Below are 57,671 nucleotides of genomic sequence, written 5' to 3' on the forward strand. Positions count from 1 at the left end.
TCAGGAGAAGAGATGGACTTCTGCACGGCGGCTATTTTGAAGTCCATCGAATAACGTCTTTTTGTGGTGACTTTCATAAACACCTTACCTCTTGAATTAAGGTGTCTACTTTTTCAGGGGCGGATCAACATATCCTGACTTATCTTTTTGTTATATCAACATTTTTCTGAAAACCGCCCACTAGCTGCCACTCCCTTCTCTGAGCCACTGACTGACCCTGGGAAAGTGATCTTTCTCGCAGTCCGGATGGGTGAGGATGTTGATATGATCATAATCATGAAGACAGCCTGATTTGCGGCTGAGCAGCGAATGGGGATGGTCACTGACACCAAGCTCCTGCATAAAATCACGCATATCCCGATAATGCCCCAGGGCATAGTCCGCCAAGCCGGTAACAAACCAGGTCGGCGGCAACCCCAAACCCATCGCCGCCTTTTGGTAATCAAAGCCGTCATCAGGATCGTGCCAGTGACTGGAGCGTACCCAGAGGTTGGTATCCCGCAACATCTTGCGGGTTTCGTTGTCGGCGCCAATGCCCATTTGCCGCGCAGGCAGATAACCCTTGGCTCTTGCCACCAGAGGGGCCAGGTTGCGCCAGATCAGGTCCAGTTTCAACCATCGCTCCGGATTATGGACCCGGATGGTGCGCTTGGTACCAAAAAACACCTGCCGCTCAACCCTGTCTATCCAGTGGGGTTGACGAATCAGGCAGGCCATCAGCAATACCCCGCCCCAGGAATGAGCAACGGTGCAAAAGCGGCCACGGCGGGCAGCGACAAACGCCATGGCCCGGGGAATGTCTTCGCAAATAGATTCCAGTTGTCCGTGCAGGTGGCCTCTGGCAATCTTTGGTGTACTCAACCCGCGCCCACGCAGATCCAGCACATACACCTGCATGCCCTGGCGGGCCAGAAAACAGCCCAGCCCCCGGCCTTTGTGATTATAAAAAATGCGGCCGTTCTCAATCGAGCCATGCACCATTAGTACTGCCGGGCCGGCAGCATTCTCATTGTGACTGATATGACAAAGGTGCAACCTGTGTCCGTCACCCTCCAGGTAATGGGATTGATAGCTGAGCGTCATGGTTTTAGCAGGTAGAGGGCCTCATCCAGGCCGCCGAATCGAATGGCAGCGCCGGCCTGATCCAACACCACCGGCTTGGCTTTATAGGCGACACCCAATCCGGCCGCGTCCATCATTTTCAAATCATTGGCCCCATCCCCCATTGCCAGGGTCTGAGTCAGCGGAACAGAGAATCGCTCAGCCAGGGCTTTCAATGTGCTGGCCTTGACCTTGGCATCGACAATCTCGCCGCTGACCCGGCCGGTCAGTTTACCCTCTTGTACCTCAAGCAGGTTGGACACCGCCGCATCCAGCGACAAACGCTCTTTGAGGTAATCAGCAAAGAAGGTAAAGCCCCCCGAGGCGATGGCGACCTTCCAGCCATGGGACTTGAGAACACGGATCAGGCGCTCCAGGCCGGGCATCAGTGGCAGTGCGTCACGGACCTGCTGAATAATGGCCTGATCGGCTCCCTTCAGGCACGCCACCCGCCGGGTCAAGCTCTGGGCGAAGTCCAGCTTGCCCTGCATGGCCAGTTCGGTGACCTGGGAGACCTCATCTCCTACGCCGGCCAGGCGGGCGATCTCGTCGATACACTCCATTTCGATAACAGTGCTGTCCATATCCATCACCAGCAGACCGGGGCGGCTCAGTACCGGCCGCTCGCCCAACAGATTAAGCTCAAGTTGATGGCTCAATGCCATCCGGTGCAAGGTACCGTCCGGCAGTCCGTCCGGATGGAGCCGGACCTCAATCAGAACGGCCAGATCCTGCTCGTCGGGAACCGGCCTCCAGGCTTGGAGACGGACGAAACTAATCCAACTGGCGAGGGCCTGCTGAAGCGTATACAGCTTTTCAAGATTCAGGGATTGGGCACGCACCACCAGCTCCGCCAGGGACCAACTGGAATCAACGACCACGGCTGACGCCTCACCAATCTGACAAGCCAGGCCGCCCATCTGCCCGGCGGTCAGGTTGGTACAGAGCCGGTTCTGGCCGAGTTTTTCCAGCGCCAGTCCGGGAATACTGAACAACTGGTGGAAAAAATGACTGGAGAGCATCTGCTGGGGTGTTAATTGCAATTCTGTCACTGGAAGATCCTGAAATGGCCGTTCACAAGAGGATTGAGGATTCTACCCAAAACTGGGCCAATTGCGACACTAGAGCGCCAATGATTGGATTATGACCACCAGCGGAGGCTGAAATCTTTCCAGGCAATCCAGGCCTTGTCACGAGTTTAGTGGGCTAAATCCTGAAAAGGCTGGGGCAGTCTGGGAAGATTTCAGCCCCGCCTTGGCTGAGCGGATTTCAGGCCGGCTCTGGTGCTCATAATCCAATCATTCGGTGCCCTAAGCCCGAAGTCGTAGTAGCATTGCGGCAAAGCCAAACAGAGCAGTTTCATGCAGGACATCAACCGCACCGCCCTGGGCGGGATCAAAGTACTGGATTTGAGCCGGATCCTGGCAGGCCCCTGGGCCACCCAGATGCTGGCTGACTTCGGTGCCGACGTAATCAAGATTGAACATCCCCGCCAGGGCGATGACACCCGTGGCTGGGGTCCCCCCTTCCTGGGAGAAAAACAGACCGCCGCCTACTTTCATGCCGCCAACCGGGGCAAGCGTTCCCTGGCGCTGGATATCAGCAGCGAATCCGGCCAGCAGATAGTGCGTCAACTGGCTACCGGGGCGGATGTGCTGGTGGAAAACTTCAAGGTCGATGGACTGGCAAAATACGGTCTGGATTTCACCAGCCTCAAAGCACTGAATCCGAAGCTGATCTACTGCTCAATCACCGGCTTTGGCCAGAATGGACCCTATGCCCACCGGGCCGGGTATGACTTTATGATCCAGGCCATGGGCGGGCTGATGAGCATCACCGGGGAGGCCGACGGCAGCCCGGTGAAAGTCGGAGTCGCGCTGGCCGACGTGCTGACTGGCCTGTATGCCTGTAATGCCATCCAGGCAGCATTGTTGTACCGCCAGCAGTCAGGACGGGGACAGCATATCGACCTGAGCCTGCTGGATGTGCAGGTGGCGAGTCTGGCCAACCAGGCGATGAATTACCTGGCCACGGGTTTGAGTCCGCTTCGTCAGGGCAACAGTCATCCCAATATCGTGCCCTACCAGAGCTTTGCCACCGCCGATGGCTATATCATCCTGGCTATTGGCAATGACAGTCAGTTTGCCCGTTTCTGCAAACTGCTGGGGCGGGAAGAATGGTCTACAGACGACAGATTTACCACCAATCAGGCCAGGGTGCGGAACCGGGCCGAATTGGTCGGTTATATTCAACCGCTCCTTCTTCAGCAGGACAGCCAATACTGGCTGGACGCGCTGGAAGCCTCATCAATCCCCGGTGGTCCCATCAATGATCTTAAACAGGTGTTTTCCGATCCCCAGATACGATACCGGCAGATGCAAAGGCATTTTTCCCAGGGGGAGGGGTCGGTGCCGTTCGTGGCCAATCCCATCCGCTTCAGTGAAAGCTCCATTCAATACGGTGCGGCGCCCCCTAAACTGGGAGAGCATTCAGACAGTATTCTTCATGATGAACTGGGTTTATCCTGCCAGCAGTTGGATGAACTGCGCCGCAATGGCGTGCTCCGCTGAGCGGGAAGCCACTTACACGCTATGCAATCAGGTTGGGGTGTTTTATTGTATCGCCTATGAAAGACAAGCATCTGCTACTCAGGGAGCTGGAACTGCCCAGCACCTACAATATCTACAAGCGTCTGGCCAACCTGGTCCTGGCGCTGACGGCGGCCGTGCTGGCAATCAATCTCTGGCTGTTCAGTGACGGCCAGGATGAACAAATTCTCCATGCGCAGGCCAACCAGTTGGGCCAGACGCTGATTTCCCACAGCGCCAAGCTGACCGCCCAGTTGATGCAGGAAGACGACCTGAGTCTGGTCCAGCAGACTCTGACACAACTGGTAGAGGACAACCACGTGCTCAGCGCCACACTGCACAATGAAAAAGGCGAACTGCTGCTGCAGGTGGGCGACCGCACACCCCTGCTGGAACGCTTCCAGAGCCGTGCCAGGATCAAGCCGCTGGTTTACGTGCAGGAAGTGTTTCAGAACGAACAACTGGTCGCCTACATCCGCCTGACCATGGACAGGGATCAGGTCATGCGTCATTATCAGCAATACCGCCAAAGCCATTGGCAACAGAGTCAGTTGCTGATGTTTCTGGCGTTCTGCGTTGGCGTGCTGATTACCCGTGCGTTTTACAAGTTCCGCTACCGGAAGTTGTTCCAGGCCCGCCAGTCAACGGTTATTGAGGTCAAATAGGCCGATAGTATTTTGTCGGGTTTGCCTGGCAAGGGTTTGACGGTTTTCCTTTCTCAACGCCTCCAGTGCATCCAGCACTCTGGGAAGGTATTGAGGGCTGTTGCGCTGCCCTTGCCGCCCACAGAGGGGCATATCCGGCGCATCCGTCTCCAGCAGCAAGGCATCCAGGGGTAACTGACTGACCGCTTCACGGGTCTTGCCGGCTCTTTTATAAGAAATGGTCCCGCCAATCCCCAGCATGAACCCCCTTTCAATATAGGCTTGAGCCTGTTGCAGGCTGCCGGAAAAGGCATGAATCACGCCCCCCTGACTGAATCCGGTTCGCTTCAGGTAATACAGGATGCGATGATGGGACTTTCGATGATGGACGATGACCGGCAGTTGGTGGCGTCCGGCCAGTTGCAATTGGGCTTCAAACACCCGTTCCTGAAAGGCTGCATCCAGATCCAGGGCAAAATCCAATCCTATCTCGCCCACTGCGACTACCCTGCCCCGCTGTTCTTCCAACAGCTTGTCAAGCCGGGTCAGATGCTCGGGTTTAAATTCGTTAAGAAAGTAAGGATGCAAGCCAAGGGCGAAAGAGAGTCTGTCATGCCTATTCGCCAGCCCTATCAGTTCAGGCCATTGGCTGGCCGACACACCAGGAACGACAATATGCTCTACTCCGGCCTGGACTGCCGCCAGCAACACCTGGTCCCTGTCCGCATCGAAGGCAGAGAAATCCAGATGACAATGGCTGTCGATAATTCTGTTTGTCACTTGTCACTTGTCACTTGTCACTTGTCACTTGTCACTTGTCACTTGTCACTTGTCACTTGTCACTAGCGAAAGTTTAAGGCATCAGACGTTCGATCTGCCAGTCCTGGCCAGACTGGCGGCGATAGACAAAGCGGTCATGCAATCGGTGCTCGCCCCCCTGCCAGAACTCTATTTCATGTGGGATGACCCTGTATCCACCCCAGAAGTCCGGCAAGGGAATCTCTCCTTTGGCGAATTTTTCCCTGGCCTGGTGAAACTGGCTCATCAACATCTGCCGGGTGGAAATGGGTCGGCTCTGTTGCGAGGCCCAGGCAGCCAGTTGGCTTTCACGGGGACGGGTCAGGAAGTATTTGCTCACCTGAAGCTTGGACAGGGGCTCGACAGTACCACATACCTTCACCTGACGTTCAATCAGGTGCCAGGGAAAGTGCAGTGAAATTTTGCCATTGGTTTTGAGCTCCTGTGCCTTGCGGCTGCCCAGATTGGTATAGAAAACAAAACCCGCCTCCGACACATCCTTGAGCAAAACAATACGCTGGGACGGCTGCCCCTGAGGATCCACTGTCGCTACTGTCATCGCCGTCGGATCGGGGATGCCCACGGCGATAATATCTTTAAGCCAGGATTCGAACTGCAGAATGGGATCCGGGTTCAGGTCGTCCCGGTCCAATCCTCCGCGACTGTATTCACGGCGGATATCAGCGAGCTTTTCCAACATAGTTAACCCCTTTTTGAAGTGAGGGGATTGATACAGGGGTATGGGGGCAGAGGGCGGATGTCCTCACACCTTACTCCTCTCTCCTCACTTGTCCTCTCCGTAGCCAAGACTGCGCAGGGCCCGTTCATCGTCTGCCCAGCCTGACTTGACCTTGACCCACATTTCCAGAAAGACTTTGTTGTCGAACAGCCTCTCCATATCCTGCCTGGCTTCCTGGCCTATGGTCTTCAGACGCTGCCCCCCTTTGCCGATAACCATCGCCTTCTGGCTATCCCGCTCCACCAGGATCAGGCCATTGATCTGGTAGACACCGTTTTCGGTCAGCTTGAACTGTTCAATTTCCACTGTAATGGAATAGGGTAATTCATCTCCGGTAAAGCGCATCAGCTTTTCGCGGATAATCTCAGCGGCCATAAAGCGCGAGGAACGGTCAGTGACATAGTCTTCGGGAAAGAAAAACTCCGACTCTGGCAGGGCCTGCTGTACCAGCTCGCGCAGTTTTTCCACATTACTGCCCTGCTTTGCGGAAACCGGCATCACCTGCTTGAACTCATACTGCCCTGCCAGCCATTGCAGATGGGGCAACAAAGTTTCCCTGTCCTTAATCTGATCGATCTTGTTGACCAGCAACCAGCAATCCACCCCGCTGGCCTGTATTTTAGACAGCACCATCTGATCGTCTTCCGTCCAGCGGGTGCCTTCCACCACAAACAGTATCAGACCCACATCATTCAGTGAGCTGGAGGCTGCCCGGTTCATCAGGCGGTTGATAGCACGCTTTTCTTCCTTATGCAGTCCAGGGGTATCCACATACACAGCCTGATACTGTCCTTCGGTATCGATACCCAGAATCCGGTGCCGTGTTGTCTGGGGCTTTCGGGAAGTAATACTGACTTTCTGGCCAAGCAGTTTGTTCAGCAGAGTGGATTTGCCCACATTGGGTCTGCCGACGATGGCGACCATACCGCAATAAGTGTGTTCAGGTTGCATTGCTGAGCTTCTCCAGCAGTAATTTGGCGGCCTGTTGTTCGGCCCGTCGACGGCTGTTGCCCTTGGCTCTGACCGGTTCAGCCAGTTCCCCGATCCGACATTCTATAACGAAGGTCTGATCATGAGACTTGCCCTTGATTTCTATCACTTCATAGTCAGGCAGTGGCAGTTTTCTGCCCTGCATATATTCCTGCAATCTTGTCTTGTGATCCTTGGGATGCACATTGGGATCGAGGTTTGCGATGCGGCCTTCGTACCAACAGAGGATACGCTCTTCCACCTCTTCCAGTCCGGCTTCCAGATAGAGCGCACCGATGATGGCCTCCATGGCATCAGCCAGAATGGAATCGCGGCGGAAACCGCCACTTTTCAATTCGCCGGGCCCCAGCTTCAGAAGATCACCCAGTTCGAATTCACGGGCCAGCTCGGCCAGGGTGTCTCCTTTCACCAGACTCGCCCGCATGCGGGTCAGCTTGCCCTCTGGCTGTTCGGGAAAACGCAGGTAGAGGGCCTTGGCCACCACCATCCCCAGCACCGAATCGCCCAGAAACTCCAGCCTTTCATTGTGCTGCTTGGCTGCACTGCGGTGGGTCAGCGCCAGGGCCAGACTGGCCTCATCTTTAAACCGATATCCCAACGCCTTGCAGAGGCGACGATAATCCATCTAGTCGATACCGCCGATACGTTCGAAGCGTATGCCGGTAGGGATCCAGCCGGGTACCCAACTGCTGGGTGGCCGGTCAAATTCGAAACTGATCCAGATGGCCACGGCCTTACCAACCAGGTTGGCATCCGGCACAAACCCCCAGTAACGGCTGTCGCGGCTGTTGTCACGGTTATCTCCCAGGACAAAGTACTGCCCTTCTGGCACCAGAAACTCCCCAGCGGCAGTGCCAGGTTGTTGATAATAAAATTGTGGATGGGGCGGCACAGCAGGATTACGTAACACCTGGTGGCTCACCGCTCCCAGTTGTTCGGTAAAACGTTCAAGGGGCACCATATCCTGGAAAAACTCGCCACGCTGTTCGAATGTCAATTCCACTGGCTGCATATCCGGACATTTGGCCTGTTGGGTCACATCACAGGCAGGTTTGATAAATACCTGCTTGTTGTTGTACACCACTGTATCACCCGGCAGGCCCACGACCCGTTTGATGTAGTCGATATTGGGGTCTTCCGGATATTTAAATACCACGATATCGCCACGCTCCGGCTCTCCCAGTTCAACGAACTTGTTGCGCGCTACCGGGTCCTTGAGGCCATAGGAGAATTTTTCCACCAGAATGAAATCCCCCACCAACAGGGTGGGCATCATGGAGCCGGATGGGATCTGGAATGGCTCATACAAAAAGGAGCGCAACACCAGCACGAAGGCGATTACCGGAAAGATCTGCTGTGCCGTATCCACCAGATAAGGCACAGGGGCAATCTTCTGCAGGGTCTCATCATCCAGCTCAGCCTGGTTGCTGGCCTTAGCCATGGCCAGCTTTTCCTTGCGCTTGGGGGCCCACAGGAGGGCATCGGCCAGCCAGATCAACCCCGATGCCAGGGTGACTATGACCAGGAATATCGAGAAATAATTTGCCATTTACTTTCCTACTTTCAGTACAGCCAGGAAGGCATCCTGTGGCAGTTCCACATTGCCCACTTGCTTCATCCGTTTCTTCCCTTCTTTTTGCTTCTGCAGCAGCTTTTTCTTACGACTTACGTCACCACCATAGCATTTGGCGATAACGTTTTTACGTAACTGTTTGACCGTACTGCGGGCAATAATATGGTTGCCGATGGCCGCCTGGATAGCGATATCGAACATCTGCCTGGGGATCAGCTCGCGCAATTTTTCCACCAGTTCCCGCCCGCGGTACTGAGCATGATCTCTGTGGGTGATGACCGCCAGGGCATCCACCCGTTCCCCGTTAACCAGGATATCCAGCCTCACCATGTCTGCGCACTGGAAACGCTTGAAGTTATAGTCCAGTGAAGCAAAGCCGCGACTGGTGGATTTGAGCCGGTCGAAAAAGTCCATGACCACTTCGGCCATGGGCAACTGGTAAGTGATCGCCACCTGATTACCGTGATAAGTCATATGGGTCTGCACCCCCCGCTTTTCCACGCACAGGGTGATCACATTACCCAGGTAATCCTTGGGGACAAGGATATTGGCCTCGACTATGGGTTCGCGTATCTCTTCAATATCGTTTACCGGCGGCAGCTTGGAAGGGTTATCCACCTGCAGGGTTTCCCCCCGGGTGGTGGTCACTTCATAGACCACTGTGGGAGCGGTAGTGATCAGATCCAGATCGTATTCGCGTTCCAGTCGTTCCTGCACAATTTCCATGTGCAGCATGCCCAGGAAGCCGATACGGAAGCCAAAACCCAGCGCCGTAGAATTCTCGGGCTCAAAAAACAACGAGGCGTCATTAAGGCTCAATTTTGACAAGGCATCGCGAAAATCCTCATAGTCCTCGGAGCTGACCGGAAACATGCCTGCATAGACTTGCGGCTTAACCTTTTTGAAGCCAGGCAGGGCTTTATCGGCCGGCTGTTTTGACTGTGTAATGGTATCGCCAACCGGCGCGCCGTGGATTTCCTTGATTCCGGCGATCACAAAGCCCACCTCTCCGGTGCGCAATGTCCCCGTGTCGGTGGCCTTGGGTGTGAAGATACCAATCTTGTCCACCTGGTGAACCTGACCGTTGGACATGATCTTGATCTTGTCGCCAGCCTTCATTTCACCATTGATGACCCGTACCAATGAGACGACGCCCTGGTAATTGTCAAACCAGGAATCCACGATCAATGCCTGCAGGGGCCCGTCGGGATTCCCCTCCGGCGGCGGGATTTGCCTGACAATCACTTCCAATACTTCTTCGATGCCAACCCCGGTCTTGGCCGAACAGCGCACCGCTGTCATGGCGTCAAGACCGACTATGTCCTCGATTTCGGCAGCCACCCGATCGGGCTCGGCCTGGGGCAGGTCTATCTTATTCAGGATTGGCACCACTTCCAGATCCATATCGATGGCGGTGTAACAGTTGGCCAGGGTCTGGGCTTCCACACCCTGTCCGGCATCCACCACCAACAAGGCACCCTCACAGGCCGCCAGGGAGCGGGATACCTCATAGGAGAAATCCACATGTCCGGGTGTATCAATAAAATTCAACTGATAGGTTTCGCCGTCTTTGGCCTGGTACTGGAGTGTGACGCTCTGGGCCTTGATGGTAATGCCACGCTCCCGTTCCAGATCCATGGAATCCAGCACCTGGGCAGCCATTTCACGGTCGGTCAGCCCACCGCAGTGCTGGATGAGGCGATCGGAGAGGGTGGACTTGCCATGGTCAATGTGGGCAATAATGGAAAAATTGCGGATATGCTTGAGTTGCATGCTGTTGTCTGACATTCCTGCTTAAGGTCAATTGACTAGGGATTCCGTTTCTTGATAACGGCGTATGGGCGGCGATTTTACCGTTTTCCGCCAAGCATTGCGATCTTGTTCTCCAGCACGGGCTTAACTTTGCCACTGGTCCGGGTCGTTCTCAGCTAAAGAATCACAGCCATGCAGGGTTGGAGACCGATCACTAAGGCAGTGGAATGAAGGAGAATGTTCAGGAATCTGAGACTTGCCGGAAGGAAATGGCCTCACCCTGACCTGGCAGGATTTCCAGCAGTTTAGGTTGATACTGCATCTGGGAGTCGCTGCGCAGATGGCGACGAATATGCAAAAAGGTCAGGGCGGTGGCAACAAAAGCCAGCAGGACTGTCCAGAGTTCATGGGTAAACCCCAAACCGGGCAGCCACAACTGTCCCAGCAAGGCGCTGAGGATCAGCACCACCAGCGGCACCAGATAAACCAGCGCGGAAGCCCCGAGCAGGGCTTCTTCCGGGATACCCAACTTGACCTGCTGTCCGACCCTGGCAGGGCCTTCACAGCGGAAGATAAGCAGTTGGCTTTTAGGTGAGAGTGACCGGGCAACGGCACCCGTACCACACTGCTGGTTGGCCACGCAGCCGCCACAGGTGGTCTTGATGAGGGTTTCAACCCAGATGTGATCCTGGTCAACGGCTTTGATCGTGCCAAGCTCTTCGATCACTTGCCCACCTCAAGATACTCCACACTGTTGGCAATGGCACTGGCCGTTTGCGGCGGCAATTTACCGACCACGGTAATTTCGTGGTTACCTTTTTGAAGTGAAATCAAGGTATTAGCGCCGTACTTGAGCCAGCCATTTTCCGAGGAACCAGGATCGACAGACTGACGATAGACAGAAACATCCACCAGGCCGTCACTGAGCATCACATAATCCACGACCTGACCTGTCAGCGGCAGTCTGTGCATATCACGCCGGACTTCGGTCATTCCCACCGGCAGCCAACCGATCTGCAAAGATCGGGGATGTTCGCTGATATCCGGGACGCTGATCATTTCGGGGAGTTTACCCACTTCGATACGGGAAAAGTAGGCATCGGGCTGCTCTGTCACATGCAAAGAGGTGACCTGGGCCTGTTCCAGTGGTTCCCCTTCCATACTCATCATATCCATCTTCAGAATCAGGCCGGTTTCCTGATCGAGCCACAGATTAAAACCATAACGGCTCTTATCCTTGCTGACGATACGTAATTGCTGGGCGGGTCGTCCCGATATCCGGCTGCGACCCACCATAACCACTTCATAGCTACCACCAAGCAGTTGCGGCTTGCGCAGCAGTTCAACCGGCAGCGGGCCGTTAATCACTTCTGATTGCAATGAATAGGCGGGGACGTTGGGCTCAAAATAACTGACCTGATCACCTACCCGGACAATTTCCCGGCCAGGGCCGTTTTGCAGGCTCAGGTGCTCCATCTCCACCCCATCCAGCACAGCATGTCGCCAAAGATAAGGTTCGAAGTTACCGTTGGCCTGAAGCAGCACAAAAGAGATCTGATAATTCAGGGATTTGAGGGAACCGGCCATTTTTTGCAACCAGGCTTCGGCGCTGTCAGTTGACTGGGCCGAAGCGAGGCTGAAGGGTAAACAGAGCAACAGCCACAACCAGGAACGGGTAAGATTATTTCTGCTGCGGCTCAACTTCGGACTCTTGTAACTCTGATTCCTTGGCTTGCTGGGCCTTCAAACGCATTTGCCTCTGATGATCTGTCAGGTAGGCATTGATTCGGCGCTTCTGCTCGAGGGCATCGGCAGCCGGGGGCAGAGAACGTGTCTGCTCAAGGCTGACAGGAGAAAGACCACCGGCCTGCATGCCAGGAATCTGCAACGCCGGCGCAGAACTGAAAGGTTGCTCAGGCGTCGGCTGGTTCAGTTGCTGAACACCGATTATCATGGCAGCGGCCACAGACGCCGCAATGGCAAACTGGCCACCCTGGCGAACCAGAGGGATAACCTGCCCCACCACGGGAATATCACGCAAACGCTTCTTCGGTGCCAGTATGGCCGGCTCCTGCTCTATCGCAGCGGCTACCCTGGCGCTGATGTCGAAATTCAGGCTGGAGGGCAGTTCCTTACGCAAACCATCCCGGATAAGGTGATAGTTACGCCAGGTCTGTTGCAGCCCCTGATCTTGCCCTATGTCGCTGAAAAGACCATTGGCGGACTCTTCACCATCCATCAGAGCTGACAGGCTTTCTTTTTTCTGTTGCGTCATAAAAACAAATTCCTGATTAACGCGTCACTTGTCTTTTCCACCACTTATCTTTGCAGCAGTGGTTGAATTACTTTATCTATGGCTTCCCTGGCACGGAAGATTCGTGATCTTACCGTACCTACCGGGCAATCCATCACAGTCGCAATCTCTTCGTAACTCAGGCCTTCCAATTCCCGCAGGGTAATGGCCATACGTAAATCCTCAGGGAGCTTGTCGACCGTATCAAACAGCAACTTCTCCATCTGTTCCGACATCAGGGTGCGTTCAGGGGAACTGTTCTCCTTAAGCGCATCACTGCCATCGTAAAAATCTGCTTCCTCCGCGTCAACATCATTTGCAGGAGGTTTCCTGCCCTGCGCCACCAGATAATTTTTGGCGCTGTTAACCGCAATTCGATACAGCCAGGTATAAAAAGCACTGTCACCCCGGAAGCTGGGCAGGGCCCGATACGCCTTGATGAAAGTTTCCTGGGCCACGTCGGCCACGTCTCCGGAATTTTTCACGTATCTGGACACCAGATGGGCAACCTTGTGCTGGTACTTTATGACCAGCAGATTAAAGGCATTCTTGTCGCCCTGCTGTACCTTCTCAACCAATTGTTGATCTGTATATTGCTCGCTCATCCGAGCCACATCTCCCTTAGTACTGCTTTTCTGATGCTTTGGCTCTTGCAAGCACCTAGATAGACTTTGCCCTGCTGAAAAAGTTCGAAATTATTTTTCAGCAGGGGCCGGGTCCCAAGCATGGAATTAAAATTGATTATCTGCATCGGTAGATGCCGGTAGATTTCACGTCAATCAACAGCCGATCACAAAAAGCTCCCGATCCTGCTGTCCTTTAAGATAGTATCATGCCGAAATTCAACAGAATCTGAATAGTTTACCTCATGAGCCAAGCGGTTGAACATCAATGTGATCTCTTAGTCATCGGCAGCGGTGCCGCCGGACTCAGTCTGGCCCTGAAACTGGCCGAACACTGCAGGATTCTGGTGCTGAGTAAAAGCAATGTCAGCGAAGGCTCGACCCTCTATGCCCAGGGCGGTATCGCGGCCGTTTTCGACGAGGGTGATTCAATCGACTCCCATGTTGAAGACACCATGATAGCAGGAGCCGGCCTGTGTGACAGGGCTGCAGTGGAATATACCGCGTCCAACGCCAAGCAGTCCCTTGAATGGCTGATTCAGTTCGGCGTACCTTTCGACCAGGAAACCGACGCCCAGGGCGAAGCAAGGTATCACCTGACCCGCGAAGGGGGGCACAGCCACAGGCGTATACTGCATGCGGCCGATGCCACCGGTAGGGCGGTGCAAACCACACTTATCGACGCGGTCCTGCAGCATCCCAATATCCAACTGATGGAAAGATACAATGCGGTGGATCTCATTCGCAGTAAAAAGCAGCCAAAACGCATCCTCGGCGCCTACGTGTGGAACCGCGACGCCGAACATGTGGAAGTGATCCGCAGCCGCTTTGTCGCCCTGGCCACCGGCGGCGCCAGCAAGGTCTACCAGTACACCTCCAATCCTGACGTGTCCAGCGGTGACGGTATCGCCATGGCCTGGCGTGCCGGTTGCAGGGTGGCCAACATGGAATTCAACCAGTTCCACCCCACCTGCCTGTACCACCCCCTGGCCCGTAACTTCCTCATCACCGAAGCCTTACGCGGCGAAGGGGCCTATCTGACCCACGCGGACGGCACCCGCTTTATGCACAGATTCCACGAGCTGGCCGAACTGGCGCCCCGTGATGTAGTGGCGCGTGCCATCGACTTTGAAATGAAACGCCTCGGGGCGGATTGCATGTATCTGGACATCCGCCATAAGCCGGCAGACTTTGTGATCAAACATTTCCCCACCATACATCGCAAGTGCCGCTCGCTGGGTATCGATATCACCCGGGAACCCATTCCTGTGGTGCCGGCCGCCCATTACAGCTGCGGCGGCGTGATGACAGATTTCAATGCCAGGACGGATCTGGATAACCTGTACGCCATAGGCGAAGTCGCTTATACGGGGCTGCACGGGGCTAACCGCATGGCCAGCAACTCATTGCTGGAATGCGTCGTCTTTGCCCGGGCGGCAGCAGAGCATATCCAGTCGCGACTGGGGCAGTCAGACGAGGCGGAAGCCATCGCGCCCTGGGATGAAAGTCAGGTCAGCAATTCCGATGAGGAAGTCGTGATCCAGCATAACTGGCACGAACTGCGGCTTTTTATGTGGGATTATGTGGGGATAGTGCGCACCAACAAGCGCCTGGAACGGGCCATGCGCCGTATCGAAGTGCTCAAGCAGGAAATAGACGAGTACTATTCCAACTTCCGGGTCAGTAACAACCTGCTGGAATTGCGCAACCTGGTCACTGTCTCCGAGCTGATAGTACGCTGCGCCATGCAGCGCAAGGAAAGCCGCGGCCTGCACTATAACCTGGACTATCCGCAGATGCTGGATAAAGCCGAGCCCAGCATCTTAGAGCCAGCCCGATACCTGCGGCGCTGAAACCTCAACTCAATCCTGGGGATCCAGCGGGCCATAACGGCCACTCAGATGCAACAGGCTGCCATCCGCAGACCCCAGCGTGAATGCGCCTTGCCCTGCTTTTTCGGGCTGATGATGAAAACTGACCCTGGCGGGCAGGAACACCGGCTTTCTGAAACTGACCTGCAGACTAAACCTGTCCGGTAGGGAGGACGAAATTGCGCTGATACAACGGGCCTTGCTCCACATTCCGTGCACGATAGGTAACTTGAAGCCGAACAATCTGGCCGACCAGGGATACAGGTGGATTGGGTTGTAGTCACCGGAGACCCTGGCGTACTGGCGACCGAGATCGGCGGCCAGGGACCAGGTTTCACCTGTCGGCAGATCGGCAGGCTTGGCAGCCAGGCGCATGGACGAAGGCTCCCCCGCCCGCACCAGGCTGCGGCTGTCACCCTGCCAGATAATTTCCCCCGCTGAGCGCGCTTCGGTAAGCAGGGAAAACTGCCAGCCTAGCCGGTGTTTCTTCAATTCACCAAAGCGACAGACGATATCCAGAGATTCATCAGGAAGAATGGGCCGGAATTGATTGATACGGTTCTCCATATGCACCATTCCCATCACCTTAAAAGGGAAGTCTTTGTCAGACAACATCCCCAGTTGCAACGGCAACGCCAGACAATGGGGCCAGGCCGGATGGACCTGCAGTGCATTTCCCCATCCTGTCAGTTGATGATATTGCTGTAGTTTTTCAGACCCTGCCCTCACCCCTTCACAACGCATTACCACCTTGGGCAACACAGGTTTATCCTGCACATGTGAACCCTTTACGGCCGCCTTAAGCAGCATGGCAGGCATGGCGGGTAACGAACTGGGGGTAAACTCCCTGACATTCACTGATGTTGCTCCCTTGTGACCACCGGACGAAGACATCTTTGCAGTATACGACATAATCGTCTGAAATCGGCGTACTGAACCGAATCTCTGTAAATCCACACCCAGTTACGGCGGTTGGAAACATTGGACTCGAGCCGAATCCACAGCATCCAGGACGTGATGCGGCTAGCCGGATTGACCTGCATGGTTTCTTCCTGGGCATCCAGCCACTGCCATTGGCCCTCTTCGCTGATGCTGAATACGCGGCTGGGACTTGCCTTGGCAGCGATTCGTACAGCCATCCACAGCAACACCATACTCAGCACGATCTGGATCCAAACCTGCCCCGGCAGGGACTGTGGCTGCCAAAGCCACAGGGACGCAAGCAGCAAGGAGAAAGTGCCGCCAATTAAGCGTTGGCGGTACTTCGAGGGTTGTGTCTCGATCCTATACTTTGACACGATTGACGATGCGCTCCACCATGGAGGACAGCAAGGCATCCTCACAGCGTTGGTGGCCCATGACCCAGGCGTACAAATCCGGATCATCACAGGTCAGCAACCGTTCGAAGGTTTCCTTGTCCTGATCATCCAAATCGCCGAATGCCTGCTCAAAAAACGGCTGAAACAGCACATCCAGTTCCAGCATGCCACGACGGCAGGCCCACTTGACACGATTGACTCTCTGCGTGGTAAACATCCGTTCCCCTTACAACTTTCCGGACAGGTTGGAAATTATCTGCGTTATCATAGCGCAAACCCACAACGGGATCTTGGATCCCGCCGCATTATCCCCATTAAGGCCCTATCCTCAATCAGATTTGGACAGGCAGAAGATGGAAAATCCGGCAACTGACACACAACAAGGGGTACCGCAGGAGTTTATTGCTCCCCTGCCCCATCTGGGTTTAATCAGTGTCAGCGGAGAAGACCGACAGAAATATCTGCAAAGCCAGTTAACCAATGACCTCAGCCAGATTTCACCGCACCGGGTCCAGCCAGCCTGTCATTGTGATGCCAAAGGCAAAGTCTGGAACCTTTATCAGACGCTGGCCCGGGAAGATCATATTCTGCTGCTGGGACACCTGGGGGGAATGGCCCGATCACTAGCAGAGCTGAAGAAATATGGCGTCTTTTCCCGGATCCAGATTGAAGATCAGACAAACCAATGGATACCGATCGGCGGCCAAGGGCCAACCCTGGCTGCGTGGCTGGAAACTCACCTCGGCGCACTGCCCGACATGCACCTGGGCTGGGCCGGCGGCCCTGGGGGCCTGGTGATACGCTTGGATCAGCCCCAGCCCCGCTATCTGGCATTGCTCACTCCTGAGCTGGCCGAGACCCTACTAAAAGATCTTAAGGCGCTGGAAGCCACTGCTGCTGTATGGCAGGTGCTGGATATCCGCGCCGGTTATGCCCATATAGAGACCCCTACCAGCAACGAATTTATCCCGCAGATGCTCAACATGCAGGCTCTGGGTGCAATCAGTTTTACCAAGGGCTGCTATATGGGTCAGGAAGTGGTGGCCCGCACCAAGTATCTGGGTAGAAACAAACGAGCCAGCTTTATCCTGCACGGCGATGAAGCCACAGAACTCGCCGCAGGCGACACTCTGGAGATACAATTGGGCGAAAACTGGCGTCGGGGAGGCACTGTGTTAAGCTGTGCCACTTTGGCCGGACAGACTTGGCTGTTGGCGGTGCTGGCCAATGATACGCAAGCCGGCGATATACTGAGAAGTAAAGACAAGCCTGAGTGCCGTTTCCGGGTCCTGCCGCTTCCCTATGAAATCAACTAACAGAGCGAATGCCGATGAATATATCCCCGAACAAGGTTGTCACCATGAATTACACCGTCAGCACGGCTGAGGGGGTACAAATAGATGCCTCCAAGAAAGGGAAACCCATGAGCTTTATCCATGGCCACAACTTCCTGATTCAGGGGCTGGAGGATGCCCTGGTGGGCAAGGCTGCCGGTGACAGTTTTGAGGTGGAGGTGGAGCCCGCCAAAGCTTATGGGGAACGTCACGATGAGCTGGTGCAATTGGTCCCCAAATCCATGTTTGAAGGCATGGATGTGGAAGTGGGTATGCAGTTTCGCGCCACTACCGATGATGGTGAACAATCCGTCATGGTCATCGATGTGACAGACAACGAAGTGGTGGTGGACGGTAATCATCCCCTGTCAGGCGTAACGCTTAACTTCGAGGTGGAAATTCTGGACGTGCGTGACGCGACCGAACAGGAATTGGAACACGGCCATGTGCACGGCCCGGACGGCTGCGGCCATTCCCACTGAGAAAAAAGGGAGCCTGGCTCCCTTTTTTATACCGTTAAGGTTTAGCTTTGGGATTGCGCTGGTCACTGATTGAAGCATTATTGCTCGCGCCAAGAGATAAGAGTCAAAAGGAAGATGACCCTCTCTGCGGCTTTGCGTGGCTGGCGCGAACCTTCGGACACAGGCATCTGCATCTCCTAGTCGGGCCGGACCTGCTATTTCCAGTCGCTCATACCGTATTTGGCCAGAATAGCATCCAGCTCGCCGGACTCCCTCAAGGCCCGGGTGCCTTTATCCACAAGCGCCACATAGTCTTTGGAACTGGCCTTGGCCGGGCTGCAGGCGATGTACATCTCAGAAGGCTCGTTCATGGTACCGGCCATGCCGATTCCGCTGACTCCCATATCCTTGAGTTTGGCCTGCATCACGCTGGGTGATTCGATTACCACATCCACCCTGCCCGCTTCGAGCTTCTTGATGTTCTTTTCCAGAGCATCGTTGCCCCCCAGCCCCTGGAAGACACCAGGGTTGGCCTCAATCAGGGCATCCAGTTCATCCCCGTAGGCATAACCGTTGATGACCGCCACCTTCTGGGTCAACAGGGAATCCAGACCATCGAACGACCAGTTGTGCCCGCTGCGGGTGAAAAAGGCCGTGTCGTCATAGCCCCAGAACTCATCGGGAAAGACGAAATCCGGTGCGTCTTCCTTGTAGGCTCCCACCACGCAATCGAAGTCGCCTTTACGCACCGAATCCAATGCCCGCTCCCAGGGCATCAGTTTGTAATCAACCGTATGGCCGGCGGCACCGAAGACCTTCTCCGCCAGTTCAATCATAAAGCCGGGCTTGGCCGCGCCCGGTTCGCCGTTAATGGGATACCATTCATCGGCACGAATGCTAATGGTATCGGCAAACACTGACTGGCCGGTCAGCATCAGGGAAGCACAAAGGATAGATAGCTTTTTCATGGTTACACCTGTTGTTCATCACAAGGAAGGGCTGTGCCGGACACCCGAAAATAGTAACCGGCACTTATTGAACATAGGCAGAAATGGTTGTTTTTCAAAGTATTGCGGTAAAAACAATTAAGCCGCCCGAAGGCGGCTGTCGCTGGCAATAACAGGCGAGGATTATTCGCCGCTTTGCGGACGCATATGAGGGAAGAGGATCACATCCTTGATGGTCGGACTGTCGGTGAACAGCATCACCAGGCGGTCGATACCTATACCTTCGCCTGCGGTGGGCGGCAAACCGTATTCCAGTGCACGGATGTAATCATCGTCAAAATGCATGGCTTCATCGTCACCGGCCTCTTTTTCTTCCACCTGCTTGCGGAAACGGGCAGCCTGATCCTCGGCATCGTTGAGCTCAGAGAAACCATTGGCCAGTTCACGGCCGCCGACAAAGAACTCAAACCTATCGGTGATAAAGGGATTATCATCGTTGCGACGGGCAAGCGGCGAGACCTCCCAGGGATATTCGGTGATAAAGGTCGGCTGATCCAGTTGCTCCTCGGCCGTGGCCTCGAAGATTTCGCACAGGTACTTACCGGCGCCCCAGACGCCGTCGACATCCGGCTCTTTGATATGCAGTTTCTTGGCCATGGCCTTGAGCCTATCCAGATGATTTTCCGGATCACGGATGGCCACTTCGTCGGCTTCAGGCCAGTACTTAAGAATGGCCTCACTCATACTCAGGCGGGCAAACGGCTGGGCAAAGTCATACTGTTTCTCTTTGAGCACATTGCCGTCATTGTCCCTGACCGTGCTGGTCACTACTGTAGTGCCCAGTACGTCCTGAGCCAGGAAGCGCAGCATTTCTTCGGTCAGATCCATCAGATCATGGTAATCCGCATAGGCCTGGTAAAACTCCAGCATGGTGAACTCTGGATTGTGCCGGGTCGACAAACCTTCGTTGCGGAAGTTGCGGTTAATTTCAAACACCCGCTCAAAACCACCCACCACCAGACGCTTGAGGTACAGCTCAGGGGCAATACGCAGGTACATTTCAATATCCAGTGCATTGTGGTGAGTGACAAATGGCTTGGCCGATGCGCCACCGGGAATGACCTGCAACATGGGGGTCTCGACCTCCATAAAGTCACGCTCAGTGAGAAACTTACGGATACCATTGACGATTCTACTGCGTACCCGGAAGGTTTCACGGGTCTGCTGGCTCATGATCAGATCCACGTAGCGCTGGCGATATTTGGTTTCCTGATCGGCCAGGCCATGGAATTTTTCCGGCAGCGGACGCAGTGACTTGGTCAGCAGTTGGAACTCTGCCATGTCCACATACAAATCCCCCTTGCCGGATTTATGCAACGCGCCGCTGACGCCTATGATATCGCCGATATCCAGGCTGCCATAACGTTCCTTAATGACCTGCTGAGCCTCCTTGCTGGCATAGGCCTGTATTCTGCCTTTCATATCCTGCAGCAACAGAAAAGGCCCGCGTTTGGCCAGGATGCGGCCCGCTACGCTCACCGGCTTGGCCAGTGACGCCAACTGCTCCTTGTCGAATTCGCCGAACTCGCTCTGCAGGTCCTGGCTGTAATGCTCACGACGAAAATCATTGGGATGGGCGTTGGCCTTGCATTTACCGCGGATGTCCGTCAGTTTTGCGCGGCGCTCGGCAATCAACTTGTTTTCGTCTTGTTGGATATCGGTCATAGTGCGTTTCCTACCGGCCTGCTTACAGGCCTGATTTCAGGCTGGCTTGAATAAACTTGTCCAGTCCGCCGTCAAGGACGGCCTGGGTATTGCGGGTTTCCACCCCGGTACGCAGATCCTTGATGCGTGCATCGTCCAGTACATAGGAGCGGATCTGACTGCCCCAGCCTATATCGGACTTACCCTCTTCCAGGGCCTGTTTCTGCTCGTTCTGCTTCATCAGTTCCATTTCATACAGCTTGGCCTTGAGCTGCTTGAAGGCCTGATCCTTGTTCTTGTGCTGGGATCTGTCGTTCTGACACTGCACGACGATGCCGCTGGGAATGTGGGTGATACGCACCGCAGAGTCCGTCCGGTTGACGTGCTGACCACCGGCGCCGGACGCCCGGTAGGTGTCAATGCGCAAATCGGCAGGGTTGATATCGATCTCGATATCATCGTCGATTTCCGGATAGGCAAAGGCCGAGGCAAAGGAGGTATGACGGCGGTTACCCGAATCAAAGGGAGACTTACGTACTAAGCGGTGGACCCCGGTTTCGGTGCGCAGCCAGCCGAAGGCATATTCGCCTTCGAAACGGATGGTGGCACTTTTAATACCGGCCACTTCTCCTTCGGAGACTTCAATCAGTTCTGTTTTGAAACCGTGTTCCTCGCCCCAACGCAGGTACATACGCAGCATCATATTGGCCCAGTCCTGAGCCTCGGTACCGCCGGAACCGGACTGGATATCCAGGTAACAGTCGTTGGCATCGTTGGGGCCTGAGAACATGCGACGGAATTCCAGATCTTCCAGTTGGTTGAGCAGGGTTTGCAGCTCAGCTTCTGCTTCGTCGAAGGTTTCCTGATCCTCGGCTTCAATAGCCAGTTCCAGCAACCCCTCCACGTCTTCGGTGCCTTTTTCCAGGCCGACGATGGTGTCCACCACTTTTTCCAGGGCAGCCTTTTCCTTACCCAGAGCCTGAGCGCGCTCTGGCTCGTTCCAGACATCAGGGCTTTCCAGCTCGCGGCTGACTTCCTCTAGGCGTTCGCGCTTCTGATCGAAGTCAAAGATACCCCCTGAGCGCGTCGGTGCGCTCCCGGATATCCGCTATAGCGTTTTTTACCGGATTGATTTCAAACATAAATCTGAATTAGCTCGACAAATTCAAAGGAGGCGGATTTTAGCGGATTTCCCGCTTGAATGACAGGCCGAAGGCGGCTTTGGCTACAGACTCTTTGGTTCTGAATTATGGGCTTATTGTGAGCTTTACTGCCCAGCCTGTTTCGCACAGGCAGCAAAGCGGTTTGCGGGACCAAACTTCCCGGATTGGACTTTGCTCCATCCGGGCTACCTCTTGTCGATCCTCCTGTGAACTTCTAGCAATTACGCCAGTTCGCGGTGCTCGTGCAACACATCGAAGATATCCTTAAAGCTGTGGGCCTTGGGCGCGATATCCAGCGGAATATGCAGGGCCCGGGCGATATCTGCGGCAGATATCAACCCGCGGATTTTCTCATCCCGATCGACCAGCAGAATATGCTGTTCGCCCAACGTACGCAGGGTATGCACCACATCACCAATGCAGGCATTCAGGATCCTGTCATAGGGAATACCGTGCAGATGCTCACGGGTCACCATCAGATCTTCCACACACAAGTCCTGCCGTTCCAGGCCTTTTTGCGCAGCGATCATCAGCACCTTGCGACTGGTCAAATCGGCAAAGCTGATCACACCAAGAAACTGGTGATCCGCATCCACCACCAACAAGGATTTTACATGGCCCTTTTTCATCATAAACAGGGTCTGATCCACAGACACGTCCTTGTCGATTATTTGCGGGTTGCGACGGGTAAAGTCGGTTACCACTTTCCAGGCTGGACTTTCCAAGGTCAGGGGTTCGGCACTGGTGCTGGCAGCAAACTGCAGCACATTGTTCAGACTATGGGTTTTCAGGGCTTTAAAGCTCATGAGCTTTCTCCAAAACAAATTAAACAGGGTGACTCCCCAGCCAATAGGCAGGTGGGGAAAAATGACGTGTTTCAGAGAAAAGCGGGAGGGGCCCTGGCCTGAGTCAGGCTGCGGCCGGCAAGATATTCGGCCTGTATGCATGGAAAACTCGCAAGCGCTATGCCAGTGGGTAAGGATTGACTCGCATGGCAGACCGTATCCTGGTCGTCATTGTCTGTCTGCAGAGGGAGCCCCTCAGCAGCAGAATCGAAAGCCAGTCCCGATAACAGCTTGGGGTTGTCGGCGTCGACCTGGCCGGCCTGTGTCTCCACCGATAACAGACACAGCAGCACAGTCAGCAGATAAGCTGCGATATGCCGGTAAGTCAGAGGTAGCGGATATAAGGTCGGTTGCACAGCAGGTCAGGGTTTAGTATTCCTGATACCTACTATGGGGGACCCGGTAAATAAATCAAGGTAGACAGGGAGGCCAACAGGACCAACCTACCCGACTCGGCGACAAATGGCCGGATTCCCCAACACCTGTTTCCCGGCTGTGGCCCTGTTACAGCCAGCCCTTTTTCCTGAACCAGAGGATCTGCAACGTCAGGATCAATATTAGCAAGACGATAAATACGCCAAAACCGAGATCACTTTCCGCTCCCGGTATCCCGCCGACGTTGATCCCCAGCAAACCGGTCAGAAAACCCAGCGGCAGGAAAAACGCAGCGACGATGGACAGCACATACATGCGCTTGTTCATTTGTTCGGCCAGATGATTGCCTATCTCTTCCTGGGTGACGGCGGCCCGTTCCCGTACCGCATCCAGATCCTCAATATGGCGGATAAGCCTGTCCTGGGTTTCCTGCATGCGCAACTTGAACTCAGGGTCAAACCAGTCGACTTTTTCAGTGAGAAGCTGCGAGATGGCCTCGCGCTGGGGCGACAGATAGCGTCGCAGGGAAATGATTTGGCGACGTACCTTGGCCAGGTCCATGCGCATTTGTGCATCCTGCACTTCCAGCGCCCTTTCCTCGAAGTCAGCCACGCAGTCCTCGAAATTATCCACCGTATCCGACATGCGCAGAATCAGTTTCTCCAACAGGGCCAGCAATATCCCATCGGCTGCGCATGGGCCTTCACCGGCCCGCAGCTCATTGGCCACATCGGTCACCGACAACAGCTTTCGCTTGCGGGTGCTGATGACCCGTCCAGGTTCCACCCAAAGGCGCAGTGAGACCATATCATCAGGCTCCGCGCCCGGATTCAGGTTGACACCCCGCAGCGCCAGCAGCAGGCCGTTCTTGTACCGGGTCGCCCGGGGGCGGGTTTCACCGCTAAGCAGGGCCTCGTAAACGATGGGATCCAGCCCCGACTCCTCAGTCAGCCATTTCTCAGCCTGGGACTGGCTGTAATCCAGGTGCGCCCAGAGAATACCCTGTTCCGGCTGCCACCGATTGACGGCCGCCCAGTCCAGATCCCGGCCACTCCCCTGCCCGTCCAGCAACATGGCATGAATAAGCGCATCGTTATCCGGCATGGGCATCAGTCTCTGAGTTTCGCCAGGGTTTTGGCCAGCTCGGCACCAATTCCCTCAATGGCTTGTTGTTGTTTGCTGTCTTTCAGTTGCCCCTGCTCGTCGAAGGCACTGCCCGCCTGACCGATGGCCCGCTGGGTCGCCAGGACGGTTACGTTGATGTTCTGCAGCAGCATGCGCAAAAAGACCAGTCCGCGCAGCCCCCCCAGGGCACCGGGGGAGGCAGACATAATGGCGGCATATTTACCATTGAACGCCTGGAGCGGGGACTCCCCTTCCCGCTCCGTGCGGGATGTCCAGTCGATGGCATTTTTCAGCAGAGGCGAAAAGGCGCTGTTGTACTCTGGAGAGGCGATAAGCAGTCCGTCGTGTTCCAGCAGCAGCTGTTTCAGCTCCCGGGCCTTAGGTGGCAGGCCATGTGCTTCATGTTCGTCCTGGTTGATGATGGGCATGGGATAGTCCCCAAGATTAATCAGGGTCACCTCTGCCCCGGCCTCCCTCGCCCCTTTGGCGGCGATGGCTGCCAGTTTCTGATTAAAGGATGCCTGTCGGGCACTGCCGGAAAAGGCCAGAATTTTTACCATTTTTGCGTCTCCTCGCTGTTTCACCCTTTATAACAATTACCACATGCTGGTGAAACAGGATCAGGACAAAGCCTTGAGGGAAACCGGCGATAAAACAAAAACGCTGCCTACGCAGCAGCGTTTGTGCAGATAAAAACTGACAGGGTTAAGCCGTAAAACCTTTGAGGTAGTCGGCAAAGTCCTTACCCAGGGTCGGGTGACGCAGGGCGTATTCGACATTGGCTTTCATATAGCCCAGCTTGCTGCCGCAGTCATGGCTCTTGCCTTTCATGTAATAGGCTTCCACCGGTTCGGTTTTGATCAGCGCTGCGATGGCATCGGTGAGCTGGATTTCGCCGCCGGCACCCGGAGGGGTAAAGTCCAGCATGTCCCAGATATTGGACGAGAGCACGTAACGACCCACCACCGCCAGATCGGAAGGAGCCTCCTCTGCTTTGGGTTTTTCCACCATCTTGAGAATAGGCGCCGACTCGCCGGGTTTGAGATCCTTGCCGTTCAGATCCACTACACCAAACTGGCTGATCAATTCATGAGGCACTTTTTCCACCATGATCTGACTGGTCTGGCTCTCTTCGAAACGCCGTGACATCTCGGCCAGATTGTCGGTGCGGTGATTACTGCTGGCCTCGTCGATCAGCACATCGGGCAGCACCACCGCAAAGGGATTTTCCCCCACCAGCGGGCGGGCACAGAGGATGGCGTGCCCCAGGCCCATGGCCACTCCCTGACGCACGTGCATAATGGTCACATCGTCGGGAATAATGGATTGCACTTCGTCCAGCAACTGGCGTTTGACCCGTTTCTCCAGGGTGGCTTCCAGCTCGAAGCTGGTATCAAAATGGTTCTCTATGCTGTTTTTACTGGCATGGGTGACCAGTACGATTTCCTTAATGCCGGCGGCGATACATTCGCTGACCACATACTGAATCAGGGGCTTGTCCACTACCGGCAGCATCTCCTTGGGAATAGCCTTGGTGGCGGGCAACATGCGGGTGCCAAGACCGGCAACCGGAATAACAGCTTTTCTTACATTCATTTAAGCAATCCTGTGTTCAACTTGTCTGATAGTACGTTTTGAACCATTGCACGAATCGTTCCACCCCAACATCGATGGGAGTGGCGGGCCTGAAGCCAACAGCCTGCTGCAAGTCGTCGATGTCCGCATAGGTGGCGGGCACGTCACCATCCTGCATGGGCAGAAACTCCTTAATGGCTTCTTTGCCCAACGCCTGCTCGATGGCTTGGATAAAGTCCATCAGGGCCACTGGCTGGTTGTTACCTATATTGAATAGTTTATAAGGGGCCGAGCTTTGCGAGGGATCGCGGCCATCCCAGTCCGGATTGGCGACGGGGGCCTTGTCCTGAATACGGACTATGCCCTCGACTATGTCCTCAATATAGGTGAAATCCCGCTGCATTTTACCCTGGTTGAAGACCTTGATGGGTCTGCCTTCCACTATCGCCTTGGTAAACAGGAACATGGCCATATCGGGGCGGCCCCAGGGGCCGTACACAGTAAAAAAACGCAGGCCGGTGGTGGGGATGCCATACAGATGACTGTAGGTATGGGCCATCAGTTCATTGGACTTTTTGGTGGCGGCATATAGCGACACCGGATGATCGACCCTGTCGCCGGTAGAGAACGGCATCTTGCTGTTCATGCCATACACCGAGCTGGAAGAGGCGTAGACCAGATGCTCTATCGCAAATTGACGACAGCCTTCCAAGATAGTCAGGGTGCCAATCAGGTTACTGTCGGCGTAGGCCATGGGGTTTTCCAGCGAGTAGCGCACCCCGGCCTGGGCACCAAGATGGATCACCCGCCGGAACTGCCCCTGGACAAACAGCCGGGCAACGCCTTCACGGTCGGCCAGGTCCAGTTTGACAAACTGAAAGCCGGCTTGCCCCTCCAGTCGTGCCAGCCTGTCCCGCTTGAGCTGCACCTCGTAATAATCATTGAGGTTATCCAGGCCGGTAACCTGATGGCCAAGCTCCAGCAGCCGCTGGCACACATAGCTGCCGATAAAACCGGCGGCACCTGTGACCAGAATGTTCATGCCGGCAACCCGCCCTGGCGGGCCGAGATACTCTGCACACTCAGGCCGCGGCCAATGGCGTAATACTGGAAGCCTTGCTCGGCCAGTTGCCCGGGATCAAACAGGTTGCGCCCATCGAAAATGACCGGGTTGCTGAGACGCTCCTTGATCAAATCGAAGTCAGGCGCCCGGAAGACCTGCCATTCGGTACAGATAACCAGCATATCGGCGCCGCTGAGGGCGCTTTCCTTGGTGCCCATCAGCGACAGATCGGCCCGGTGGCCGTAAATCCGCTGGGTTTCCTCCATCGCCTCCGGGTCGTAGGCCTGAACTCTGGCGCCCGCCGCCCATAGCTGTTCCATCAGTACCCGGCTGGAGGCTTCACGCATATCGTCGGTGTTGGGTTTAAACGACAGTCCCCAGATAGCGACAGTTTTTCCGGCCAGATCGCCATTAAAATGCTGGTGGATATAACCGAACAGTTTTTCCTTCTGTTTGTAATTCACCGCCTCGACGGCTTCAAGGATACTGGCGTCGTGACCCACGGCCCTGGCGCTGCGCACCAGCGCCTGCACATCCTTGGGGAAACAGGAGCCGCCGTAGCCGCACCCAGGGTAGATAAACTGATAGCCGATGCGCGGGTCCGAGCCGATACCCTTGCGCACGTTTTCAATATCCGCACCGAATTTCTCCGCCAGGCAGGCCATCTCGTTCATAAAGCTGATCTTGGTGGCCAGCATGCAGTTGGCCGCGTACTTGGTCAGTTCGGCGCTGCGCACGTCCATCACAATCACCTTGTCGTGATTGCGGTTAAAGGGGGCATAGAGCTGACGCAGTTTCTTCTGCGCCAAAGCCGAGTCGGTGCCCAGAATAATACGATCCGGGCGCATACAGTCATTGACCGCCGCGCCTTCTTTCAGGAATTCCGGGTTGGACACCACATCAAAGGTGGGCGACTTACCCAAAGAGGAGAGTTTATCGCCTAACGTGGCCCGCACCTTGTCTGCCGTGCCCACCGGCACAGTGGATTTGGTCACCACTATTTTATGGCCGTTCAGGTGTTCAGCCACGGTAGAGGCCACAGTCAGCACGTACTTCAGGTCTGCTGAACCGTCCTCATCGGGTGGGGTGCCCACCGCAATAAAGATCACCTCGCCATGCTCGACGCCGGTTTTGGCGTCTGTGGTGAAGCTCAGACGACCCGCTTCCACATTTTGCTTAACCAGAGGCTCCAGACCCGGCTCATAGATAGGAATGCCGCCCTGGTTGAGCTTGTCCACCTTGGCCTGATCCACATCCACACACACCACCTTGTGGCCCACCTCTGCCAATACGGCGCCCTGCACCAGTCCTACGTAGCCTACGCCGAATACTGTTACTTTCATTGGGTTTCCTTACGCTGACTCAGGTATGCAAATTAACAACAAAAATTTCATTTAGTAACATCTTGGAATCGAATAGTATTCTATAAAAGTACCAAGCAATGCCCGGGCCACTATACCGTTGGAGTGGCGGGGAGTTTACAGAACAAATAATAAAACTTAAATCAACAGGTGAACATGACCTTGCCCAGCTTGAATAAAACCCACCCTTCTCTTAGAATTGCGCTGCCATGGCCAGGGAAGGAAGGTCGTGGGCAGGACTTAACAGCACTGTTTTTATTCCCGACTCATTTTTTTTCCCAATTTTTCTAAGAGTTCTATCGTGTTAAGCACCTCATTAATCGTTCTGGTTGCATTCTGTACTTCGTTTCTTTGTGTTCTGACCTTTCGCCCGCTGGCCATTGGTTTTGGCCTGGTCGACAGACCTTGCTCGAGAAAGCAACATACCGGAGAGGTACCACTGGTTGGCGGGCTGGCCATTTATGCAGCCATCTGTTTCTCCAGCTTCTTATTTGTTCAGTTTGACACTAACTACAAGCTCTATCTGATTTCCACCGCTTTTATGGTGCTGATTGGAGCATTGGACGACTTCTATGATCTGGACGCCGGACTAAGGCTAGTCGGCCAGTTTCTAATAGCCTCGCTGATGGTATTTGGTGCCGAGCAGTATATCTCAGACCTCGGCAACCTGTTTGGCACCGGTAATATTAATCTTGGATTATTCGGACCACTGTTTACCCTGCTGGCGGTGGTTGCTTCCATCAATGCCTTTAATATGACCGACGGCGTCGACGGGCTGGTGGGTTCTTTAAGCCTCAATACCTTTATCGCCATTGGTGTGCTGGCAATGCTGGCAGGTGTTGGCCTGTCAACAGACCTACCAGCCATGTTCTTTGGTGCCATTTTCGCATTTCTGTTCTTTAACCTAGGGCAGTTCAAGAATGGCCGCTATAAGGTATTTATGGGCGACGCGGGTAGCATGCTGATTGGACTGACCGTAATCTGGTTGCTGGCCTACTGCACTCAGGGGAAACAGGCTTTTATTCAGCCGGTGACAGTACTGTGGCTGGTTGCCATTCCAGTGATGGATATGGTGTCTGTAATGGCAAGGCGTATTATGGCCGGCATATCCCCCCTGCGGGCCAGCCGCGATCATTTACACCATGTATTGTTATATAATGGCTTATCTTCTACCAAGACCACGATCATCATCGCCTTTGCAGCAGTAAGCTTTAGCATTTCCGGAATCTTACTGCAGTTTTATCAGATTCCTGAACATCTCAGCCTGAGCCTGTTTGTCTTGTTGTTTGTTGGTTATAACTCGTTGATGATGACCCAAGATAAGCGGATGAACAATCATCCCAAAGCATTAAAACTTTTTAGTAGTAGTTAGTGGACAAGACTCTCCTGCCTATAAACCCGGCTTTGAAATCTAGTTAGCGATGTTAAGATTGATAAACAGTTCGGATAGCTCTATTTGGACACGTCTGGAATCGTAGAGTTTTGAGGTTTCAAGCGCCTGATCTGCCATTCTTGCCCACTCTTCCTCTGTAAGGTTTAAGCTTAATTCAAGTGTCTCGCACAAGCTTTTAACCGATCCAGCCTCGAATTGAAATCCATTTATACTTGGTATCAGGTAGTCTGACATCCCTCCCAAGTTAGTACCTATCACCGGAACACGGCAGGCCATCGCCTCTATTCCGACTAGCCCCAAGCTCTCATTGAGCTCTGACGGGAAAACCAGATAATCCAGAGACTGATAGAATGAAACCAGTTCATTGTGCTTCATTGGACCCAAAAAGTTGATGGAATGTCCTAATAGCGAGCCAGCGAGCTTTTTGTACTCTTTGCTGAACTGACCTGTTCCGACTATCGAGAGACGAACTCCATTACTATTTTTTGTGAATTCTTTGAAAGCTTCGATCAGCGTATCCAATCCCTTACCTTTATCCAACCTGCCCACATATCCATAATGAGCGTTATGCTTCAGAAGCTCTCTAGGATCGCAGGGGCTGAAGTAACTGAGATCAACTCCCCCGGAGGGACTTACCACCAATCTTTCTTCGTCTATCAAATATTCTTGTTGCATGAACTTCTTTAGATATTGGGAGGGAACCACTACTTTCCTCGCCTTTCGCAACAGATTGCTGGCCAACCATACCTTGAACTTGCTTGTCACTCTTGATTGCCCCGCAGGGGCAATCACATCTCCCCCATGACAATGGGCGACTATGTCCAGGCTCCTGAAAAGTGAAACAATAACGGTTGATAAAGAAGAGTGGGCAATATAGTGGACATAAATCGTTCGGTTCGTATGAGTTAGCCTTATCAGAGATGACAAGTAGAAACAAGTATACTTTGCGAGTTTCCCTATACGACTGGTTGACCGCCCATGGATAGCGCAGATTTCCACATCGAATCCAGAAAACTCTAAGTGGTTCACAATTCTTTCTACAAAGTTCCCGTAAGAGGAATCTCTCTCTGACGGGTACATATTTGAGAGAACAAGGATCTTCTTTTTCACCTTCAGGCACGTTCCTCTAGTGACGCCGTCCAATAAGCTCTCATTGGTGTAATACCTGATTGATGATAGCTGAGATCTCTTCGCCCTTGAAAAACTCGACTTTCCTGTATTTCTGTGATTGAAATGTCCTTGCTAACTCTATGCAATCACCCAAGTCAGACATATTAAAACACGAGATAGCATATCTCTCTTTATGGACATACTCAGCCAGATCCGATTGGTGCTTGTCTATACGATAGAGGTTGGGCACTACGACAAGTTTTTTATTCTTTTCCAGTAAGGAATAAACAGAACCTGCACCAGCATGGGTCACGACAACATCTGCAACTTCAATATACTTATCAATGTCATTCGCATAATCAAAGCAGATCATCTCTGGATAGAATATTGCTGGATTCGCAGTCTGACAGACTAACTTCCAATTAGGTTTTTTTTCTTGGTACAAGGCCTCAAACAACTCGTCAAAACGTGTTGTCCCGACAGTTACAAAGACATTCAAAGTCTTCCACTCCAAACAGCTTTGGGATAACGCCTGAGCTGCTCCTTGTTTTGTACGTAAAACTTAGTAGAAAGACGATACATCACTTTCCCGCTAAATGAGCAAGTATTGAATCGACTCCAGGTTTCAACATGAATAACTTGTCTCCCCATCAATCTGAACATTAAAGCAGGGACAATGGCGATACCGGGCCCTGTTGATATAAGAATACGACAGTCCAATCTCCCCATTAACGCAACCACCGAAAACAAGGCAGAACCAACAGACGATATAGCTTTAAGAACAGAAAAGCTTCCATACTTGCTTCTAACCTGTTGGAGCAAAACCCTTTCGGCACCCTGCGGGGAAAAACACTTGTCAGTATCGTTTAATGTAACAAACTTGCAGGAGCTCAACTCTGAATGGTGTTGGAGACAGGCGAATAACCTCGCCATTTGCGCACTATGTCCGCCCTCGCCGTACACGAAAACAACTGTTTTGGGTTTATCCATATTCATTAGACACTATGTTCCCACTATTTAAGCTCTGGCAACGAGAAAACTCATTCCTGGCGACACATAAGGCTAAAGCCACAAAGGCTCCCCACGCGGGGGTGACGATACCATTGAACATGACATGACCTGCGACTGAAGAAACTAAAAGCAGGGTAATGGAACTAATAAGTGCAGACAGAGCGACTGGTGAGTTCCTTAATTTCCAGAGTTTCAGAAACACAATCGTGTGCAAGAAAAAGATGAAAAGCGTAAGAGGTAAACCAAAGTAAACCAGCATGTCGAAGAAATCTAACTCTATTCTGGTTTCTGACAACCTTTCCAGATCATTATTGTGCATACCTAGTAAGATAAACTGTAAGCTTCCAGATAAAAAGGTTGGCATTATGACCATGAATTTACCCTCACGGCCAGACAGCAAAGCTCTCTCTAGCCCACCTACTTCATAAAAATATACAAGCCTCTCGACTATTGAACTATCTAATACTTTGTCAAAGACGGTGACTCCCAGCATAATAAATACTGACACCAATAATAGAACTACTGCCAACGTCTTGGCATTAAAGTTAAACAGCAGAACCAGAACGGCACATAAGAAAACGCCCAATATCCCACTTTTTGTTCCCATAATTAGAGACAAAAATAGCATTAGTGATAACGTCAATAGATACAAGGTGACTGACCGTCTGTATGCTGAGACCAGAAAGTAAGCAGAACAAATTATAATGATACTTGAGGTGGCGTTGCCTCCATACAAGAAACCTTTAGCCCCGTAATTTCCGTATGAAAAGTATCCTATACCAACATATGAGGAAACTACATTAAGTACCAATGTTAGTAGGTAGGCATATAGTACCAATCTCACATGAAACTCATTCACACTGTTAAAACGCGATAGCGCAAAGAGTACGAAGAAGAAATATAGGGCCTTAAAAGCCTCTTGCAGTGAGAAAAAGAAGGCTACACTGTCTAGCAATACAAACCTCAATAAAGCCCACACCAGAGCCACTAACAGTACTATGCCTATCATCAAGGCAGATTTTCTGGAATACTGCAGCGCATAGAAAATAAGTAATAACAGAACTCCTTGTTTGAAAACTACAGAAAATACACTAGGCATTCCCATTTTAAGCACAAGAAGGCCGTTGATAGAGTCTACTAACAAGAACACACTGACGGCTATCAGCAAGAACAGTTCGAAGAACCTTTGCTTATTGTTTCTATCTAAGTTTTCCATTACTGCATCAATCAATGCATCTTTTGTCCATGACGTCCAATTTTCAGGTCGCTGGAAACTATTTCAGCAGGATTGCCAGCTACTATTACATTGCTCTGCAAAACGTCTTTTGTTACTACTGCACCCGCGGCTACCACTACATTGCTTACGATGGTAACACCTGGTAGCACAATACATCTGGCGCCTAAGAAAACATTGTCACCAATAGTGGTCCGGCAATGTTTCTTGTTAATATAGTCATGAGTTAATACCATAGCCTCAGCTGCAATATAACTATGACTGCCGATTGAAAGACCTTTTGGATTAGTCTTATCCAGAAAAGCCTTAAGACTAACGATGGTATCCACTCCAATCGTAATCTTAAAAATTTTTCTGAGAATAAAGAGGTTTATCTCAACTAGAGTATTTCTAACTTTATTTCTCAAAGAAACCATCTTTGGTTGACTAGCTTTGCTCATATTTACTCTCATCTTTAAGAAGAAACATGATCAAAAACACAACTACAACCAAAAAGCCCATAATAAATGTAGCTACCACCACCATCAAAGCCCTTTTAGGAGAATCCTTCATCTCTGGCACTATTGCTTTATCTATTACGTCAAATACAAAATCTTCTCTCACCTCTGCCAGCATTAAATTTTTGTATTGTTCTTGGATTAGATCATAAAACACTTGTTTAACTTCTACGTTTTCTGTCTTCTCAACTTGAGCTTTCAGATAAGCTATATTCTTCCGAGTCTTATCAACCTCCCTTCGACGCATCTTGTCATTCAGATCATCAACCAACTTGCTTGCCCAATGTTGAGCAAGGTGAGGGTCTTTAAAAACGACTGAAAGAGTCACAATTCCAGTGGTTGTATCTTGTTCGACATCCAGTACACCCAAAAACGTTTCATAAAGCTCCATCTTTGAGGGTACCTGCCGGCGTGGAAAGCCAACCTTTCTCACCCACTTTTGACTCTCTATGTCATATACGTCAGGGTCGATCTCGAGTGTTTTTGCTTCTGGCTCCCATTCTTTTGATGCGAGTAAGGGAACCGCCAATTCATGCCTGTCGATGAAATCGAATAGGAATTGCCTGGACTCCAGTATAGCTAATGCAACATCTATCTTACTCTGTCCTCCCGCCGCCCCAAAGGACAAACCCGCCAAGGAGGCCACCCCTCCCAACTGCCCAGTCAATCCTTGCAGGCCAGACTCACTCATCCCATCTGCCGGCGTCAATAATGCGGTGCTCTTGTAAAGGTTAGGCAGGGTTAATGACCAGAAAGCGGTGCATATACCAAAAGCTAATGGAAGAAGTATCACGTAGAGCTTTTTTGTCCACAAGTAATGCAGCAGAGCTGTTATACTGGTCTCACTCTCTTGGGTGCGGTTAGTCAATGTATTTCCTTATTTGTTCTCATAAGAAATTATTATTAGTCAAACTCTTTGGTCAAATCGGCCTTATCTGGGATTAATACGCTCTAATAACCTTAACGCTATCCAACCAGCTCTCATTTTTGTATATTTCAGTAACAATACAGGGTCAAAACTAAGTATGCGCTGTTTTTGTCTGGCTACCTCTTCAATATTTAGACCATAATGCTGCTTTACTTTGCTCCAGACTTGTTGTCTTGTCTCCGTATTCTGGATCCTGTCGATCTCCCTCCCATTCTTCTTTGTACTATCCAGAGGGTTTAAACATGTCACCTGATCAACAATGGCAATTGTATTACGAAAACCATCCAGTTCTTCCACCATACTGCTAAACCACCAATCCGCGCCCCAACCGACTATTTCTTCGTCATATACATTCATAAACTTCTTCAGATAAGTCGTTTTAAAAGCCGGGCAGGTCACCTCAACAAAGTTGGTATACCTAAGTTTGCTTAACGAATGCATTTTGGTCACCTTATGGGAAACTTTTCCGCATAAATCAAACGCAGGCTGAGCCAAGGATAGTTGTTGTTCATCAATGATATCAAAGAATTTATTCAGCTCTCCTGCGGAGATAACCAAATCATCATCTGCTATCATAATATACTTGTATTGATGTACCACATCTTTTAGCTGACCATAAAGATGGTAAAAATTTGGAAACTTTGCGCCCTTTTTACGTATATAAAATTCGCAATCCGAACTGAACTTGTCTGATTTATCATCTCCATAATATGCCAACCAAAGATCGAAATTTCTATCCCCTAACCAACAGGAAATATTAGAACTATCCCCAATGGAGGAAAAAATCAGGTAATCACTTCTCTTTTTAGGATAACTCATCTGAACTCTCATCAAATCGTGTTGGCTTTGTATTGGATAAATCCAGATACTGGGTCAACTCTTCACGACTCCCGTGTTGAAAATAAAAATACTTGTCAGAAAATTCTATTGGTCTTTCACGCCCATATCCCATACGTAAAGTTCCGAAGGCTCTGAATAGCTTTAACACAGCTGTCTGTAGCCTATGGGTTAACTTGCCGACTATATGATTAAGTTTAGGTTGCCAAAAGAGAAACTCAGGCATTAAAGACAACAACCTTGAGCTCGCAATAGCAAACTTCCTCTCAGGTGAGATCCTGTTGTCTGCCGCCCGGATGCTGTACAACCTACAAAGAAAAGTTTCTATCCAGTTTTTTTTCACTATGAACATCGATTGTTGTAGTGGTTGTACTAAACCCTTTTGCCTTCCAAACAGACATCTAGACGTCATATGCTGGATTTCGCTTTCAATGAGCCCTTTGCCTTTCATCAGAACATCTTGTTCAACATAAACAAAGTACTCGCAGTCACTGTTCATGGCATAACTCAATCCGACAAGCACTGAACGCATCCAGCCACAGTACTTCCCCTTATGTCTCGTTGAGTGACCAGCATTCTCATTGAGTTGGATGAACTCAATCCTAGTGTCATACTCATTAAGATTGGGCTTCACAGGAGAACAACTATCAACAATCACTATTTTCTCAGGCGAAGAGTTCTCACAGATACTCTTGTACCACAGTTGATGAAAGTCAGCTGAGCGAATTTCGTCATCACCGTGAAGCACCCTTCCTGTGTTTGAAATAGGCGTTCCGGGTTTGTCGCACCACCACCCAGAACCAATTATGTATTTGACTTTTCCTGACATTAACTTCCAAAGAGTTAAGGGTATTGTTGAAACAACGCCAACATTCGTTGGCGCCATTTTCCAATCAACGCTTGTTCACTATAAGTTTCTTCCATTAATTGCTGGTTAATTCTCAGCTTTTCTTTATCAAAGCTTAGGAACTGTTCGAAAGTAAGGGTTGAGAGCTCATCGCTGTCATACAAGTGAAACCCCAGTGAACTCATGGATGTAAAAGTGCTGGTAGCTCCCCTTACATACATTTTTTTCCCATGTTTAAGCATTGTGTAAACTACATACAGCCCCTGCTGTCTAATGTGACCAAAGACGGCACAATCAACTTTAGCAAGTAATTCATCATACTCATGCTTGCCTAGCATTGAGGTGATGGGCCGAAATTTGTCAGCAAAAAGTTCATGTCCTCGTTTGATGACCTCAGCCACATACTCTTCACTACCGGCATAATTCAAAGGCACAATCAACTCAATATCTTGGTTGGCATGCTTACTAAGAGACTGAAAAATCCAATCATGCTCATTACTTGGGGCGGCAGAGTTGCCAACTAATATACGCAAAGTTTGATCTTTTTTTTGTTTCGACTGGACGTCCACACCAATCAGTGGATAGGGAAGCGGCTCCGAAGGCCTAGCTCCGATATAGTCTCCAATTAACTTGCCGTCGCCGGCATTGAGAGGAAAGATGTCCAGCATTCTTTTACAGGCAACTCTGTGACATAGATTCATCAACTTACGTTTGAACGTAGGTCCTTTCTCCGCATGTTGATATAATTCAGCTCCCCAGCAAACCCAACTGGAACGGGCAGTCACAGAAGAAAATGTCAGATAGGGCCAAATCTGACGTTCAAACATCCCATGAAACACAAACCGCACACTTTGCCTCTGTGTCTCCATCCATGTCAGCAGAGCACGACCATTCTCATAGTACTCAAATCCCTCATAAGATTGCTTACATCCAGGGAGCGCCCAGGCCCAGAAAACCTGATCGATTCCTGATTCAAACATGGCATCCAACAGAAATTTTCGCATATGTACGTAGTGATGGGGCGTCTGGCCAAAAATATGAACAATTCTTGGTAGAGATTGCTGGCTCAAACCTTCACCAAACTTCGTAAATAATCGCCATAGCCAGTTTTGTCCAGCAGTTCAGCCTGTTCCAACATGCGCTCCGATGAGAGCCACCCATTCAGATAAGCGATTTCTTCCAGGCAGGCTATTTTGAATCCTTGCCGATGCTCCACGGTTTGGACGAACTGAGAAGCTTCCATCAGGCTGTCGTGGGTGCCGGTATCCAGCCAAGCAAAGCCGCGCCCGAGTATTTCCACTTTCAGTTGCTTTTTCTGCAGGTAAATCCCGTTGATACAACTGATTTCCAACTCGCCCCGGGCAGAGGGCTGGATGGATTTGGCGATATCCACCACCTGACTATCATAGAAATACAGGCCAGTGACGGCGTAATTGGATTTAGGCTTGACCGGCTTTTCAGCAATGCTAATGGCATTGTAATGCTCATCCACTTCCACTACACCAAAACGTTCTGGATCCTTAACCTGATAGCCAAACACTGTGGCCCCTTCGTCCTGAGCGGCAGCCGTTCTGAGTTTGGGCGAAAAGCCAGCACCGTAAAATATATTATCGCCCAGCACCAAGCAGACATTGCTGTGGGCAATAAACTGCTCGGCTATTAAAAAGGCTTCTGCGATGCCGTTTGGTTTCTCCTGCACCAGATAAGTTAGCTCGATACCAAAACGGCTTCCATCACCGAGCAGCTTCTGGAAAGCAGCCTGATCCTCAGGCGTCGTGATAATAGCGATTTCGCTAATACCGGCAAGCATCAGCACAGAAAGCGGATAATAAACCATCGGCTTGTCATAGACGGGCATCAGTTGTTTAGAGACGCCCATCGTGAGGGGATAGAGACGTGTGCCACTACCCCCTGCTAGCAGAATTCCTTTTGTGACTTTGTTATCCGAATCCACCCAACTCTCCGCAATTAATGCATATTAGATATATATGAGGCATTAGTATTGGGGCGGAATGGTACAGAATCAGCGGGCTTATTGCCATTTCTGCTTACTAATAAAAACGCCATAAACGGAGAGAACTTGCTTATCGAACAGTGAATTGGTCTATGGAGTCTCTATCCATGATTTCTCTCAAGAGAGAGCTTCCTGTGAGGGTGGAGGAACAGAAACCGGAACTATCCCCTGCCCAGACGCTCCCGTCGATATTTGCCACTTTGCACCTGTTCACACCACGGGCGGTTCCGTAAGTACCACTCAACGGTTTTCCTAAGGCCAGATTCAAAGGTCTCCTTGGGCTTCCACCCCAGTTCATTAGCTATTTTACTGGCGTCGATAGCGTAGCGTCGGTCATGACCAGGCCGGTCTCGCACAAAGGTGATCAGCTTGGCAAAGCTCTGGATTGAGGCAGGTTTTTCGTCTATCAGCTCATCGAGAATAGCACAAAGGGTTTTGACTACCTCCAGATTGGTCTTTTCATTGTGACCGCCGATATTATAGGTTTCTCCCACCTTCCCCTTGTTTACCACTGCCCATAAGGCCTCGGCGTGATCCTGCACATACAGCCAATCGCGAATTTGACCTCCGTCGCCATATACCGGCAGAGTTTTGCCCTCCAAAGCGTTTAATATCATCAGGGGGATAAGCTTTTCCGGAAAGTGATAGGGACCATAATTGTTGGAGCAGTTGGTAATTACCACCGGTAAGCCATAAGTACGGTGCCAGGCGCGCACTAAGTGGTCAGATGCTGCCTTACTGGCCGAGTAAGGCGAACTGGGTTGATAGGGCGTAGATTCAGTGAATAACTCTCCAGTCTCTTCCAAATCACCGTAAACCTCGTCGGTGGATATGTGATGAAAACGAAACCCTTGTTGTTTTTCCTTCGATATCCCTAGCCAATAGGTTCGTGCAGCTTCCAACATTTGAAAAGTGCCCACAATATTGGTTTGAATAAAGTCACCGGGACCATCAATCGAGCGGTCAACATGCGACTCTGCAGCCAAGTGCATCACGACATCCGGTTGATGCAATCTGAAAAGCTCATCGATTTCTTGTCTGTCACAAATATCTTGATGAGCAAATGTGTAACGGGAGGGATTACTCAAACCTTCCAATGAATGAAGATTTCCCGCATAAGTAAGCTTGTCAACGTTGACTATTTTACTTTGAGTGTTTTCATTGATATAACGAACGAGGTTACTGCCAATAAAGCCCGCCCCGCCAGTTATCATTACACTCCCTATTTTGTTACCACTCATATAAACTTTCCTACGTCAGAACCCACGCATTTTTGATGACAGCACGACTTAATGCTTCTTAAATATATCTCCAGGGACAATAGAGATCCCAAAGGTTCGGCTCTTTGTCTTTCATCCGTGTAGAAACTGTCTACAACCTGATGTACATAGTCAGTACCAAGAGCCATGACAACCAATGAATCCTCTGAACAAAGGATCTTTCTTACCCATTTCTCAAAGCTGGCATCCCGTACCCAGTCTTGGTATGAAACATAATGTTTCGGGGGAAAAATTTTTCGATACAACGTGATTGCTAGCGAGTGAAGAGGAGTCCGTCTAACTATTGACTTAAGTTTATCCTTAAAGAGCGAAAGACCACGTTTTGAACTGGAAACTTTCCCTATCGGGACACCTGTATTTTGCCATGGGATACTTTCAAAGTACTCTGGGTAATACTTTAACAGTATCTTTTCATACAAGAGGTTACTCTTGCGTAAATCATCAGGGATGCTGTAAACAAAGTCGACAAGATTATAATCCATGAATGGCTTGAGATGGTGAAAGAAACCTGATATTAAATCGGACCCGGCAGAAATAAATCTAACACCCCGATTATATATGAATACAGGGTCTGTTCCCTTAAAATCCCAGTATTCTTTTTGTTCTATCACTCGACCGAAACTTTCTTTATATTTGACGAGCAATATTTCTTCACTAACTGCTTCGCCCAGGCCATCCACAAGATAACTACCTCCCAAGATGGCATCTCCAAGGTAACCATTCAGCATGTAGGGACTGAAAGCTGACGCCTCACCGGCGACAGTTAATGCATGCATGTGAATTATATTTTTCATGCCCTGAGTTGCCGTGGCACCTGCAATCCTTCGCCTGAACCAATTGTTTTTGGTAAGGGGGAAAAAGCTGTTTTCTACTTCTGCCAAATCTGAAACCTGCCTGGCAATTGTGGCGTCCATGCATCCAGGCAAACCGAAAGTAAACGTTCTAATTTCGCCTTCGAAATGTTTCCTGGCGATAGCCAGCAAGACTCTTGAGTCCAGACCGCCACTTAGACAAATAGAGAGTTTTCCGCCCTGAACAACTGACAGACACCGACGTACTGCCTGCTCAAGCAATTCATGTCCAGTCTCAACGGCGGCAGCCAATTCATACTCTTCATTCCTTTTAATGCTTGACCATGTCCAGTAGTACTGTCTCTCAACTTCACCCGACTCCAGCGTAACCGAATAGCAACTAGCCGGACCAGCTCTCTTCACAGCCAAAAATGGGGTAGAATTAGCAAGGTAATGGCCATGAACTACAGATGACTTTACTGCCTCAGAATCAACAGTTATTGGGACAGTTCCTGACTCCAGGAGCAGCCCTGCATGATTGGAAAAAGCAACTAATCGCTCATCACAAAACCCAAGATACAAAGGCTTCATGCCATACCTGTCAGTACACAAGGTCACACGTTGCCGCTTCTTATCCAGCAGAGAAAAGCAAAAATAGCCGTTTAAACGGGGCAGAGTTTCTGACAATTCACCGGCAAGGTATTTCTCGGCAAGCATTTGTGCAGGTTGAAACCTGTTCAATAGTTCGTCACCGCTATAAATATCCCCATCAAGGAGTACCCTTACTCTATCATCCTCAAACCATTGAGCAGGAGAATGAACCGGACACTGCCAAGTTGAAAAAAACTTCTCCTCTTCAAGAAAAGTCCTGGTTACATATGGTGGAAAAGAATCTAGCTCAGTATCTAACAACAGATTGCTCATTTACTCTCAATACCCGAGTCTGGTTCTGTAGGGCTTGGTAACATCCATAATCAGTTGATAATTCTCTTCTCCAAAAAACTGCAGAACATTCATATCTGAGCTACCTTTTGGCTGATACTGTTTGTGGAGGTGACCGCTAATATCTGCCACAATTGGCAACTTGAGTTCAGCGGCCAATGAATGAATACTATTTAATTTATCCATCTTAAAGTCTTCGTAGCGAAACAATATAAAGTCAGAAGTATGATTTATATAGATCTCGGCACAGTAGTTCCATCGCCGAGCAAGTGACTCAATAATGCCACTACTGGGTGAATCAAACAGCCAGTCAGAATCTAGGATCATTCTGCCAGAGACAGACATATTTACAGGAGGGTTAAGCTTAAATTTCCAGCTATTATCTTTGCCAGACAAATTATAAATATTCAGAATACTGCGAATATTCTGTACCGGATTCCTAGAAATATAGACAGAACGAGAATTTGGGAAGTACTCTTTTATCTTAGGGTAGAAAAGAGTCAGGGTAGGTTCTTTTATTAGCTCTTTAGAGAATTCAAGTTTATAATCTTGGACAAATCTTTCTATCTGGTACGAACCTGCCTGGAGAGACAATACTAATTTATCTCCTTTTGGAATAGCTCGGACCATGTCTAACGTCATACTGCAATCAGTAGCTTTGGCCAGCAAGGCGCAGATGGCGGACGTTCCGGATTTTTGATTACCGTACAAAAAAACCGGAGATGGATTTACCCGGGCAAGCATTGAGGCAAGCGGGTAGAGCATCTCCTGTAACCTTTTTTTAACTCGGATAGCTTTCATTAAGATCCCCGCTTTTAAAAAGGTAGCGACATAGAAAGTACTGAAGTGCCAGAATCGCAGCCCAACAAGATATATCCATCGTCATCCCTGTCCAGTCGATAGATACCAAAGAAGTAAATGGGCGAACGTACCAGTTAACGGCAACCAAAGAAACCGAAGGAACACCTAACACCAGGACTGTAGTGAAATATCGGATAAGATTCAATTCGCACAGCCTGCCTAGCAACCACACAGTCTGTGTTATCCATAACATAATCTGCATGACCAACAGAGTGACACAAACCGTTTGTAGATCGTATTTGGCGGCCAGTAGAATCACGACACAACTTAGCGATAAGACACCTAAATTCCAGACAAACATATGCCGAACCAACGAGCGGCTCAGTAGAGCTTGGCCAGTCAGTCCCATCAACACCCTCAAACCACTGACACCTACCAGCAGCGACATCACCCAGTACGCATCCGGATAATTATCGCCAAATACCAGCAAAGTAATCTGATTTGAGGTCACTGCCAAGGCGCCATATACAGGAAAAATAATCGCACTCAATAAGGCCAGAGACTTCAGGAAACGACTCTGAAAAGCCACAGAGTTATTTCTAACCTGCGACAAAACAGGCAAAACCAATTTACCTAATACAGTAGAAAACAGCTGAACGGTCTTCGCCAACAGGTTCCTGACAGCGGCATAAACTGCAAGATCCTGTACCCCTAAAAATCGTCCTACGATAAGAATATCGGCATTGCTGCCAATTTGGTTAAGGAGCATACTTCCACTTCTATAGCTACCAAAGCGTAACAAATGCAGCATTTTCTCTAACGAAGGGAATTGCAAAGACAAAGGCCTATCCAAGTAGCTGGCTAATATCCAAAGCTTTATGATCATACCAAGTAAAAAGCCCAGCATTACGCCTGCCAGTCCTGCTCCAAAAGACAGAGTCACCGCAATTACAGAAAGGTTGATTAGTGCACAGAGGAGCTCAGCCACGGCAATGGCCTTGAATTTTAAGCGTAACTGCAGCAAAGCAGCAGGCACGAAGGTTAGCGAGCTGACCAAATGCAACACAGAGAATAGTGCCATAGCGACAAAACTTGTGCCGAGATCGAACAGTTGCAGAAATGTCTGTCCAAAAAGCAGCAACAAAACTGCATAGATTGACCCTAATATAAAGTTGAGGGTCAGCATTTGTGCCGTCAATTTTACGCTGGATATACGTTTAGCAACAATGATGGAACCTGTGCCGAACTCTATCAACACTACAATAATCAATAACAGCGTCTGCAGTATTGCCAGTGTGGCAAACTCCTCTTTGTCAAGGAGGCGAACCAGCACAGAAAGCTGGATAATCTGGATAATGGCCCTGCCGGCAGTACTGACTGCAGTCCAGTGAGCCCCTGAAATCAAACTCATGAAATGCTAAGACCTCGAGCAGTAAGCTCACAAATATGCCTAACCTGCTCTGGTTTAAGGTCTGCATACAGGGGCAGACATAAAACCCGGCTGGAGATATCTTCCGAAACAGAACAGATTTGCTCTGTGGGAGAATAGCACTTCACCTTATTAAGGCTCGGATAAAAATAACGCCTGGGAAATATCGATTTCTGGTTCAGCAACTCCATCACCCCCAGCAACTGGCTCTCATTCTTGAGCAAGATTGGCATATAAGCACCATTGTCCGAGGCACTTTCGTGCCACCGCTGCTGAGTAAGCTCTTCAGGAAGAGTTTGTCTGTATAAGACCTTGAGCTCCAGCCTGCGCTCAACGAGCTCATCAATACTATCCAAAACTGCCAGCCCCATAGCACAGTGGACTTCGCTCAATTTACCGTTGATGCCGACCTCAATGGGCAGCCCCTTGTCGTTCAGGCCGAAATTGCTCAGACGCTTAGCCCGCTCGTATATATTCCGGTCCTTAAAGACTATCGCGCCGCCTTCAACAGTATGGAACAACTTGGTGGCATGGAAGCTGAGGGTAGAAGCATCACCATAGCTCAGCACAGAACGTCCATCGACCTTAACTCCAAATGCATGGGCGGCATCAAACAGCAGCTTGAGGTCATGTCTGCAGGCAAGTTGTTCCAACGTCTGAACGCGACAGGGATTACCGAATACATGCACGGCGGTAATAGCATTGGCTTGCTGAAGAATAGGATCACTCATCTTATCAAGGTTAATGTTCCATGAGCATGGATCAATATCCGAGAAACGCTGCTCAACCCCCTGCCAGGCCAATGCCCCACTGGTGGCGGCGAAGCTGAACGGCGTGGTCAGGCTGACATGCCTCTGACCCAGTCCTAGTACGCGCATAGCAACTTGCAAGGCAATAGTACCGTTGCTGACTAGCAACAGGTTGGAGACACCCAAATAGTCTTCAAGCCTATCCGTCAGTTCCCTATATAGCGGCCCGCCGTTGGTAAGCTGGCAAGTCTCGTACACTTTATCAAGATACTTTGAATAACGTTGACTTGGGGGAAGATATGGCTTGGTTACTGGAATCATCTACTAACGTACTCCACTGAAGAGGACGAATTATGCCAGTAAAAGTGATAAGGCTCCAATTCCATTAAAGCAGCTAGCCAGGGAGGTCATTCACCCCAGCCATTTCCTTTCAATATCCAGCAGACCTTTGTGCCGCATGCCTACTTTTTTGGCTGGAACACCGGCGTAGATAGCAAAAGGCTCAACATCGTCCTTGACCAGAGAAAGCGCGCCAATAGCTGCTCCTTCTCCAATCGTTACTCCTGGAAGAATAACCGCACCACAACCGACGATTACATGGCGTCCAATATGCACCGGTGCGTGAGTAACATCTGTATACTTAGCCGGAACAGTAGGGTTGGTCATAAAGTGGCCTGAATAATCATCATTGCTAGAATAGACAGCTACTCTTGAGGAAAGGTTGGCAAAGTCCTCTATCGTTATCTTCCCTGCCCCCATCAAAGAGGTGTAAACCGCAATATGCACATTTCGACCAATATCAATTCCGCCTAACCCAGCAGAGAGAACACAAAAATCATCTATTCGCGAATTATGTCCAATGAGTATATGCTCAATATTATAGAAACTTGCCTTGGCAGAAATTTTCGGCTCTTGCATTAGTATCCGAACTCTTCAATGTATGGCTGAACAATCGAAATATAGGGCTCAAGATACGACTGATAGTTCTTCCATCGATAAGTCGAGTCCTGATAAATAGGCTGTGAGACCTGACTTCTCGATGGGGTGGTTACTACTTTACCTGTCGTATTGTTATAATATTTATTATAATTTTCAGGGACTGCCAGTTGAAGGAAATCAAAGGTGGCCTTTACCTGACTATCAAAATCAGCGACCAAATCTTCATAGCGAATATAATGAATATTCAGATCCAATTTTTCACGGTATCGAAGAAATAACTGCATAATACTTGCGTAACGTTTGAAAGTAGACTCCAGGGTCAGAAAATGGGAGGTCTGCATATTGAGATTAAAACCTTGCATAAAGGAACTCAGGCAAACATCCAATGGGTGACGTAAAGAGAAGATTATTCTTGCACCGGGAAATAACTTATTAATAAGCGGTAAATTCAGCGTATTAAGAGGCTGTTTATCGAGAAGACATTTCCCCTCATCCCAAGCTACGATATTCTTCGCCACTCTGAAATAGGTATCCCTAAGCTCCATCCAAAGGCTTTCAGGGAATGGAAAGTCCCTTTCAATCGCCTTCTTATCTTGTAACTCTACCTCTTCAAGCACCCTGACTATAGTCCTGGGTTCCTGCATTGCGACTATGTCGTTGCTGGTAGCCAACACATTCTCTAGCAATGTTGTACCAGAACGGGCAAATCCCATTAAGAAGGTTGGTCGATAACCTGTGTATTGAGAACTGGTAGGCTCAGGTCTCAACTTCTGGTATTTAGGAAGACTGTCGTAGGCAAGGTTTTTCTTTACTTTTTCCGATTCGTTTTTTAACGAATATTCACCCGCCATACGGAACTTCTCGAAAGCTTCATCATATCGTCCAACTGCATCCAGAGCCTTCCCGTATTTTTCCAATAGCCATGATGTCTGGTACCACTCTGGAAGCTTATGGATATCGATACCTGACATTAATGACAATGCCCGCTCATAATCTTTATTGATTAAGGCCAGATTAGCCTGGTGTGCCGCAAGAGTAGGCTGGTTTCCATGTCGATTAATGACCTTGGGTAACAATACAGCATACTCAGAATCAGACAGCTTATTTAACTGAAGTAACAAAGAGGTGACAGAGCGTAGATCGATCAAATCCAGATGTGCGGTCAAATACCGGACAATACTTAAAGCTTTATCATTCTTACCCTGTTCAAACAAACAAGTCGTATACATAATATTCATACGGACATATCTGTCACTCAGGCTAAGAAGCGGTTGAACGTATTGTTCAAACTCCTCCCACTCCTTGTAATTATACAGCCAGTCACAAAGACTCTGTCTTGCATTTAGGTTGTTCAGTGAAGGATCAGCGTCAACTGATGCTTTAAGGGACTGTATAATTTCAGGAAACAGGCTCAGCCTCTCATAGGCATGAGCAATCTTAAGGTACAGTTTAGCTTGCTGTTGTTTAACGGCACTTTGCGTAGCCAGTTTCCAGAATGATATCGCGCGTCTGTAATTCTTGAGCTTGTAATGACACGTGCCATTCAGACTATGGTACTCAAAAGATGGAATATCTGGTTTACATTTATCCAAACCTTTCAAAGCCTTTTTAAACTTACCTTGATTGATATCAGTTATGATTGCTTTTGTTTGACTCATCCGTCTTAGACTCTTTTCACTACTAAAATAAATAATATCGTTACAAGCCCGGGTATATAGTATCAAAAATAAAAAAACGGGCCAATTGGCCCGCTTTTTTCTTGTGTAACTAAGTTAACTGGCTATTACAGCTCAGTAACCTGAATTACGGCGCGGCTTGCGCTGGACTTGTTAACATACTGAGCAGTGATGTCGATAGCATTGTTAGAGCCTTCGAATACCAGGTCGAAGGAATAACCAGAAGACATACCTTCCTCAGCAGCGGCTGCAATAATTGCAGGGCCCAAGTTCAGTTGAGAGTACTTACCAACAGTACCGATTACGCCTTTGCTCTTCGCTACACCGTTAACATACAGCACCAGCTCAACGTTGGCATCCAGGTTACCACGGTTAGCGGCACGCACCAGAGCAGCATGGTTAGCATCTGAGTACATGGCAGGCACGTGGAATACAGAACCGTTCAGCGTCCAGGCACCCACTGAAGTACCGGCAGCAGCAGCAGTGGCTGAAGTCGTACCATCATCACCCACAATAGACGCAGTGAAGGTCTGCTCTGGGATGGCCATGTCACCAGGCACGGTGAAGGTCACTGTTGTCGCTGCATCTACAGCACCACCGTTTACAGTCTGCTCAATTGTCAGAGTATTGGTGTCCAGATCCAGATCCATAGTGAATGTATCATCACCACCCGTCGCTACTGAAACAGCAGCGGCCAGCTCACCGGCATCCAGTTCTCCATCAGCGTCACCGCCGTTGGCTTCGGCATCGTAAGACATCACCCAACCGAAATCCTCACCCATAATGGTATGAGTGATAGTGGTCAGGGTCAGGGCATCGACGTCGCCACTGTTGTCAACCAGGTTAACTACCAGCTCATCGGTAGTACCAGAGGAGGTGAAAGTCAGACGGCTGTTGCCTACGTCAACCACGCCATCCAAAGCATCAACATCAGCTTCCAACTGGTTGCGGAATGCAGCTACGTCAACTGGAGTAGAAACGATTTCATACTCACCGATAGCGGCAGAAGAAGAGATCGCCTTGGATGTTACAGTGATTTCTGCACCATCAGCTGCGGAAGTAGGGTTTAAAACAACACCACTCAACAGCAGATCATCGTCGTCATTAGGCTCACCAGCAGCATTGACTGCGGCAACATCAGCAGTTACACGGAAACGAAGAGTGTTTGGGCTACCAGCTTTGATATCCAAAAACTGCAACGAAGCTGTATCTGGAACACCAGTAGCATCCAGAGTAATCACTGGCACACTTGAAGTGTCAATAGTGGCGCCTTGGAAAGCGATTTCCACTACATCGTTAGTAATCAGATCGGCAGCCAAATCGATTGTCAGATCAGTCACATCACCAGCAGCATCAACCTCGATAATGCGGGCTGCGGCAGCCTGGGCGCCAAAGCCTTCAACAGAAACGTTTACAGCAGTCGCTGTGATACTTGCCGCGGAAGCTGTTCCAGCAATACCAGCAATGGTCATTGCCAAGAGCGTCTTTTTAAACATAGTTTTTTCCTTTAAGTTTCATGAAACTATGGAATTCAACAAGAAAGGAAGTTCTCATTTCACTCCATCTGTTTAAGTCTATCCAAATAAAACCGGCTAAACCAGCTTTATTTAGAAACATGCCAGAGTGTAAGTCGTTTATTTTTCTAGTGTCAACAGTTGCTTACTTTCCAGCAAGTCGTCTGTACACTTATCGACCGCCCCTAGCACACCTTGAGACTTAACCCAGGAAGCGGATATCTGCACTTCCTAGGTTAGCGCCCCAATGTTTTACCTGAAAAAATCAGGGGGTTCAAGCCGCCATTGGCATAGTTATAAACACGGATAATTTTATATTCAGTCCGATAACTTCAACTGACTAAGACCCTGATCAAACTGAGCACGAATACTCAACCACTCTTCCTGATTGTGAATTATCCTTGGGGTGACCATTATTATCAACTCCGTCTTGTCAGTGACATCACTTTTACTGGAAAACAACTGGCCCAGTAAAGGAAGGTCACCCAGTCCCGGTACCTTAGAGTTTCCCTTGCTGACATTCTCGCTGATCAGTCCGCCCAGAATCACAGTTTGGCCGCTATCCGCCACTACTTCTGTTTGCATGGAGCGATCAAAGATGGAGGGAGCCCCCTGAGCAGTAATGCCGTCGTCCAGCACACTGCTGATATTCTGTGAAATCTCCATGATAACCACCCCCTGGCTATTCACCGTCGGTGTAACATCCAGGGTCAAGCCGGTTTTTCTGTACTGTACGGAGGTAGTGACACCCACGTCAGGTGACGAGGTAGAGCTGACAATGGGTATATCCGTGCCAACCTCCATTGAGGCTGTTACACCGTCTCGAACCACCAGGGAGGGACGGGAGAGGACATTAACCAGACTATTGCTTTGTTCAAGTTTAGCCGTAACATCCCAACGGCTGCTACCTGTAAGCACATAGGTCAACCCGCCAATATCTCCCAGACCTAATGCACCCTCAGTACCCACGGTATAGTTATTGTTGTTCAGAAAAAACTCGACACCCTGTTTGAATTGATCTCTGAGCGTGACTTCGGCTATCACCACCTCCAATATTACCTGCTTAGGCATAATATCCATCCGCTTCATCAGCGGCAGCAATTGCTGATACTTTTTACCGGATGCAAAAACGATAATGGCATTGCTGCGCTCATCCACGACCAAGCGCATGCCGTCTCCCTCAGCTTTAACAATGGCCGGCTCTGACCTTTCAGCAACGTTACCCTGCCCTTCCTGCATACTGCTTATTTGGGGGCGAGCCAGTACTTGTGAGCTGCCGCCAATTAACGGGGATAAACTTTCCATCAGGTCGGTGGCGCGGGCAAAACGTGGCTGAAACACAAAGTACTGTTCTTCACCGCCCTGCACGGGTTTATCCAGTTGCGCAGTCCAGAACTCTATTCTGCTAAGTAGCTCCTCTGAAGAAGCGAAAATTGCGACTGCTCCCAAGTGGCTCAAAGGCACAAACACGACGCTCTTACCTTTGGCTCCGCCAGTTCCAACACTAATTCCTTCATTCTCAAGCAGCACTGTAGCCTGCTCTATGAAGGTTTCTGGAGGTATATATGTAAATGTGGCCAAGCCAATATGTTGTCCCTGGTAGTAGGGTGCGTCCACCATATCCAAAAATTCTATTGCTTTGACTACGTCCTCTCTCTTTCCCTTAATGTAGTAAAGCCCCTGATCGAAATCGGGTATCAGCATGGCATTGGTCAGCTTTGACAAAATAAGGTTGTAGTTGCCCCTCATCCCATAGTCCAAAGGAACTATCTGAAAAATCTCTCGGCTTGTTTGTGGTACATCCTTAGTGCGGTTGCCAAATCCATACACTACTTCACCTTTAGCATTCTTCTCCGTATTCTTAACTATATAGAAAAGTCCATCAGTCAGATTGATCAGATAGTTCTTTTGTGTCAGCACCTCTTCGACAATCCGAAACAATCTTCTCTTGCTGACTCTGTCCTGAAGATTCAGGGTCACCGTGGAGACATCATTCTTAGCGTTGTCATCCAGTACATAGTTCACCGCCAACAGTTCACCAAAGGTGTAGTGAAGGAAATCTTTAAGCGGCATATCATTCATGGCCAGCTCAACAAAGCTATTGTCGCTGAAAGTGTTCAACAGATCCTGGGAGCCGGAAACATCACTTCTTAATTTTGATGCTGGTGGCAACCGAACAAGCTGCCCCCCCTCTCCTTCATCACTGCCGTCTGCTCCACGGCTTCCCTCCAACAATTCCTGTGCGTTAATTTTAGGCGATTGCAGATAGGAGGGTTGCACCGCAACTGTATCTTTAAGGTTGGCTGCACAACCTGTGGTAAGCGACAGGACCAGCAGCCCCAGCAAACTCAAGCGGCGAGTGTGACTTTCGATGGTATTAATTATATTCATTCTTTCCTGCGATATTAAAAAGCTTCAGGTTGACCGTCCGGCCATCACCAGCAACCAATTTTATATTGGTGCTGTCAAGTTCCACCAACTGATAGCCACTCAGTATTTCTCCTACGGTCAGCTTTATGGGGCGCGCCGATTGAAGATCCTGGCTTACGGCCAATATCAGAGCATAGTGCTGTTTCTCTCTGACAATGCCAGCCAGACGATAGCGCTGGTTGCCCGCAAAGAGGCTGCTCAGTTCACCCTGTTGCTGCTTCTGGAACTCGTCAGTCCATTCTACTTTGGTCTGCTGTGGTGATGGTTCTTTGTCCTGCATATAGCCGGCCAGCTCTGATAGGATCTTCTGTGCTGAGGTTTCCGGCAAAGGTGCCCAGGCTATATCCAGCTCCATATTTTGTTTAACATTGGCATCACTATCCAGATCATCGAATACCACCCTGCTCTGCCAGTCATATACTGCAAAGAATCCAAAGACCATCATGAGAACCAAGTAGAGTTTATTTACCTGCATCGCCCCCTCCCTGTTCTGCATGCATGGCATAAAACACCAGTCGGTACTCAGCCCTGGCTCTGCCCAAGCTTCGGCTGGTTTGTCTTTCTAACCGGACGTCAAATGTGCTGATATGGATTACCGGGTTTTGCTGCTCCATTGCCAAATGCCACCTGACGATATTTTCAGTCTTACCATCAATACTGAAACTGGCAGTATGCTGCCACAGGGGGGCTCCCACCACTGGGACAGACGCCATCCAACTGATTCTATCGGCCTTGAGCTCAAAAGTATTCAACAATTGCTCTATCTCACGCTGGCGCGCCAACTGAAAAGCCGATTCGGCTTCTGCAGCAAATACCGACTGGCGTAGTTGCTCCTCAGCCGACTCCAATTCAGCCAGTTGCTGACTAAAGGCCTGCTGATTATTCAGAATGGCCAATCCTTTGCTTGTTCGTTTTTGCAACAGGATAATTTCCTGATGTTTGTCTTCCTGCCACTGTAACCAGGGTGCTAATCCAAAACGTAACATTGCCAGTATCACCAGCAGGACAAACAATAGCTTCATTCTATCGTTCATCAGCGATTGCCCTCTACAGAAGGGGCATGTGTTGTTGGTTCAACCAGCTCAAATTGGATGGCGAAGGATTCGCGGTTGTTTCTAGTCGATATAGGCGTGGAAAAGCTGGCGTGGCGAACAAAAGACAGCGCCTGGATAACCGACAATACGTCAGAGGCGCTGGGAGCCTGCCCACTCAGTGTATAGCTACCCTGCTGATATCTGATAAAACTGAATTGGGTATCTTGGGCAATCGCCGCTTTGACGACCAGCCATACATTGGCATGATGGTGAACCCCAGCCAGAATCTGGTTTACGTTACTTACCTGGCTGCTAAGTTGCTCCAGTCGCTGCTGTGCAGACAATACCTGATTAAGTTCTTCTTTGAATTGGTCTGCCTGGCCTGTAACTGCGCTTTCCTTGTATAGGTAAAAACCACTAACCAGCAGATAATAAAGCAGGAATAAGGAGATCAGAAACACCGCCGGTTTTACCAACCAGCAGCTTATCCGCTCTCTGGTCCAAGGAACAAACATAGTCTTCAGACAGGGCAACAATTTTCGCAACTGGAACAGATTGGGAACGCTGATCTGGCCATCAACTTGCATGACATTATCACAAAGCTGGCCGGGAACGCCTACGGCATCACAGAATCGTTCCACATTGTGAATATTGCCCTCCAGCAATGAAGATTGATGCTTATTGCCAGTAACACTGATGAAGTAGGGATGGTCGCTGTCGACATGCAGCACGGCATCTTGGTGGTGTGAAGCCCAAATCCATTTCGAGTGGGGTATCAGCCAAAGAGGGCGTTGTGCATCAGACGAGAATAGTGAACTGGCGATTAGGTAATGCTTGACCCAATATCCCTGTCCTTGTTTATCAACCTCTGTAAACATTAGGATTCCGGCAGTCTTCTCTTCCAGTTCAAGAATGCGCTGAAGTTCTGCACGACTATTGACCGGAAAAAATTTGATTACCTCTCGGTACAGTTGCCTTGGCACCACCACAACCGGAACAAACCCTTTGCTACGGACACCATCTAATCTGTTTATCTGGCCGTCTCTTTGGAGTTCTCCAATCAGACCTGCAAACCATTGTTTCATTTTTGTTCTTGGTTCCATCTGCGTGACAGGATACTTATCGGCTCTGCCCCTTTCGCGCTAAGCAACACTACAAAAGTCTGCGAAAGTTGCGCTGAATCCGACTGGTAACGGGTTGTCACTGACAATACATTGCCCGGGTAAAAATACTGACCTTCACTTTCTTGCAGTCCGGTAAGATCGGTGAAGCGGTTGGCGTCGAATTGTGGATTGAGCCGGTTCTGGATAACCTGCTCGGCGACTGACTGGTCCAGGAGCAACCTTAACAACTCATCAGGGGCACCCATCAGATTAAAATTGGGCGAGGGTTGCACAGTCAAAAATTCCCGGATGCTATCCATTAACGGTTGACCAACTCCCCTCACATGCACCAGTTCTTCCACTGACTGCAGCGCACCATTGCGCGGCAGCAATCCGCCTGTTTCTTGGTAGTAATCGGCTTCAGCACCATTCAGGCGGGTCAGTGTATCCGCATCAACCCAGTCTGCCAAGCTTTGCAGAACAAGCTGAATCCTTCCCTGTTCCAGACCCAGGGCAGTAAGCAAGTTCGCGAGTTGATCCGAGGGCCCGAACGCAATATTAATTCTCCCCGACAAATCTTCAATTCTAATGGTCACTCTTTCGCTGTATTGGAAAGGTCTATTGTAAAAGTTCCAACGCCCCTGCAACCTGTCAGAACTTTCTTGTGTTCTGTCAGAGGTGAGCAATGCGAAAATAATATCTGACTCAGCAGAGGCCAGTTGCGTCATAGCCTCCGTGTATTCCTGCATGCGCAACGCCCCCTCAATCTGTACTCTGGCAGTCTGGGAGAAATATAGGGCCAGCAGACTGATGATGGTGCTAATCAGCAACACCTGTATCAGAGCAACTCCCCTACTGATAGTTGTCATGATAAGGTGCCAGTTTTTGTTCCGCTTTGTCGGCCAAGTCAACCAACAACATCCCCTCCTCTCCCAAGCTTAAAGAGATTGCCAGCGGCAGCATTTGTGTAGTCTTGGCGTTATATGCCTTATACCAGCCGGGAACCACGTGCTGACCGCTAATGGACAAGCCTTCCTGATAAAGCACTTTTTGTTCAAGAGATGGCCAGGCAAAGAAACTGAAGATCAGGGGACTATCCACCGCAAGCAAAAGTTTATGATACCGCCACTGATCACCGGCTTTGAGTTGCGTTTCGCTATAACCAGCCCCCGGGTTTTCAAAATACTCCAGCCGAGTTGCACTCTCTCCATGCTCGACAAGCAGCATGACAGTGGCGAGTCCGTCGGAGAATAAAGGTGCTGATGTAACCGTGGTTATGGTGGATGAACGTCCATCAAATGCCAACATTGGATCGCCGTTGTCATTTTCGACCACGTAGGGGGTAATCCCCTGTAAAACCCTATGCAGCAAAATCAGGTTCCGGGATTGTTCTACCTTCTGGTCAAACTTGCCCAACTGCCCGTCCCATTTTGCAATGAACACTGCATAGGCATAACTTCCAAGAAAGATTATACTGGTTAATACCACCATGGAGATAAGCAGCTCGACCAGACTGAAACCAGAAGGCAGATGCCGAACCGGTAATAATTCGCCTCTCACCAGCTGACCTTTTTATAAAGCAATATTTGCTTTCTACCTTGAATGCTCAACTGAAGCTCCACTACCCAGAGTTTGAACCTTGCCTCCTGTGCCACCGATTCACCAGTGCTCAGATCTAACTCAGGCGGTACAGCTCCGATGGATTCCATCCTGGCTTGCCAGAAATACTCAATGCCCAAAACCTTTCCTTGTCCATTGAGCACGTCGGTTTCTTCGCTTTTCTGCCTTATTTCCAATTCGGTCAAATCCATGATGAAGGGAACTACCTGCATCAGTTCCACGCTGACCTGTGCTTTCTGACTGGACAGCAACGCCCCTCTGTAGACCATGGTGGTGGTTGCAATGACCAGGAACATGATAAAACCGGCCACCAGCGTTTCCAGCAATGTAAAACCCTGTGACTTAGTCAATCTGTTCCTCAGTTCTGATCGTTCTTTTCTCACCTCGGTAAAATACTTCGACTCTGGGCTGCAAGAATTCACCATTTGCATTGATTTTTATTCGTTGTGGTTCAAAAAAAAGCCCTGTGAAAACGTGTTCTCTGACATGCATCCCTTGGACGATAGTCGATTTCTTACCCTCCAGATTCACTTCTATATCCTGCCCCAGGAGAAAAGCCTGCTGTTCAAGTCGCTTCAAGTCTCGTTGAAATTCCAACAACTCTACATGTTCACGACTCTTCTCGACCTGCCTGATGGAAACAGGAGCAACCAAGCCCAACAAAGCAGAAGTGATTAGCAGTACGACCATTAACTCCAGCAAGGAAAATCCTCGGCTCATGATCAAAACGCCACATCATTGATAGAAACCATGCTGAGCAACATTACCACTACTACACTACCCACTATCCCCCCCATCAGCAGAATGAGCAATGGTTCCAGCAGGGTGGTAATCCGGGTAGTAAAGGATTCAAAGCTGTCTCGACTTCGCTGGGTAATTTCGGCGAATACCCTAGGCAAGGTGGCGGTTTCTTCTCCAACCTGCAACAAGGCAACGTAGAATGCCGGATAAATGGAGGTTTCTGCCAAACTTTCTGATAGCTTGCCGCCACGACTAATCTTTTTGATACAGATACTCATTTCTGTCTTCAGATCTGGGTGGGAAAGATTACCCTCTGCAAGCTTTAAAGCATGGTCTACCGACACGCCAGCTTCAAGCATCATAGTCAGGCCTGCATTGAAACGAATTCGTTCTATCAGAAGAGTAATACGGCTGATTCCAGGCAAGCGAAAAAATCTGGCTAGAAGTTTTTGCCTCAGCTCCAGATTATTCCAAGCGATCAATCCTAAAATAAGTAGCAGTACGACCCCCAGAAACAAAAACATCTGGTAGTTCAACAACCAGTCTCCAACTCCCAGCATCAAACTTGTGTACCAGGGTAAATCCGGCACTCCTTCAAAAAGGCTGGCTAATTTCGGCACGATATAGTTAAAGACAAAGAAGACACTGGCAATACATACCAGCATTATTACCAAGGGATATGTCACAGCCTGGGTAACCTTGGAAATCAGGCTTTGGCGAAATTTCAAGTCTTCTGACAGACGGCGAAAAATACGTGGCAGGTTGCCCGATGCTTCTCCAAGCCTGACTAGATTGACATAAAGCGAATCAAAGGTACCTCTTTGTTCTGCAAGTGCGTCTCCTAAAGAAGAGCCTTGTTTAAGCGAACCACTTACTTCTGAAAGCAACCTGACCAGCGCGGGCTTCATAGCCGTACGCTTGATGATATCGATACCTTTGTCTATTTTAACGCCGTTTTCCAATAAGATGCTCAGTTCGGAAGTCAGTAGTTCAAGATCGGCCAGGGAAACTTTATTGGACATCAGCCCACCAAGCAATGCACCCGCGCCTTCAGAGACAGGTCTCACTTGGGCAACCAATATGCCCTGCTTCTCGAGTTTTATCTTTGCCTGCTGGAGATCCTGTGCTTCTATCTGTCCCTGACGCTTACCTCCCTGCTGATCGTAGCCACGATATTGATAAAACTGCACTAGCCTGCCACTCTTAGTACTTCTTCGATGGTTGTGGTGCCATGCAAAGCCTTTACAAAGCCGTCTTCCAACAAACTTCTTCTGCCTTGCTGTTTCTGATACTGCCTAGCTTTACCAATAAAGTTTGCATCTTTGGGAATGCTCTTAATTACTTCGTCGCATGGCAGATATTCGATTATCGCCACACGGCCTTTGTAACCAGTTCCTGAACATTTGTCGCAGCCGACATGCATTTTTAGCCTGGGGATATCGATAGCGAATTGTGCGGCAAGTGAAGCCAACTGGTATTGCTCCATATGTATTGACGCTTGCTGGTCTTCGACACAGCAGTGTTCACAAAGTTTTCTGACCAGTCGTTGTGCCAATATAGACACCAGCCCGGCATTCAGAAGAAATTCTTCAACACCAAGGTCCATGAGGCGTGTATAGGCACTGGGTGCGTCATTCGTATGTACCGTTGAAAAAACAAGATGGCCCGTCAGTGCTGATTGCAAGGCTATCTGAGCTGTTTCTTTGTCACGAATTTCACCCACCATTATTACATCAGGGTCTTGCCGGACAATGCTCCGCAGACCGGCAGCGAAAGTTAGATCAATATCTGGATTAACCTGCACCTGATTAACACCTGACAGCTGATATTCCACCGGATCTTCCAAAGTTATGATCTTTACATCATCATCGTTAAGATGATTAAGGAATGTATAAAGTGTTGTGGTCTTACCTGATCCTGTTGGACCAGTCATCAGTACCACTCCGGCTGTTTTATTCAAATCAGCCTCTATCTGCTCAACAATATCAGCTGCCACTCCCAGAACAGACATGTCGTAATTTATTGATTCTTTTCTTAAGAAACGCATGACGATGCTCTCACCTTCATTGAGAGGCAAAGCCGACACCCGAATGTCCAGTTCCTGATTAGCTATCTTCATCTCAATTTTACCGTCCTGCGGACGGCGTTTTTCCGCAATATCCATACCGGATAGAATTTTTAGCCTTGTTGCTATTGGCAATTGCATCCTGGCAGGCAAGGTTTCGATATCATGCAATACACCATCAATTCTGAACCGAACGCGATACTGTCCGCGGATAGGCTCAAGGTGCATATCTGAAGCATTTTGGCGTAACGCTCTGGTAACCAGAGCATTTAGAAGATTAACAGTTGGCGCTTCAGAAGCCATTTCCTTTAACCTTTCTTCTTCATCTTCACCACCCAGTTGCAGCTTTTCATCGTCTTGGGCAAGGTGGCTGGCAAACCAGGCTCTCAACTCGTTCAGGTCACTAGAGCTGGCCACCTGGGTAATGAAGGAAGCTATACCT

59 protein-coding genes (1 of these 59 running past the window's edge) are annotated in these 57,671 nt (G+C 50.1%); 6 read left to right on the forward strand and 53 right to left on the reverse strand.

Annotated elements, in window-relative coordinates; all coding sequences use genetic code 11:
* Positions 1-180 precede the first annotated feature (180 nt).
* Both J0A66_RS19765 and serB read right to left on the reverse strand, forming a co-directional pair.
* Positions 181-1,083: an alpha/beta fold hydrolase gene (locus tag J0A66_RS19765; protein ID WP_206575590.1), complete on the reverse strand. Its 903-nt coding sequence runs from the start codon at positions 1,081-1,083 to the stop codon at positions 181-183.
* Entirely contained in the window at positions 1,080-2,153 is a 1,074-nt protein-coding gene (gene serB, locus J0A66_RS19770; RefSeq protein WP_338143927.1) for a phosphoserine phosphatase SerB, read from the reverse strand. The genes J0A66_RS19765 and serB overlap by 4 nt, the downstream gene beginning before the upstream one ends.
* A gap of 309 nt (positions 2,154-2,462) precedes the next feature.
* Between serB and J0A66_RS19775 the strand changes: the two genes are divergently transcribed.
* On the forward strand, positions 2,463-3,671 hold the full coding sequence (locus tag J0A66_RS19775; protein ID WP_206575591.1) for a CaiB/BaiF CoA transferase family protein: 1,209 nt from the start codon (positions 2,463-2,465) through the stop codon (positions 3,669-3,671).
* A 56-nt stretch (positions 3,672-3,727) separates the two neighbouring features.
* Positions 3,728-4,354, forward strand: coding sequence for an AhpA/YtjB family protein (locus tag J0A66_RS19780; protein WP_206575592.1), 627 nt, complete (start codon positions 3,728-3,730; stop codon positions 4,352-4,354).
* Here J0A66_RS19780 and J0A66_RS19785 read toward each other — a convergent pair.
* From J0A66_RS19785 to rpoE, 10 genes are all read right to left on the reverse strand, one after another.
* Positions 4,331-5,113 carry a TatD family hydrolase gene (locus tag J0A66_RS19785; RefSeq protein WP_338143929.1) on the reverse strand — a complete coding sequence of 261 codons (783 nt, stop codon included), beginning with the start codon at positions 5,111-5,113 and terminating at the stop codon, positions 4,331-4,333. The genes J0A66_RS19780 and J0A66_RS19785 overlap by 24 nt on opposite strands.
* A 73-nt stretch (positions 5,114-5,186) precedes the next feature.
* Complete coding sequence (gene pdxH, locus J0A66_RS19790) at positions 5,187-5,831, reverse strand: pyridoxamine 5'-phosphate oxidase (RefSeq protein ID WP_206575593.1); 645 nt, start codon at positions 5,829-5,831, stop codon at positions 5,187-5,189.
* An 84-nt stretch (positions 5,832-5,915) separates the two neighbouring features.
* The gene (gene era, locus J0A66_RS19795) at positions 5,916-6,821 is read right to left on the reverse strand and encodes a GTPase Era (protein WP_241264335.1); all 906 of its coding nucleotides are present in this window, start codon (positions 6,819-6,821) and stop codon (positions 5,916-5,918) included.
* Positions 6,811-7,485, reverse strand: a complete 675-nt coding sequence (rnc, locus tag J0A66_RS19800; RefSeq protein ID WP_206575594.1) for a ribonuclease III — start codon at positions 7,483-7,485, stop codon at positions 6,811-6,813. Before rnc ends, era begins: the two co-directional genes overlap by 11 nt.
* Positions 7,486-8,409 (reverse strand): signal peptidase I, encoded by a 924-nt coding sequence (gene lepB / locus J0A66_RS19805; protein WP_206575595.1) that lies wholly within the window; start codon positions 8,407-8,409, stop codon positions 7,486-7,488.
* Positions 8,410-10,206, reverse strand: coding sequence for a translation elongation factor 4 (lepA, locus tag J0A66_RS19810; RefSeq protein WP_206575596.1), 1,797 nt, complete (start codon positions 10,204-10,206; stop codon positions 8,410-8,412). It lies immediately after the preceding gene.
* Positions 10,207-10,426: 220 nt separating this feature from the next.
* Positions 10,427-10,912, reverse strand: coding sequence for a SoxR reducing system RseC family protein (locus J0A66_RS19815; RefSeq protein WP_206575597.1), 486 nt, complete (start codon positions 10,910-10,912; stop codon positions 10,427-10,429).
* Complete coding sequence (locus J0A66_RS19820) at positions 10,909-11,886, reverse strand: MucB/RseB C-terminal domain-containing protein (protein WP_241264336.1); 978 nt, start codon at positions 11,884-11,886, stop codon at positions 10,909-10,911. Before J0A66_RS19820 ends, J0A66_RS19815 begins: the two co-directional genes overlap by 4 nt.
* Positions 11,867-12,460 (reverse strand): sigma-E factor negative regulatory protein, encoded by a 594-nt coding sequence (locus J0A66_RS19825; protein ID WP_206575598.1) that lies wholly within the window; start codon positions 12,458-12,460, stop codon positions 11,867-11,869. Before J0A66_RS19825 ends, J0A66_RS19820 begins: the two co-directional genes overlap by 20 nt.
* A gap of 44 nt (positions 12,461-12,504) precedes the next feature.
* Positions 12,505-13,083 (reverse strand): RNA polymerase sigma factor RpoE, encoded by a 579-nt coding sequence (gene rpoE, locus J0A66_RS19830; RefSeq protein WP_206575599.1) that lies wholly within the window; start codon positions 13,081-13,083, stop codon positions 12,505-12,507.
* Positions 13,084-13,346: 263 nt separating this feature from the next.
* On the opposite strand from rpoE, the gene nadB reads away from it, so the two are divergent.
* Entirely contained in the window at positions 13,347-14,954 is a 1,608-nt protein-coding gene (gene nadB / locus J0A66_RS19835; protein WP_206575600.1) for an L-aspartate oxidase, read from the forward strand.
* 9 nt (positions 14,955-14,963) lie between these two features.
* Here the strand turns inward: nadB and J0A66_RS19840 are convergent, their stop codons facing one another.
* The 3 genes from J0A66_RS19840 to J0A66_RS19850 are packed head-to-tail and all read right to left on the reverse strand — an operon-like array spanning position 14,964 to position 16,508.
* A complete protein-coding gene (locus tag J0A66_RS19840) occupies positions 14,964-15,884 on the reverse strand; it encodes a MaoC family dehydratase (protein WP_206575601.1) in 921 nt (306 codons plus the stop codon).
* Entirely contained in the window at positions 15,827-16,270 is a 444-nt protein-coding gene (locus J0A66_RS19845; protein WP_206575602.1) for a protein YgfX, read from the reverse strand. The genes J0A66_RS19840 and J0A66_RS19845 overlap by 58 nt, the downstream gene beginning before the upstream one ends.
* Complete coding sequence (locus J0A66_RS19850; protein ID WP_206575603.1) at positions 16,257-16,508, reverse strand: FAD assembly factor SdhE; 252 nt, start codon at positions 16,506-16,508, stop codon at positions 16,257-16,259. Before J0A66_RS19850 ends, J0A66_RS19845 begins: the two co-directional genes overlap by 14 nt.
* A 136-nt stretch (positions 16,509-16,644) precedes the next feature.
* On the opposite strand from J0A66_RS19850, the gene ygfZ reads away from it, so the two are divergent.
* Positions 16,645-17,607, forward strand: a complete 963-nt coding sequence (gene ygfZ, locus J0A66_RS19855) for a tRNA-modifying protein YgfZ (RefSeq protein ID WP_206575604.1) — start codon at positions 16,645-16,647, stop codon at positions 17,605-17,607.
* Between the two features lie 14 nt (positions 17,608-17,621).
* Positions 17,622-18,107 carry an FKBP-type peptidyl-prolyl cis-trans isomerase gene (locus J0A66_RS19860; RefSeq protein WP_206575605.1) on the forward strand — a complete coding sequence of 162 codons (486 nt, stop codon included), beginning with the start codon at positions 17,622-17,624 and terminating at the stop codon, positions 18,105-18,107.
* A 194-nt stretch (positions 18,108-18,301) separates the two neighbouring features.
* Here J0A66_RS19860 and J0A66_RS19865 read toward each other — a convergent pair whose 3' ends face one another.
* From J0A66_RS19865 to J0A66_RS19910, 10 genes are all read right to left on the reverse strand, one after another.
* The gene (locus tag J0A66_RS19865) at positions 18,302-19,054 is read right to left on the reverse strand and encodes a substrate-binding periplasmic protein (protein ID WP_206575606.1); all 753 of its coding nucleotides are present in this window, start codon (positions 19,052-19,054) and stop codon (positions 18,302-18,304) included.
* A gap of 162 nt (positions 19,055-19,216) precedes the next feature.
* Positions 19,217-20,758 carry a lysine--tRNA ligase gene (gene lysS, locus J0A66_RS19870; RefSeq protein ID WP_206575607.1) on the reverse strand — a complete coding sequence of 514 codons (1,542 nt, stop codon included), beginning with the start codon at positions 20,756-20,758 and terminating at the stop codon, positions 19,217-19,219.
* Positions 20,759-20,780: 22 nt separating this feature from the next.
* A protein-coding gene (gene prfB / locus J0A66_RS19875) for a peptide chain release factor 2 (RefSeq protein WP_206575608.1) occupies positions 20,781-21,879 on the reverse strand; the annotation gives its coding sequence in 2 pieces (ribosomal slippage) (positions 20,781-21,803 and positions 21,805-21,879; 1,098 coding nt in all).
* A gap of 242 nt (positions 21,880-22,121) precedes the next feature.
* Positions 22,122-22,706, reverse strand: coding sequence for a CBS domain-containing protein (locus J0A66_RS19880; protein WP_206575609.1), 585 nt, complete (start codon positions 22,704-22,706; stop codon positions 22,122-22,124).
* A 71-nt stretch (positions 22,707-22,777) separates the two neighbouring features.
* The gene (locus J0A66_RS19885; protein WP_206575610.1) at positions 22,778-23,101 is read right to left on the reverse strand and encodes a hypothetical protein; all 324 of its coding nucleotides are present in this window, start codon (positions 23,099-23,101) and stop codon (positions 22,778-22,780) included.
* A 148-nt stretch (positions 23,102-23,249) separates the two neighbouring features.
* Positions 23,250-24,224 carry a zinc transporter ZntB gene (gene zntB, locus J0A66_RS19890; protein WP_206575611.1) on the reverse strand — a complete coding sequence of 325 codons (975 nt, stop codon included), beginning with the start codon at positions 24,222-24,224 and terminating at the stop codon, positions 23,250-23,252.
* A 5-nt stretch (positions 24,225-24,229) separates the two neighbouring features.
* Positions 24,230-24,805 (reverse strand): NADPH-dependent FMN reductase, encoded by a 576-nt coding sequence (locus J0A66_RS19895; RefSeq protein WP_206575612.1) that lies wholly within the window; start codon positions 24,803-24,805, stop codon positions 24,230-24,232.
* A gap of 145 nt (positions 24,806-24,950) precedes the next feature.
* Positions 24,951-25,841 (reverse strand): UTP--glucose-1-phosphate uridylyltransferase GalU, encoded by an 891-nt coding sequence (gene galU / locus J0A66_RS19900; protein ID WP_206575613.1) that lies wholly within the window; start codon positions 25,839-25,841, stop codon positions 24,951-24,953.
* A 16-nt stretch (positions 25,842-25,857) separates the two neighbouring features.
* The gene (locus tag J0A66_RS19905; protein WP_206575614.1) at positions 25,858-26,862 is read right to left on the reverse strand and encodes an NAD-dependent epimerase; all 1,005 of its coding nucleotides are present in this window, start codon (positions 26,860-26,862) and stop codon (positions 25,858-25,860) included.
* Entirely contained in the window at positions 26,859-28,226 is a 1,368-nt protein-coding gene (locus tag J0A66_RS19910; RefSeq protein WP_206575615.1) for a UDP-glucose dehydrogenase family protein, read from the reverse strand. Before J0A66_RS19910 ends, J0A66_RS19905 begins: the two co-directional genes overlap by 4 nt.
* A gap of 319 nt (positions 28,227-28,545) precedes the next feature.
* On the opposite strand from J0A66_RS19910, the gene wecA reads away from it, so the two are divergent.
* Entirely contained in the window at positions 28,546-29,616 is a 1,071-nt protein-coding gene (gene wecA / locus J0A66_RS19915; RefSeq protein WP_338143931.1) for a UDP-N-acetylglucosamine--undecaprenyl-phosphate N-acetylglucosaminephosphotransferase, read from the forward strand.
* Between the two features lie 39 nt (positions 29,617-29,655).
* On the opposite strand, the gene J0A66_RS23740 is transcribed toward wecA, so the two are convergent.
* The 28 genes from J0A66_RS23740 to J0A66_RS20055 form a co-directional block, all read right to left on the reverse strand.
* Positions 29,656-30,747 carry a glycosyltransferase gene (locus J0A66_RS23740; protein WP_206575616.1) on the reverse strand — a complete coding sequence of 364 codons (1,092 nt, stop codon included), beginning with the start codon at positions 30,745-30,747 and terminating at the stop codon, positions 29,656-29,658.
* 40 nt (positions 30,748-30,787) lie between these two features.
* Positions 30,788-31,246 (reverse strand): PssE/Cps14G family polysaccharide biosynthesis glycosyltransferase, encoded by a 459-nt coding sequence (gene pssE, locus J0A66_RS19925; protein WP_206575617.1) that lies wholly within the window; start codon positions 31,244-31,246, stop codon positions 30,788-30,790.
* Entirely contained in the window at positions 31,243-31,743 is a 501-nt protein-coding gene (gene pssD, locus J0A66_RS23860; RefSeq protein ID WP_206575618.1) for a PssD/Cps14F family polysaccharide biosynthesis glycosyltransferase, read from the reverse strand. Before pssD ends, pssE begins: the two co-directional genes overlap by 4 nt.
* Positions 31,730-32,989, reverse strand: coding sequence for an O-antigen ligase family protein (locus J0A66_RS19935; RefSeq protein WP_206575619.1), 1,260 nt, complete (start codon positions 32,987-32,989; stop codon positions 31,730-31,732). Before J0A66_RS19935 ends, pssD begins: the two co-directional genes overlap by 14 nt.
* Positions 32,986-33,432, reverse strand: coding sequence for an acyltransferase (locus tag J0A66_RS23620; RefSeq protein WP_277603598.1), 447 nt, complete (start codon positions 33,430-33,432; stop codon positions 32,986-32,988). The genes J0A66_RS19935 and J0A66_RS23620 overlap by 4 nt, the downstream gene beginning before the upstream one ends.
* Positions 33,419-34,357 (reverse strand): Wzz/FepE/Etk N-terminal domain-containing protein, encoded by a 939-nt coding sequence (locus J0A66_RS19945; RefSeq protein WP_206575621.1) that lies wholly within the window; start codon positions 34,355-34,357, stop codon positions 33,419-33,421. Before J0A66_RS19945 ends, J0A66_RS23620 begins: the two co-directional genes overlap by 14 nt.
* A gap of 63 nt (positions 34,358-34,420) precedes the next feature.
* Positions 34,421-35,236, reverse strand: coding sequence for a DUF707 domain-containing protein (locus J0A66_RS19950; RefSeq protein ID WP_206575622.1), 816 nt, complete (start codon positions 35,234-35,236; stop codon positions 34,421-34,423).
* Positions 35,223-36,083 (reverse strand): hypothetical protein, encoded by an 861-nt coding sequence (locus J0A66_RS19955; protein ID WP_206575623.1) that lies wholly within the window; start codon positions 36,081-36,083, stop codon positions 35,223-35,225. Before J0A66_RS19955 ends, J0A66_RS19950 begins: the two co-directional genes overlap by 14 nt.
* Positions 36,084-36,097: 14 nt before the next feature.
* Complete coding sequence (locus tag J0A66_RS19960; RefSeq protein WP_206575624.1) at positions 36,098-37,171, reverse strand: TDP-N-acetylfucosamine:lipid II N-acetylfucosaminyltransferase family protein; 1,074 nt, start codon at positions 37,169-37,171, stop codon at positions 36,098-36,100.
* Positions 37,168-38,055, reverse strand: a complete 888-nt coding sequence (gene rfbA / locus J0A66_RS19965) for a glucose-1-phosphate thymidylyltransferase RfbA (protein ID WP_206575625.1) — start codon at positions 38,053-38,055, stop codon at positions 37,168-37,170. Before rfbA ends, J0A66_RS19960 begins: the two co-directional genes overlap by 4 nt.
* Positions 38,056-38,276: 221 nt before the next feature.
* Complete coding sequence (gene rfbB / locus J0A66_RS19970) at positions 38,277-39,356, reverse strand: dTDP-glucose 4,6-dehydratase (protein ID WP_206575626.1); 1,080 nt, start codon at positions 39,354-39,356, stop codon at positions 38,277-38,279.
* Complete coding sequence (locus tag J0A66_RS19975; RefSeq protein ID WP_206575627.1) at positions 39,353-41,110, reverse strand: asparagine synthase-related protein; 1,758 nt, start codon at positions 41,108-41,110, stop codon at positions 39,353-39,355. Before J0A66_RS19975 ends, rfbB begins: the two co-directional genes overlap by 4 nt.
* Before the next feature lie 6 nt (positions 41,111-41,116).
* The gene (locus J0A66_RS19980) at positions 41,117-41,929 is read right to left on the reverse strand and encodes a sulfotransferase family protein (RefSeq protein WP_206575628.1); all 813 of its coding nucleotides are present in this window, start codon (positions 41,927-41,929) and stop codon (positions 41,117-41,119) included.
* Positions 41,910-43,340: an oligosaccharide flippase family protein gene (locus J0A66_RS19985; protein WP_206575629.1), complete on the reverse strand. Its 1,431-nt coding sequence runs from the start codon at positions 43,338-43,340 to the stop codon at positions 41,910-41,912. Before J0A66_RS19985 ends, J0A66_RS19980 begins: the two co-directional genes overlap by 20 nt.
* A complete protein-coding gene (locus J0A66_RS19990) occupies positions 43,337-44,428 on the reverse strand; it encodes a DegT/DnrJ/EryC1/StrS family aminotransferase (protein ID WP_206575630.1) in 1,092 nt (363 codons plus the stop codon). The genes J0A66_RS19985 and J0A66_RS19990 overlap by 4 nt, the downstream gene beginning before the upstream one ends.
* A 90-nt stretch (positions 44,429-44,518) precedes the next feature.
* On the reverse strand, positions 44,519-45,025 hold the full coding sequence (locus tag J0A66_RS19995) for an acyltransferase (protein ID WP_206575631.1): 507 nt from the start codon (positions 45,023-45,025) through the stop codon (positions 44,519-44,521).
* Positions 45,025-46,704, reverse strand: a complete 1,680-nt coding sequence (locus J0A66_RS20000) for a tetratricopeptide repeat-containing sulfotransferase family protein (RefSeq protein WP_206575632.1) — start codon at positions 46,702-46,704, stop codon at positions 45,025-45,027. The genes J0A66_RS19995 and J0A66_RS20000 overlap by 1 nt, the downstream gene beginning before the upstream one ends.
* 125 nt (positions 46,705-46,829) lie before the next feature.
* A complete protein-coding gene (locus J0A66_RS20005; RefSeq protein ID WP_206575633.1) occupies positions 46,830-48,218 on the reverse strand; it encodes a Slr4 family S-layer protein in 1,389 nt (462 codons plus the stop codon).
* A 336-nt stretch (positions 48,219-48,554) separates the two neighbouring features.
* Positions 48,555-50,627, reverse strand: coding sequence for a secretin GspD/PilQ domain-containing protein (locus J0A66_RS20010; RefSeq protein ID WP_206575634.1), 2,073 nt, complete (start codon positions 50,625-50,627; stop codon positions 48,555-48,557).
* Positions 50,614-51,141, reverse strand: coding sequence for a hypothetical protein (locus J0A66_RS20015; protein WP_206575635.1), 528 nt, complete (start codon positions 51,139-51,141; stop codon positions 50,614-50,616). The genes J0A66_RS20010 and J0A66_RS20015 overlap by 14 nt, the downstream gene beginning before the upstream one ends.
* Entirely contained in the window at positions 51,128-51,700 is a 573-nt protein-coding gene (locus J0A66_RS20020; RefSeq protein WP_206575636.1) for a hypothetical protein, read from the reverse strand. Before J0A66_RS20020 ends, J0A66_RS20015 begins: the two co-directional genes overlap by 14 nt.
* Positions 51,700-52,785 (reverse strand): PilN family protein, encoded by a 1,086-nt coding sequence (locus tag J0A66_RS20025; RefSeq protein ID WP_206575637.1) that lies wholly within the window; start codon positions 52,783-52,785, stop codon positions 51,700-51,702. The genes J0A66_RS20020 and J0A66_RS20025 overlap by 1 nt, the downstream gene beginning before the upstream one ends.
* Positions 52,782-53,531, reverse strand: coding sequence for a type II secretion system minor pseudopilin (locus J0A66_RS20030; RefSeq protein ID WP_241264338.1), 750 nt, complete (start codon positions 53,529-53,531; stop codon positions 52,782-52,784). The genes J0A66_RS20025 and J0A66_RS20030 overlap by 4 nt, the downstream gene beginning before the upstream one ends.
* Positions 53,532-53,655: 124 nt before the next feature.
* Positions 53,656-54,363: a PulJ/GspJ family protein gene (locus tag J0A66_RS20035; protein ID WP_206575639.1), complete on the reverse strand. Its 708-nt coding sequence runs from the start codon at positions 54,361-54,363 to the stop codon at positions 53,656-53,658.
* On the reverse strand, positions 54,360-54,773 hold the full coding sequence (locus J0A66_RS20040) for a PilW family protein (protein ID WP_206575640.1): 414 nt from the start codon (positions 54,771-54,773) through the stop codon (positions 54,360-54,362). The genes J0A66_RS20035 and J0A66_RS20040 overlap by 4 nt, the downstream gene beginning before the upstream one ends.
* The gene (locus J0A66_RS20045; protein ID WP_206575641.1) at positions 54,766-55,143 is read right to left on the reverse strand and encodes a type II secretion system protein; all 378 of its coding nucleotides are present in this window, start codon (positions 55,141-55,143) and stop codon (positions 54,766-54,768) included. Before J0A66_RS20045 ends, J0A66_RS20040 begins: the two co-directional genes overlap by 8 nt.
* A gap of 2 nt (positions 55,144-55,145) precedes the next feature.
* Positions 55,146-56,354 (reverse strand): type II secretion system F family protein, encoded by a 1,209-nt coding sequence (locus tag J0A66_RS20050; protein ID WP_206575642.1) that lies wholly within the window; start codon positions 56,352-56,354, stop codon positions 55,146-55,148.
* Positions 56,354-57,671 carry the 3' portion of a GspE/PulE family protein gene (locus J0A66_RS20055; protein ID WP_206575643.1) on the reverse strand. It continues 344 nt past the right edge of the window, so 1,318 of the gene's 1,662 nt are visible here — the last part of the coding sequence; the start codon falls outside the window, past its right edge; its stop codon occupies positions 56,354-56,356. The genes J0A66_RS20050 and J0A66_RS20055 overlap by 1 nt, the downstream gene beginning before the upstream one ends.

Source organism: Bowmanella dokdonensis, assembly GCF_017254865.1.
GTDB classification, from domain to species: Bacteria; Pseudomonadota; Gammaproteobacteria; order Enterobacterales; family Alteromonadaceae; genus Bowmanella; species Bowmanella dokdonensis.

What these genes read in the sequence shown, in the direction of transcription:
- J0A66_RS19765 (WP_206575590.1), bottom strand. Translation starts at nt 1,083, where the DNA reads ATGACGCTCAGCTATCAATCCCATTACCTGGAGGGTGACGGACACAGG.
- J0A66_RS19775 (WP_206575591.1), top strand. Translation starts at nt 2,463, where the DNA reads ATGCAGGACATCAACCGCACCGCCCTGGGCGGGATCAAAGTACTGGAT.
- J0A66_RS19780 (WP_206575592.1), top strand. Translation starts at nt 3,728, where the DNA reads ATGAAAGACAAGCATCTGCTACTCAGGGAGCTGGAACTGCCCAGCACC.
- pdxH (WP_206575593.1), bottom strand. Translation starts at nt 5,831, where the DNA reads ATGTTGGAAAAGCTCGCTGATATCCGCCGTGAATACAGTCGCGGAGGA.
- era (WP_241264335.1), bottom strand. Translation starts at nt 6,821, where the DNA reads ATGCAACCTGAACACACTTATTGCGGTATGGTCGCCATCGTCGGCAGA.
- rnc (WP_206575594.1), bottom strand. Translation starts at nt 7,485, where the DNA reads ATGGATTATCGTCGCCTCTGCAAGGCGTTGGGATATCGGTTTAAAGAT.
- lepB (WP_206575595.1), bottom strand. Translation starts at nt 8,409, where the DNA reads ATGGCAAATTATTTCTCGATATTCCTGGTCATAGTCACCCTGGCATCG.
- lepA (WP_206575596.1), bottom strand. Translation starts at nt 10,206, where the DNA reads ATGCAACTCAAGCATATCCGCAATTTTTCCATTATTGCCCACATTGAC.
- J0A66_RS19825 (WP_206575598.1), bottom strand. Translation starts at nt 12,460, where the DNA reads ATGACGCAACAGAAAAAAGAAAGCCTGTCAGCTCTGATGGATGGTGAA.
- rpoE (WP_206575599.1), bottom strand. Translation starts at nt 13,083, where the DNA reads ATGAGCGAGCAATATACAGATCAACAATTGGTTGAGAAGGTACAGCAG.
- nadB (WP_206575600.1), top strand. Translation starts at nt 13,347, where the DNA reads ATGAGCCAAGCGGTTGAACATCAATGTGATCTCTTAGTCATCGGCAGC.
- J0A66_RS19840 (WP_206575601.1), bottom strand. Translation starts at nt 15,884, where the DNA reads ATGTCGTATACTGCAAAGATGTCTTCGTCCGGTGGTCACAAGGGAGCA.
- J0A66_RS19850 (WP_206575603.1), bottom strand. Translation starts at nt 16,508, where the DNA reads ATGTTTACCACGCAGAGAGTCAATCGTGTCAAGTGGGCCTGCCGTCGT.
- ygfZ (WP_206575604.1), top strand. Translation starts at nt 16,645, where the DNA reads ATGGAAAATCCGGCAACTGACACACAACAAGGGGTACCGCAGGAGTTT.
- J0A66_RS19860 (WP_206575605.1), top strand. Translation starts at nt 17,622, where the DNA reads ATGAATATATCCCCGAACAAGGTTGTCACCATGAATTACACCGTCAGC.
- J0A66_RS19865 (WP_206575606.1), bottom strand. Translation starts at nt 19,054, where the DNA reads ATGAAAAAGCTATCTATCCTTTGTGCTTCCCTGATGCTGACCGGCCAG.
- lysS (WP_206575607.1), bottom strand. Translation starts at nt 20,758, where the DNA reads ATGACCGATATCCAACAAGACGAAAACAAGTTGATTGCCGAGCGCCGC.
- J0A66_RS19880 (WP_206575609.1), bottom strand. Translation starts at nt 22,706, where the DNA reads ATGAGCTTTAAAGCCCTGAAAACCCATAGTCTGAACAATGTGCTGCAG.
- zntB (WP_206575611.1), bottom strand. Translation starts at nt 24,224, where the DNA reads ATGCCGGATAACGATGCGCTTATTCATGCCATGTTGCTGGACGGGCAG.
- J0A66_RS19895 (WP_206575612.1), bottom strand. Translation starts at nt 24,805, where the DNA reads ATGGTAAAAATTCTGGCCTTTTCCGGCAGTGCCCGACAGGCATCCTTT.
- galU (WP_206575613.1), bottom strand. Translation starts at nt 25,841, where the DNA reads ATGAATGTAAGAAAAGCTGTTATTCCGGTTGCCGGTCTTGGCACCCGC.
- J0A66_RS19905 (WP_206575614.1), bottom strand. Translation starts at nt 26,862, where the DNA reads ATGAACATTCTGGTCACAGGTGCCGCCGGTTTTATCGGCAGCTATGTG.
- J0A66_RS19910 (WP_206575615.1), bottom strand. Translation starts at nt 28,226, where the DNA reads ATGAAAGTAACAGTATTCGGCGTAGGCTACGTAGGACTGGTGCAGGGC.
- pssD (WP_206575618.1), bottom strand. Translation starts at nt 31,743, where the DNA reads ATGAATATGGATAAACCCAAAACAGTTGTTTTCGTGTACGGCGAGGGC.
- J0A66_RS23620 (WP_277603598.1), bottom strand. Translation starts at nt 33,432, where the DNA reads ATGAGCAAAGCTAGTCAACCAAAGATGGTTTCTTTGAGAAATAAAGTT.
- J0A66_RS19950 (WP_206575622.1), bottom strand. Translation starts at nt 35,236, where the DNA reads ATGAGTTATCCTAAAAAGAGAAGTGATTACCTGATTTTTTCCTCCATT.
- J0A66_RS19955 (WP_206575623.1), bottom strand. Translation starts at nt 36,083, where the DNA reads ATGTCAGGAAAAGTCAAATACATAATTGGTTCTGGGTGGTGGTGCGAC.
- rfbB (WP_206575626.1), bottom strand. Translation starts at nt 39,356, where the DNA reads ATGAGTGGTAACAAAATAGGGAGTGTAATGATAACTGGCGGGGCGGGC.
- J0A66_RS19975 (WP_206575627.1), bottom strand. Translation starts at nt 41,110, where the DNA reads ATGAGCAATCTGTTGTTAGATACTGAGCTAGATTCTTTTCCACCATAT.
- J0A66_RS19980 (WP_206575628.1), bottom strand. Translation starts at nt 41,929, where the DNA reads ATGAAAGCTATCCGAGTTAAAAAAAGGTTACAGGAGATGCTCTACCCG.
- J0A66_RS19985 (WP_206575629.1), bottom strand. Translation starts at nt 43,340, where the DNA reads ATGAGTTTGATTTCAGGGGCTCACTGGACTGCAGTCAGTACTGCCGGC.
- J0A66_RS19990 (WP_206575630.1), bottom strand. Translation starts at nt 44,428, where the DNA reads ATGATTCCAGTAACCAAGCCATATCTTCCCCCAAGTCAACGTTATTCA.
- J0A66_RS19995 (WP_206575631.1), bottom strand. Translation starts at nt 45,025, where the DNA reads ATGCAAGAGCCGAAAATTTCTGCCAAGGCAAGTTTCTATAATATTGAG.
- J0A66_RS20000 (WP_206575632.1), bottom strand. Translation starts at nt 46,704, where the DNA reads ATGAGTCAAACAAAAGCAATCATAACTGATATCAATCAAGGTAAGTTT.
- J0A66_RS20005 (WP_206575633.1), bottom strand. Translation starts at nt 48,218, where the DNA reads ATGTTTAAAAAGACGCTCTTGGCAATGACCATTGCTGGTATTGCTGGA.
- J0A66_RS20010 (WP_206575634.1), bottom strand. Translation starts at nt 50,627, where the DNA reads ATGAATATAATTAATACCATCGAAAGTCACACTCGCCGCTTGAGTTTG.
- J0A66_RS20015 (WP_206575635.1), bottom strand. Translation starts at nt 51,141, where the DNA reads ATGCAGGTAAATAAACTCTACTTGGTTCTCATGATGGTCTTTGGATTC.
- J0A66_RS20020 (WP_206575636.1), bottom strand. Translation starts at nt 51,700, where the DNA reads ATGAACGATAGAATGAAGCTATTGTTTGTCCTGCTGGTGATACTGGCA.
- J0A66_RS20025 (WP_206575637.1), bottom strand. Translation starts at nt 52,785, where the DNA reads ATGAAACAATGGTTTGCAGGTCTGATTGGAGAACTCCAAAGAGACGGC.
- J0A66_RS20030 (WP_241264338.1), bottom strand. Translation starts at nt 53,531, where the DNA reads ATGACGCAACTGGCCTCTGCTGAGTCAGATATTATTTTCGCATTGCTC.
- J0A66_RS20045 (WP_206575641.1), bottom strand. Translation starts at nt 55,143, where the DNA reads ATGAGCCGAGGATTTTCCTTGCTGGAGTTAATGGTCGTACTGCTAATC.